The following is a 55,923-nucleotide window of genomic DNA, read 5'->3' as shown; positions in this document are numbered from 1 at the left end:
CTCGCGAAGAGCGCGCAGCCGGGTGTCGAGGAGTTCACGCTCAGCGTGGTCGTCCGCGCCGAGTTCGGCCAGACGGCGTGCGGTGACGCCGATCTCCTCCTGGAGGCGACCGTACGCCTCGTCGCGGGTCAGCAGATCGAGGTCGGTCCAGTCGGAGCGCTCGGACTCCGGGCGCCCGCTCATGCGGGGAGGTTGTAGAGACGGCGGGTGTTCAGCTCCACGATCTTGTGCACCTCGTCGTCCGGCACGTCGGCGAGGACCTCGGCGGCGTAGGCGCGGCTCTTGGGCCAGTACGAGTCCGAGTGCGGGTAGTCGCACTCCCAGGTGATCTTGTCGACGCCGATGTGGTGGCGCACCTCCACACCGAACCGGTCGTCGATGAAGCAGCCGTGGAAGTGCTTGTGGAACAGCTCCGAGGGCCGCACGGTCTGGTTGACGTTCTGGTAGAAGCGGTGCCGCTCCCAGGTGCCGTCGGCGCGCTCCAGCAGATACGGGATCCAGCCGATCCCGCCCTCGGACAGGCCGATCTTCAGCCCCGGGTGGTTGTGGAGGACCGGGGAGAACAGCAGGTCGGCGGCCGCGTACATCGAGTTGGTGGCGAACAGGGTGATCGTCACCGCGAAGGGTGCCTCCGGAGCGGTCTTCGGGGCCGCGCCCGAGGTGCCGAAGTGCAGGCACAGCGGCATGTCGGTCTCCACGGCCGCCCTGAACACCGGGTCCCAGTGGTCGGTGTGGAACGACGGCAGGCCCAGTGGGACCGGGTTCTCCGGGAACGAGATCGCCTTGGCGCCCTTGGCCGCCGTACGCCGGATCTCGGCCGCGCAGGCGTCCACGTCCCACAGCGGCAGGATGACCAGCGGGATGAGCCGGCCGGGGGCGGTGGCGCACCACTCGTCGAGCACGAAGTCGTTCCACGCCTGGACGCAGAGCAGGGCGAGTTGACGGTCCTCGCCGTCCAGGAAGATCGTGCCGGCGAAGCGCGGGAACGACGGGAAGCAGAGCGCGCCCCACACGCCGTCCAGGTCCATGTCCCGCAGCCGGGCCTTCGGGTCGTAGCAGCCCGGGATCATCTCGTCGTAGCGGGTCGGTTCGAGGCCGAACTCCTCGGGGGACTTGCCCGCGACGGCGTTCAGGCCGATGTAGGGGTAGATGCGCCCCTCGTAGTTCCACACCTCGGCCGGGGCCTGGCCCTCTCCCCGCGCCTGTTCCACGATCCGCGGTCCGACGTCGCGGTACTTCGCCGGCAGGCGGTCCGTCCACAGGCGCGGCGGCTCGATCAGGTGGTCGTCGGTCGACAGCAACTTCATCCACGGCTGCAATGGCATCGATGTGCTCCCTCGAATCTCATGGACTCTCTAGCACCGGCCGAATTGTGTGCACTGTTCAGGTCCCACTGAACGGAAACCGGCCAGCGGTCAGCGGACTTGATACCGATCATGGATCACGAACAGCGCCATCGGACAGTATTCAGGCTACTCTTTTATCTCCGGCGGAAGGAGCCCCAGGATGGGCCGAGTACAGGACAAGGTCGTGTTCATCACCGGGGCGGCGCGCGGACAGGGCCGCGCCCACGCGCTCCGGCTTGCCGCGGAGGGCGCCGACATCATCGCCGTCGACCTGTGCGAGGACATCGCGACCAACGCGTATGCGCTGGCCACTCAGGACGACCTGGACGAGACCGTGCGCCAGGTCGAGAAGCTCGGCCGACGCATCGTGGCCCGCAAGGCGGACGTACGGGATCCCGCCGCTCTCAAGGCGGCCGTGGCCGACGGGGTGGCCGAACTCGGGCGGCTCGACGCCGTGGTCGCGCAGGCCGGTATCGCGCCGCTCGGTCCGCAGCAGGGCGTCCAGGCCTTCATCGACGCCGTCACCGTCGACTTCAACGGTGTCGTGCACGCCGTCGAGGCCGCCCTGCCGCATCTGCCCGACGGCGCCTCGATCGTGGCGACCGGTTCCATCGCGGCCCTGACCCCGGCGACCGTCGACAGCCCGTCCAACGGACCCGGTGGCCTGGGCTACTCCTTCGCCAAGCGCCAAGTGGCCGCGTTCGTCCACGACTTGGCGACGGTGCTGCTGTCGCGGCGGATCCGGGTCAACGGCCTGCACCCCACCAACGTCAACACGGACATGCTCAACAGCGACATCATGTACCGCTCGTTCCGGCCGGACCTAGAGAACCCGACCCGCGAGGACGCGTTGCTCTCGTTCCCCGCGACCACCGGTATGGACATCCCCTACGTCGAGCCGGAGGACGTCGCCGACATGGTGCTCTTCCTGGTCTCGGACGAGTCCCGCTATGTCACCGGCATGCAGATGCGGGTGGACGCCGGCGGCTATGTCCGCAAGCGCCCCCAACTCCCCACGTTCTGACGGCATTTGGTTCGGATGGCTTTTGCTACGACGTGAGATCCAGGACCACCTTGCCGGTGGTCCTGCGCTCGGCGACATCGGTCAGGGCGCTCGCGACCTCGGCGAGGGCATGGACGCGGGAGACCAGCGGGCGCATCCCGTCCCTGACCATCCCGGCGAGGGCACGGTCGGCCGCGGCCACGGCGTCCGGGGAGTACTGCCGTACCGTACGGATCTCGAAGCCTCGGACCACCAGGTCCTTGAGCAGCACCAGGTTCAGCGGGATGCGCGGGATCTTCCCGTCGGCGTACCCGACCGTGACGAACCGGCCGCCCCGGCGCAGCGCCCGCAGCGCGGCCTCCGCGTGGTCGCCGCCCACCGGGTCGATCACGAGGTGGGCGCCCTCGCCGCCGGTCAACTCCCTTGTGCGGAGCTTGAGATCCTCGTGGACGTAGTCGACGCCGGCCTCGGCCCCGAGCTTGCGGGCGACCGTCAGCCGCTCCTGGCTCGACGCGGCGGCGACCACCCGCAGACCGAGCCGCGTCGCGATGTCGACGGCCGCCGAGCCGACCCCGCCGGCCGCACCGAGCACCACCACCCACTCCCCCGCACTGCCCTGTCCGACGGTGACGAGGGAGTGGTAGGCGGTGGCGTAGGTGACGTGGAACGCGGCCGCGTGCACCATGTCGAGCCCCTCGGGCACCTGCCGCAGACTCGCGACGGGCACCACGACCTGTTCGGCGAACGCGCCGGTGAGCACCGCCCCGGCGACCGGTGAGCCGACAGGTGGACCGGACACACCCGGGCCCAACTCGGCGACCACACCGGCGAATTCGCTGCCCGGCGTGAACGGCAGTGGCGCGGGCACCTGGTAGCGGTTCGCCACGATCAGTACGTCCGGGAAGTTCACCGCCGCCGCGTGCACGCGGACCAGTACCTCCCCGGGTCCGGGCCGGAGGTCGTCGAGTTCGACGGCCGAGAGGCCACCGGGTGGCCCGTACTCCGTACAGCGTGCGGCCTTCATCGGGTCCTCTCCAAGGTCGGCATCGCCGGGTCACGGGGCAGGCCGAGCACCTGCTCGGCGATCGTGTTGCGCTGGATCTCTGCGGTGCCCGCGCCGATCGACGAGGCACGGGTGCGCAGGAACCCCCATACCCAGCGCCCGCGTTGGACCGCGTGCGGGTCGCGTCGGTCGAGGATGCCGTACGGTCCGAGCAGGTCGAGCGCGAACTCGTGCAACTCCTGCTCGAAGGTCACGATGGACAGCCGTGCCGTCGAAGAGGCCGGACCTGGCTCGCCCTTGGCCATGATGTCGGCGATGGTGCGCATGCCGGTGAGCCGCATGACACGGACGCGGATCTCGAAGTCGGCGAGCCGGTCACGGACGATCGGGTCGGCCGTGGCACCGCGCTCGTGGGCGAGTTCGATCAACTCGTCCAACACCCGGCGGTACAGGGCCGCTTGGTTCATCGCCCCCGCTGCTCGCTCATGTCCCAGGCTCGTCCGCACCAGCGGCCAGCCGCCGTTCTCCTCGCCGATGCGGTTGACTGCCGGGACGCGGACGTCGTCGAAGAAGATCTCGCAGAAGTGGGCGTCACCGGTCAGGTCGCGCAGTGGCCGTACGGTCACTCCGGGGGCGTGTGCATCGATGAGGAGGTAACTGATGCCGTCCTGGCGGGAGTCGGGCGGTCCGGTGCGGACCAGGGTGAAGACGATGTCGGCGATGTCGGCCGAACTGTTCCACACCTTCTGCCCGTTGACGACGTACTCAGCGCCCTCGCGCCGTGCCGTCGTGCGCAGCGCGGGGAGGTCCGAACCGGCCTCCGGTTCGGAGTAGCCCTGGGCCCACACCATGTCGCCGCGCAGCATGGGGCGCAGATGGCGCTCCTTCTGCTCGGGCGTGCCGTACTTGATGAGGGTGGGCGCGGCGATGCCCAGTCCGGTGCCCAGGGGTCCGGGGACGCGGGCGCGGGCGTACTCCTCCTGGTAGCTGACCTGGCGGGCGAAGGACAGGTCCATGCCGCCGTACTCGCGCGGCCAACTCGGGCCCGCGTAACCGGCGTCGTAGAGCGTGGCGAGCCATTTCTTCTGCCAGGCGACCCGTTCGCCGGGGTCCTTGGGGCGGCGTCCGGGGTGATGCTCCGTCAGAAAGGCCCGCAGACGGGCGCGGAACTGCTCGTCGGTCTCACCGGTCCCGCCGTCCGCCGTCATCGCGGGGCCATGCGGATGGCGCCGTCGAGACGGACGGTCTGGCCGTTGAGGTACGGGTTCTCCAGCATCTCCACGGCGAGGCGCGCGAAGTCGTCCGGGTCACCGAGTCGCTTGGGGTGCGGGACCGAGGCGGCGAGGCCGTCGCGGATGTCGGCGCGGAGGCGGCCGAGCATCGGGGTGTCCATGATGCCGGGGGCGATGGTGTTCACGCGGATCTGCCAACTGGCCAGGTCCCGGGCGGCGACGAGGGTGATGCCGTGGACTCCGGCCTTGGCGGCGGTGTAGGAGGTCTGCCCGATCTGGCCGTCGAAGGCCGCTACCGACGCGGTGAGTACTACGGCACCCCGGTCGCCGTCGACGATCTCGTTGCCGGCGAGGCGGGCGGCGGCCAGGCGCAGCACGTTGTAGGTGCCGATCAGGTTGACGCGTATGACCTCGGCGAAGGTGTCGAGTTCGCCGGGGTTGCGGTCGCGGTCGATGATCCGGGTGCGGTCGCCGCCGCGTCCGGCGCAGTGCACGACGGCGCGCAGGGTGCCGAGTTGCTCGGCCGCGTCGAGGGCGGCGGTCACCTCGCTCGCGTCGGTGACGTCGGTGCGGACGAAGCGGGCGGCCTCGCCGAGGTCGGCGACCGCCTTGACGCCCTGTTCCTCGGAGATGTCGGCGAGGACGACACGTCCGCCGCGTTCGATGACGCGGCGTGCGGTGGCGAGGCCGAGCCCGGAGGCGCCGCCGGTGACGAGTGCCGCTGATCCGTCGATGTTCACACCCAACTCCTCATGGACTGCCGTGTTTTGAAGGCGAATTCTGTAGGGATCTACAGGCCCAGGGACTTGCTGATGATGAGCTTCATGACCTCGCTGGTGCCGCCGTAGATACGGGTCACGCGGGCGTCCGCGTACAGGCGGGCGATCGGGGATTCGAGGATGTAGCCGTAGCCGCCGTGCAGTTGGAGACAGCGGTCGACCACGCGGCCCTGTGTCTCGGTGCAGACCAGCTTGGTGCGGGCCGCGTCCACCGGGTCCAGTTCGCCCGCGACGAGCGCGGTGATCGCCGCGTCGAGCAGGGCTTGCGCGGCCGTCAACTCGGCGTCGAGGGCAGCGAGTTCGAACTTCGTGTTCTGGAACTGGGCCAGCGGTTTTCCGAACACGTTCCGGTCGCGGACGTAGGCGACGGTCAGGTCGATCGCGGTACGGGCCTGGGCGACCGCGCCGACCGCGATGGCCAGGCGCTCCTGGGCGAGGTTGCGGCCGAGGAGCGTGAAGGCCGCGCCTTCCTCGCCGAGGAGGTTGGCGGCAGGCACGCGGACGTCGTCGAAGGCGAGTTCCACGGTGTCCTGGACGGCCAGGCCGATCTTCTCCAGCTTGCGCCCGACGGTGAAGCCGGGCATGCCCTTCTCCACCACGAGGAGGGAGAGACCGGCGCGCCGGTTGTCCGGGTCGACGGTGGTGCGAGCGACGACGATCACCAGGTCGGCGTGGTGGCCGCCGGTGATGAAGGTCTTGGCGCCGTTGAGGACAAAGTGGTCGCCGTCGCGGACCGCCCGGGTGGTGATGCCGGCGAGGTCGGAGCCGGTCGCGGGCTCGCTCATCGCGATCGCGGTGTACAGCTCGCCGGACGCCAACCCCGGTAGCCAGCGGGCCCGTTGCTCGGCATTGGCCAGTCCCGTGAAGTACGGGACGACGATGTCGAGATGGGTACGCAGACCGCCGAGCGTGACGCAGGCGCGGGCGCACTCCTCCTGGATCACCGCGTTGTAGCGGTAGTCGTCCTGGCCGCCCCCGCCGTACTCCTCCGGAATCGACGTGCCGATGATGCCGAGCTTGCCCAGTGCGGTGAACAGGTCCCGAGGGACGAGTCCGGCGCGCCGCCAGTCCTCGTACGAAGGGACCACCTCGCGGGCGATGAAGTCACGGACCAGCAGACGGAAGTCCTCATGGGTCTCTTCGAACAGGGTCCGGCGCATCGGATCTCCTTCGGCTCGACCTATTCAGTATACCTAATTAGCCTCGCCCGACACAGCCCGATGCGGCGGACATGTACAGCGGAACGCCCCCGTGGGCCCGAAGGCCACACAGGGGCGTTGCCGGTCGATCGTCAGGAGATCAGTGCCACCAGGGGATCAGCGCGTCCAGGTGGCGGCGCATCCGGTGCCGGGCCACTCCGGCGTCGCCCTCGACGATGGCGTCGAGAATCCGCTGGTGGACGTGTTGGACCTCGTCCGCCGCCGTGTCGCCGGGCAGTGGTCGGTCATGGCCGGAGGCGTGGCGGCGGAACAGCTCGGTGATGATCGACAGGAACAGCGACAGCACCGGATTGTCGGAGAGCGCGGCCAGTTCGGTGTGGAAGAGGTCGGCCTTGCGCGGGTCGTCGGCGGGGCCCTCCGTGCTCCAGCGCACGGCCTTGCCGAGCCGTTCGGTCACCTCTTTGTCGCCCTCCGCGACTCTGGCGGTGACCCGGGCGACGATCCCCAGTTCGATCGCGTTGCGCACGATCCGCAGGTCGTCGGCGGTGACGCCCTGGTACTCCAGGAACAGCGCCATGGTGTCGATACTGGCCTGCGGCTCGGGCTCTGTGACGATCAGGCCGCCGCCGGGGCCGCGACGCATCCGGGCGACCGAGTGGTACTCCAACAGCCGTACGGCTTCCCGCAGTACGGCCCGGCTGATCGAGTAGCGGGCGAGCAGATCGGCCTCCGAGCCGAGCACCATGCCGGTCTGCCAGCCGCGCGCGGCGATGTCGTCGTGGATACGGGCCGCGACCACTTCGGCGAGCTTGGCCCGCGGGCCCTCCACCAGTTCCGGCTCTACGACATTGCCCGCGATCCGCTGTCCGCGCCGCACCCGGTGCTTCTCGATCCAGCCGGCCACCGACTCCAGATGCGCGGTCAACTCCGTCTGGGCGCGGGCCCCGTCGTCGGCGATCACCGCGTCGACGACGGCTTTGTGCGCGCGGTGCGAGGTGTCCTTCGCCGCGTGCATCTCGGCCTTGGAGATACGGCGGGAGGTGTGCGCGTAGCGTGCGGTGAGCCGGGTGAGCACGTCGACGAACAGGTGCAGGACCGGGTTGCCGGACAACTGACCGAGCACGGGGTGCAGCGGGTCCTGCGAGTGGACTCCGGGTTCGTCCCAGTGGTCGAGTTCGGCGTCGAGGGTGGTCCGGAGGGTGTCGATGCCCTCCTCGGTGATGCGGTCGGCGGCCAGTCCCGCGGCGATCGGCTCCAGCAGGAGGCGAGCCTGGAGCAGGTCGGTGACGCTGGTGCCGACGTATTCGAGGTAGATCACCATGGCGCGGGTGGCCGGTCCCGCGTCGGGTGCGCAGACGATCAGGCCACCGTTCGGGCCGCGCCGCATCCTGGCCACCTGGTGGTGCTCGACGAGCCGTACCGCCTCGCGGAGCACCGCGCGGCTCACCCCGAGCCGCTCCCGCAGGTCCACCTCGGAGCCCAACGACTCGCCCACCGGCCAGCCTTGGCGGATCACGGTCGCCTCGATACGGCGGGCGGTCTGCGCGGCCAGCTTGCCGACCGGGACACCGGTCTCGCCGTCGGCGGGCTCGCGGTCGACGGCAGTCGCCATGGCCAACTCCTCTGGGGCGGATATTGCGGATCCCCAGTCTATTCGTCACCTGGGCCGGAGGCGTGCGGTTCGGGTACCAGGATGCAAGTTGAGGTCACTTTTTAGGGTCGCAGGCACTGGCAACCGGGTGATCGGCCCGGTTACAGTGACCTCATTTCTGGGCCGCGGTACGAGAACAGGGAGCCGACAGCGATGCGACTGGAGTCCACGCCCGAGCTCGAGGCGTTCCGGAGGAAGGTGCGCGCCTTCGTCGCGGAGCACGCCCCGGGCATCAAGAACCGTGCGGGGGTGCGCGCACCGGAGCCGGAGTCGATGCCGGCGATCCGGGAGTGGACCGCCAAGCTGTACGAGGCGGGCTTCCTCGGGATCGACTGGCCGGCCGAGTACGGCGGCCGCCCCGACGCGCATCCGCTGGAACCGTCCGTCGTGGCCGAAGAGATCGCCCGCGCCCGGACCTGGCAGCCGATCGGCGCGGCCTCGCTGGCCTCGGCCGCGCTGCTGGAGTTCGGCACCGACGCACAGCGGGCGCGTTTCCTGCCCCGCATCCGCTCGTGCGAGGACGTGTGGTGCCAGCTGTTCAGCGAGCCCGAGGCGGGCAGCGACCTGGCGGCCCTGCGGACCCGGGCGGTTCCTGAGGGCGAGGGCGACGACGCGGTGTTCGTCGTGGACGGCCAGAAGGTGTGGACGACCAACGGCCAGCACGCCGACATGGGGTACCTGCTCGCACGCACCGACCGCGAGGCCCCGAAGCACAAGGGCATCACGGCCTTCGCCCTCGATCTGCGCAGCCCGGGTGTCGACATCCGCCCACTGCGGGAGATCACCGGGACCACCGACTTCAACGAGGTGTTCCTGGACGGCGTCCGCATTCCGGCCGCGAACGTGATCGGCCGGGTCAATGACGGCTGGCGGGTGGCGATGAGCAGCCTCGGCCACGAACGTTCCGGTGTGGCCGCGCGCGGGGTCGAACTGGTCGCCGTACTCGACGACTTGGTACGTCTCGCCGCGCACACGTCCGTCAACGGCGGGCCCGCGCTCGACGACTCCGCGACCCGGCAGGCGATCGGCGAGTTGGCCGCGCGGGTGCAGGTGAACGCCGCGCTGATCGGTCTCGCGCAGTCACGCATGCTGCACGACACGGAGCAGCCCGCCGATGCCCTCCTCGGCAAGATCTTCTTCAGCGAGCTGAATCACGACCTGGTCGACTTCGGCGTGGGCCTCCAGGGCACGGACGGGCTGCTGATCGAGGGCGACGAGGACGCCGTAGCGGACGGCTGGTGGCAGGACGCGCATCTGTACTCGCGGGCGTACACGATCGCGGGCGGGGCGAACGAGGTGCTGCGGACGCAGGTGGCCGAGCGGGGGCTCGGGATGCCGCGGGAGCCTCGCTGACTCAGCCGGTCGGCAAATAGACCACCCGGTCAATACATGTGTCACACATTTCTTCACCGGCCTCCTGGAGGTTTCCGGGAGATTGATTGTACCGATCGGTCGACGTATGGTTCCGTCAGGTGTGGGGCCGACGAGAGGACGACAGAACCATGACCGAGAGCGTGGCCGGAACCGACGTCTCCGAGGAACTGCCCGAGTACCCGTCGCCCCGATCGGGCCAGTGCCCGTTCGCGCCGCCGCCGGGGCTGCTGAAGCTGCACGACTCGGACAAGGCCCTGGTGCGGGCGAAGACCTGGGACGGTACGACCCCGTGGGTCGTCACGACGCACGCGGCCCAGCGGCAGTTGCTGACCGATCCCCGGCTCAGCGCGAATATCGGGGCGCCCGGATATCCGCACACGACCGAGGCGATGAAGGCGCACGCGGACCATATCCAGCCGTCGATCAACAACACCGACGGGGTCGAGCACACGCGGTGGCGGCGGATGCTCACGAGTTCGTTCACCCGGCACCGGATGGAGAAGATCCGCCCGGAGATCCAGCGGATCACCGACGACCTCATCGACAAGATGCTCGCGGGTCCCAACCCGACCAAGCTGAACGAGGCGCTGTCGCTCCCGCTGCCGTCGCTGATGATCTGCGCGCTCCTCGGGGTGCCGTACGAGGACCACGACTTCTTCCAGGAGCACGCGGGGGTGACCAACGCGCGCTTCAAGACGCCGGAGAAGGCGGCGGAGAGCACGGCGACCGTGCGCCGTTACATCGCCGGACTCATCGAGGGCAAGATGGACAACCCCGGCGAGGACGTCCTCTCCGACCTCGGCGCGCGCATCAAGGCGGGCGAGCTGTCCATGGAGGAGGCCGCGCCGCTGGGGCACATCCTGCTCGTCGCCGGGCACGACACCAGCGCCAACATGATCACGCTGGGGACCGCGCTGCTGCTGGAGAACCCGGACCAACTCGCGGGCCTGCGCGAGCACTCGGACGATGCGAAGTACGTGACGAGCACGGTCGAGGAGCTGCTGCGCTACCTCACCATCCCGCATCTCCTGGCACGCCGGGCCGTGTTGGAGGACATCGAGATCGACGGCGAGATCATCCGCGCGGGCGAGGGCGTCATCGCGTCGCTGCCGGCCGCCAACTGGGACCCGCAGGCGTTCCCCGACCCCGAGAAGCTCGACCTCACGCGCAGCGCGGCCCACCACCACGCGTTCGGCTGGGGCCCGCACCAGTGCGTGGGCCAGCAGCTCGCCCGCATCGAACTCCACGTCGTCTTCAGCACGTTGTTCCGCCGCATCCCGACCCTCCGACTCGCCGTCGACGTCTCGGAGTTGAAGTTCAAGGAGGACTCCCAGGCCTACGGCATCTACGAGTTGCCGGTCGCCTGGTGAGCCGTCACGGCAGCAGTTCGATGATCGTGGCGTTGGCCGTGCCGCCCCCTTCGCACATCGTCTGGAGGCCGTAGCGCAGGTTGCGTTGGCGCATCCGGGCGAGCAGGCGGGTCATCAGGATGGCGCCGGAGCCACCGAGCGGATGGCCGACCGCGATCGCTCCGCCGAGCGGGTTGAGCCGCTCGGGGTCGGCGCCGGTCTCGGCCAGCCACGCCAACGGCACCGGTGCGAACGCCTCGTTGACCTCGAAGGCGCCGATGTCCTCGATGGAGAGACCGGACCGGCGGAGCACCTTCTCGGTCGCCGGGATCGGGCCGGTCAGCATCATGATCGGGTCCGCGCCGCTGACCGCGCCCGAGTGGTAGCGGGCGATCGGCTTGAGGCCCAACTCCCTTGCCCGTTCGGGAGTTGTGATGAGGAGCGCGGCGGCGCCGTCGGAGATCTGAGAGGCGTTCCCGGCGTGGATCACGCCGTCCTCCTTGAACGACGGCTTCAGTTTGGCGAGGGTCTCGACCGAAGTCCCGCGCCGCAGGCCCTCGTCGACGGTGAACTTGGTGCCCTCGACCTCGATGGGCACGATGTGGTCGTCGAAGATGCCCGAGTCGATCGCCGCCGCGGCCTTGGCGTGCGACTCGGACGCGAACTCGTCGAGCCGGGTGCGACTGAGGCCCCACCGCTCGGATATCAGCTCGGCACCGACGCCCTGGCTGAACTGGAAACCGTCGTAGCGGGCCAGGACGGCGGGTCCGTACGGCTGACCGGTGGTCCGGTGCGAGCCGAGCGGGACCCTGGTCATGGTCTCCACGCCGCCGGCCACGACCAGGTCGTACTGCCCGGCCATGACGGCGTGCGCGGCGGAGTCGACGGCCTGTTGGCTGGAGCCGCAGGCCCGGTTGATCGTCACCCCGGGCACATGCTCGGGCCAGCCCGCCGCGAGGGCGGCGAAGCGCGCGATGTTGCTCGACTGGTCGCCGACCTGGGTCACGCAGCCCCACATCACGTCGTCGATGGTGCCGGGGTCCACGCCGGTGCGTTCCACCAGCGCGGTGAGCACATGTGCCGACAGATCGGCCGCGTGGACGGCGGCCAGGGAGCCGTTGCGCTTGCCGATGGGCGTGCGGACGGCGTCGACGATGACGGCCTCGGGCATGGAAGGGTCCTCTCGGTCGCTGGGGAATCAGGGGGAATCAGTGGGGGAACTGGACGGCGGCGCCGCTGTCGACGAGTGCGTCGGCGTCGGTGATCTCCCAGTCCCGGAGCACGGCGCGGGTGTCGGCACCCACGGGTGGTGCCGCCGGTCCCGGACTCGACGGCGTCGCCGAGAAACGGGGTGCCGCGGCGGGCTGTACGACACCGTCGCGCGTGAACAGGCTTCCGCGCGCGGCGAGTTGGGGATGTGCTGCGGCCTCGGTGAGGCCGAGGACGGGTGCGACGCAGGCGTCGGTTCCTTCGAGGACGGCCGCCCATTCGTCACGCGTGCGCTCCGCGAAGCGTTCCGCCAGGCGGCGACGCAGCTCCGGCCAGGTCGAGCGGTCGTGCTGCAGCTCCGGGTCGACGTCGAGCTTGAGCAGTTCGACCAGTCGGCGGTAGAACTTCGACTCCAGCGCGCCGACCGCCACATGCCGACGGTCCTTGGTCTCGTAGACGGCATAGAAGGGCCAGCCGCCGTCGAGTTGATTGACACCGCGCTCGTCGGTCCACACCCCGCGCCCGAGTTTCCCGAAGGTACTCGCGAGGAGGTGGGCCGTCCCGTCGACGATCGCGGCATCGACGACCTGGCCAACTCCCTTACGCCCGACGGCATGCAGGGCGGCCAGCACGCCGATCACGAGGTAGCAGCCGCCGCCTCCGAAGTCGCCGACGAGGTTCAGCGGTATCTGCGGCGGGCCTGCCGCGTCTCCGATCGCGCCGAGTGCGCCGGTGAGGGCGATGTAGGTGAGGTCGTGTCCGGCGGCCGCGGCGAGGGGGCCGGTCTGGCCCCAGCCGGTCATCCGGCCGTAGACGAGCCGGGGGTTGCGGGCGAGGCACTCGTGCGGTCCGATGCCCAGGCGTTCGGTGACGCCCGGGCGGAAGCCCTCGATCAACACGTCGGCGCGCGCGGCGAGTTGGAGGAGGGCGGCGGGTCCGGCCGGGTGTTTCAGGTCGAGTGCGACCGACCGCTTCCCTCGGTTGAGTACGTCCCCGGGGCCGCCCGCGTCGGGCTCGGCCGCCCGCTCGGGTCGGTCCACTCGGACGACCTCCGCGCCGAGGTCGGCGAGCAGCATGCCGGCGAACGGGCCCGGTCCGATGCCGCCCAACTCGACGACGCGGCAGCCGGACAGCGGTCCTGTGGTCACAACACCCTCCCTGTCGGTCTGACTTGAGGATCCTGGCGGTGCTACGACGCGGTCAGCGTCCCTTCCAGACCGGTGGCCGCTTCTCTGCGAAGGCGGCGGCGCCCTCCCGTGCGTCCTCGGACGAGAACACCGGCGACGCGATCTCGGCCTGCCGGATCCAGCCCTCCTCCAGCGTCCGCTCGGCGGCGGACTGCGCGATCTGCTTGGTCGCGGCGACGGCGAGGGGGCCGTTCGCCGCGATGGTCGTGGCGAGTTCCAGCGCGCCGGCGAGCGCGTCGCCCTCGTCGGTGAGCCGGTTGACCAGTCCGACCTCGGCCGCGCGTACGGCGGTGATGGGCTCGCCGGTCAGCAGCAGTTCCAGCGCGATGGCGTACGGGATCCGCTGCGGCAGGCGCAGTGCCGCACCCGCCCGGGCGACCAGGGAGCGTGTCACCTCCGGTACCCCGACCCGTGCCGTGCGGGAGGCCACGACGAGATCGCAGGCGAGCAGCAGCTCGAAGCCGCCGGCCAGCGCCCAGCCCTCGACGGCGGCGATCAGCGGTTTGCGCGGCGGGGTGATGGTGATCCCGCACAGCCCCCGGCCCTCGATCGCGGGACTCTCGCCGCGCAGCCAGGCCTTGAGGTCCATGCCCGCCGAGAACGTGCCGCCCGCCCCGGTGAGCACACCGACCCGCAGCTCGTCCGACTCGTCCAACTCGTCGACCGCGGCGGCCACTCCGGCGGCCACGCCCGCGTCGAGCGCGTTCTTCTTCGCGGGACGGTTGATCGTGATGACCTGGACCGCGCCACGGCGCTCCACCAGCACCTCGTCCGACATCCTGCCTCCTGATGCTCGTTCTCGATTACCGATCACTTGACCGCGAACCGCTCCAGTTCGTGGGCGACCATGCCGTCCAGGTCCGGGGCGGGCGGCGAGGGAAGTTCGACGGCCCGCTCCCTGGTCGGCAGGAGCACAACCGCCCTGCCGGGGGTGGTGACTTCGCCGCGCTGGTTCTCGCAGCGCACCTCGATGTGCACCTCGTTCCGGCCGTCCACCTGCTGCTTGTCGACGACCGTGCCGCGTACCCACGTGGTGTCGCCGAGGTAGTTGAACTTGCGGTGCTCGCAGCGGAGTTTCCACAGCCATCCGTCGTCGCCGATCCAGTCGGTGAGGAGATGGCAGAGCCAGGTCTCGCGCATACCGCCGTAGTCGTAGGAGCCCGGCAGACCGAGTTCCCGGGCCCGTTCGGGCTCCCAGTGCAGGCGTTGCACGGTGTCCGGGACGCCCAGCCGGTTAGGCGGATAGAGGCCGGGGGCCTTGCGTCGTACGGCCGCCGCGATGCCGAAGGCGCCGGGCGGGGTGAGCTGCATGCCCCAGCCGAGGTGCCAGACGACGACGTCCGTGGTGGTCAGCGGGCCCTTCACACGGGGTTGCAGTTCCTCGCCGATCTCGACGTCCTCCCAGTGGCGGGGTTCGGCGCCGCGTCTGGTCTCGGCGGCGTACGCGGCGTCGATCTCCGCCAACTGCTCGGGCGGGTACGGCTGTTGTTCGAGCGCTTCCTTGGCCCGCTTCTTCGACGTGTGCCGTTCGGCGTTGATCCAGGTGCCGCGCCGCAGGGCGTGCATCTCGCCGTGCCCGTTGGCGTAGAGGTAGTCGCGGACGACGTGTGCGGTACGTCCGCCGAAGCTGCTCCGCTTGAGCTGGACACCGACCTGGGTCTGCAACACCCGGCAGCGGTCGGCCAGTCGAAGGGGCCGCCACCACTCGAACTCCATCACCGCCTGGTAGGAGCCGAGCCCCGCGAAGGGGTCGCCCTTGAGCAGGGCCTTGGTCTCCGGGTCCGGTGTCGGGGCCGCGTCCTCGCCCATCGTGTAGAGGAAGGTCGGCGGTGCGACGAGCGCGCCCCAGCGGGTCTTCGCCGCGTACTCGGGGTCGCAGTAGAGCGGGTTGGCGTCGCCGTAGCCGTAGGCGAAGTGGCGTGAACCGTCCCAGGTGACCTCGTAGTTGTGCGGGGGGTTGCGCTGCGGCTGGGGCACGCCCAGGCGGCGCCGGGAGCGTTCGACCGCCTCGTCCGTCAGCACGCCGAACCGCTCGGCCGCCTTCTCCTCGGTATCAGTCACCGCTCAACCTCCTTGCTGGACACCGCGGTTGCTCCTTCGGGTGCTTACGCTTTGGTGTGCTCGGCGAGCCGGTCCCGTACGAGGTCGAGCAGTTCGACGCGGCTCACCTTGCTCGACGGGGTGCGGGGCAGTTCGTCGAGGACGACGATGTGGGCCGGCACCTCGTAGGGGGTGAGGTGGGTGCGACACAGGGCGACGAGTTCGGCCGCGTCCGGTGCGGCGGGCTGCCCCGGCTCCAACTCGACGGCCGCGACCGGTACTTCACCCAGCCGTGGGTCCGGCAGTCCGGCGACGGCGGCCTCGCGTACGGCCGGGTGGGTCTCCAGGACGCGTTTGACCGTCTCCGGCTGCACCTTGAAGCCGCCGCGGATGATGGCGTCGTCGGCACGGCCCTCGATCCACACGAACCGGTCGGCGTCGATCCGCGCCAGATCACTGGTCTTCACCCAGGTCCGGCCGCCGTGCGTGCTCTGTTCGGTCCGCACTTCGAGCCGACCGGTCCGGCCGACCGGCAGTTCGCCGCCGTCCTCACCGGTCACCCTCAACTCCACGCCCGCGAAGGCCCGTCCGGCGCTGCCCGCCTTCCGCTGCCACCAGTGGTCGTGCAGTGCGAGGGTCCAGCCGGCGACGGCTCCGGCGAACTCCGTCGCACCGTAGGTCATCAGGACGGGGATGCCGTACGTGCGGTAGAAGGCGTCCGCGAGTTCCGGCGGGCAGGGTGCCGTGCCGGAGGTGACCACCTGGAGGGTGGCGAGGCGTTCCTTCGGGACACGCGCGTCGAGTACGGCGCGGATCGCGGCCGGGACGAGGCTCGCCGCGCGGAGTCGGTGGCGTTCGACCGCGCTCACCCAGGGGTCGACGGCGAATCTCGGCATGAGGAGCATGCGGCGTCCGGTGGCCAGGCAGGCCAACGCCCGCCACAGGCCGCCGATATGGACGAGCGGGGTGGCCACGAGGGACGCCGATTCCGACAGGAGCCGGTCGTCCTTCCGGGTCTGGCCGCCGGAGACGAGGGCCTGGTCGAGTTGGCCGATGCGCAGGTGGACGCGTTTCGGGGGGCCGGTGGTGCCGGAGGTGAGCATCTCCACGGCGATGCCCGGGCGGGTCGGTGCCTCGGTGGGTGCCGTGCCGCCCGTGGGTCGTAGCGACCCGTCGGTGTCCAGTTCAAGGGCCGTGCCGTGTGCGGTCACGGCGTCCAACACGCCTTCGCGGGCGAGGACTTCGGCTCCGGACACGACGACGGGCGGGGTGCAGCGGGCAATGTCGGCGGCGAGCCGGGCGGCGGGCTGGAGCGGGCTGAGCATGACCAGACAGCGCCCGGAGGCGATCACGGCGGCGACCACGGCGACGTGTTCGGGCCGGTTCTCCAGGACGACGCCGACGCGGGCGCCGACGGGCAGGCCCAGCGCGTCGAGTGCCTCGCCCAGTTCCCGCGCGGTCCGCTGGACCTGCCCCCAGGTCCACCAGTTCCGGTCGTACTCGATCGCCTCGGCAGCAGCCGGCGCTTCGGCCAGCAGGCGGGACAGGCGGTCGCGAATTCCCACGTGATCAGCCTTTCGACAGGACGGCGGTCTCAGATTCCGACCAGGTCGGCCAACCGGGTCCGGTGCGTCGCCGGGCCCCCGAACAACTGCTCCGACGACTTCGCGCGCTTCAGATACAGATGCGCGTCGTGCTCCCACGTGTAGCCGATGCCGCCGTGGATCTGGATGTTCTCCTTGGCCGCGTGGGTGAAGGCGTCCGCGCAGCAGGCCGCGGCCAGCGCGGCGGACACCGGCAGTTCGGCGGACGCCACCTGCGCCGCGGGCATCAACTGTGCGGCGGACAACGGCAGTTCGCGCGAGGCGTCGGCGGCCACGGCCGTCGCGTGGTAGGCGGCCGACCGGGCGCCCTCGATCCGCACGAGCAGGTCGGCGCACTTGTGCTTGACCGCCTGGAACGAGCCGATGGGGCGCCCGAATTGCACGCGGACCTTCGCGTACGCCACGGCCGCGTCCAGGCAGGCCTGTGCTCCGCCGACCTGTTCGGCGGCGAGCGCCACGGCCACGAGGTCGAGCACGGTACGCAGATACGCCGAGGCGTCCCCGTCCGGGCCGACCCGCAGGGCGGGCGCGCCGTCGAGGTCGACGCGGGCCAGCCGCCGGGTCGGGTCGAGGGTCTCCAGCCGGGTGCGGGTCACTCCGGGAGCGTCACCGTCGACGGCGAAGAGCCCGAGTCCCGTGCCGGTACGGGCTGTTACGAGGATCAGGTCGGCGGTGTGTCCGTCGACGACGAACATCTTGGTGCCGGACACCGTGCCGTTCGCGGCCGACGCCTCGATGTCCGCCAACTCCCATGAGCCGCCCGTCTCGGCGAGCGCCAGCGTGGCCGTCAGCGAGCCGTCGGCGATCGCGGGCAGCCAGCGCGCTCTCGCCGCCTCGTCGCCGGAGGCCGCGAGGGCCTGGCCGGCGAGGGCGACGGTCGCGAAGTAGGGCGACGGCAGGAGTACCCGTCCCAGCTCCTCCAGTACGATCCCCAACTCGACCGGCCCGCCGCCGGATCCGCCGTACTCCTCGGGCAACGCGAGCCCGTGCAGGCCGAGTTGGTCGGCCATCTGCCGCCAGAGCAGGGGATCGTGGCCTTCGGCGGAGTCCATCGCGTGGCGTACGGCCGCGCTCGGCGCCTTGTCGGTGAGGAAGCGCCGTAGCGTCGTGCGGAGTTGTTCCTGCTCCTCGGTGAACGTCAGTGCCACGTCGGGGCCTTGGAGCGGAGGTAGTCGTCGAAGTCAGGCATGCGGGTGCGGTCGACGATCTCGATGCGCACGCCGTGCGGGTCGAAGTGGTAGGCGAAGATCGACGGGGAGCCGTCGACGATCGCGCAGGCCTCCAGCGGGAAGCCCGCCTCCTCCAGCCGTTTGGAGGTGGTGGGCAAGTCGTCGCAGAAGTAGCCGAGGTGATGGGTGGCCAGGTTCCCGGACGGGGTCCACGGCGTGCCCGGGATCTCCTGCACGAGTTCCAGGTGCGGGGCGTCCAGCGAGTACGCGAAGCGCAGTGGGAGCACGCGTTCGCCGTCGGCCAGGCGCACGGTGAGGTCGTAGGCCTGGGTCTCGGTCCAGCGGTGACCCGCGATCCGGGTGAGCCAGGCCTTCGCCGCCTCGATGTCCGGGACGACGATTCCCGTGTGGTACAGGTCTGTTGGGTGGAGAGGTGAGGTCATGGCGTCGCTCACCACTCCAGCCGGAGCTGTTTGATGCCGTACATGTTGCCGTGCTGTTCGAGGTCCTGGCCGGGGGTGATCCCGTAGTCGGGGATGCGCCGGTGCCATTCCTCGACGGCCACGTTGAGTTCGAGGCGGGCGAGGTGCGAGCCGAGGCAGCGGTGCGGGCCGGAGCCGAACGCGATGTGGTTGGTCGCCTTGCGCCGCAGGTCCACTTCGAGGGGGCGCTCGAAGCGCTCGGGGTCGCGGTTGCTGACCGCGAGCGGGAGCATCACCATCTCCCCCGCGCCGACCGGGCAGCCGCCGATCTTCACGTCCCGGGTCGCCTTGCGGGCGGGCACGACGAACGAGTAGACGCGGAGGATCTCCTCGACCGCCGTCGGGATGAGTGACGGGTCGTCGACGATCGCCCTGCGTTGTTCCGGGTGTGTGGCGAAGTGGTAGAGGGCCCAGCCGATGGAGATCGGGACCGTGTCGAAGCCGGCCTGGAACAGCAGGATGCAGAAGGCGTGCATGTCCCGGTCGCTGATCGGCTCGTCGTCGATCGTCCAGGTCATGGCGCGGGAGAGCAGGTCGTCACGGGGTGCCTCGCGGCGCAGCGCGATCTGCTGCTCGAAGTAGTCCGACACCGCGTTCATCGCGCTCAACTGCCGCTCGCCGTGCGGGTCTTCGCCGTGGGACAGGTGCAGCAGGTCGATGATCCAGTCGAGGAACTGCGGGAGATCCTCCTCGGGCAGCCCCATCAGACGCATGAAGATCAGGGTCGGGAAGCGGCGGGCGAACGTGTCGAGGACGTCGGCGGAGCCGCTGTCCTTCAGCCCGTCGATCAGTCCGGACGCGACCTCCCGGATCTCCGGTTCGCGGGCGGCGACGGTCTTGGGCGAGAAGGCGCTGCCCAACAGGCGCCGCCACGCGGTGTGTTGGGGCGGATCGAGCATTTCCGGGATCCACAGGAACCTGGGGTCCGGATCGAGGGCGGTCACGGACTGGTTGGAGAAGGTCCTCCAGTCCTGCAACGCCTCCTGCACGGCCGCGCCTTGGGTGACGACCCAGTACCCGCGCGCGATGGTGCTCCGGAATCCGGAGTGCGTGCGGGCGATCTCGTCCCAGCGTTCCTGATGGCTGAGGACCGGGCCGCCGAGCCGGTTGTCGAAGCGGTAGGCGGGGACACCCTGGTGGGTCCCGTCGGGTTCGAGTGTCGCGCTCATCACGGCTCCTCGCGTGCGGTGTTCGGGGTGCGCCCTGCGGTCAGATCGCGTGCGCCCGTCAGATCTCGTGCGCTCACGAGATCGCCTACGGCGGTCGGTTCTCCTACGCCGCTCATGTCGCCGCGCCGTCGATCTTCAGCGCGATCAGCTCCTCGTCGGAGAGGCCGAGCGAGCGCAGGACCTCGTCGGTGTGTTCCGCGAACTGCGGTGCCCGTCTGATGTCGGCCGGGGTCTCGTCGAACTGGACGGGGCTGGCGACGAGTTCACGGTTCACGCCGTCGGCGTCCACGACCTGGGCGATCATTCCGTTGGCTCGCAGGGAGGGGTCCTGGCCGACCTCCCAGGCGTTCTGGACCGCCGACCACTGGCCCTCCCCTCGGGAGAGGATCTCGACCCACTCCTCGAAGGGGCGGGACGCGAGGATCTCGGCGACGAGGTCGGCCGCCTGGGCCGCGTTGGCCATCAACTTCTCGGTGCTGTCGAAGCGTTCGTCGGTGGCGAGTTCTCCGCGCCCGGCGAGTTTGCAGAACTCGGCCCAGTACCGGCCGGGTTGGAGCATCGACAGTTCGATCCAGCGTCCGTCCGAGGTCAAGTAGGCCCCGATGAGCGGGTTGGTGCGCGATCCGTGCCGAGGCTGGACATTCACCGGCAGCGGGCCGCCGTTCATCAGCGCCATGTTGACCGTGAACTGGGTCGCCCACGCGCCGACGCCGATCAACGACACGTCCACCACGGACGGTTCGCCGGTCGTCGCGCGGGAGAAGAGGGCGGCGGCGATTCCGCCGGCGATCGTCATCCCGCCCATCGAGTCGCCGTAGGCACCGGCGGGCATCCGGATCATCCGGTCCGCGCCCGCCGGTGTGACGCCGGCGGCGCTGCCACCGCGTGCCCAGAAGGCCGTGCTGTCGTAGCCGCCCTTCGTGGCCTCGTCGCCGCGCGGGCCGAAGCCGCTGCCGCGTACGTAGATGATGTCCGGGTTGATCGCCCGGATGTCCTCGACGTCGATGCGCAGCTTGGCGCGGGCCTCGGGCAGGAAGTTGGTGAGGAACACGTCGCTGCCGCGGACCAGTTCCTCGAACGCCTTGCGGGCCGACGGCTTCTCCAGGGCGAGACCGACACTGCGTTTGCCCCGGTTGGGTCCCTCGACGATCGGGAAGAACGACGACCCCTCGCTGGTGGCGTCGTAGCCGAGGACCCGGACCAACCCCCTCTGTCCGTCGCCGCGTTCGGCGTGCTCGATCTTGATCACATCCGCGCCCCAGTCGGCGAGCACGGCACCCGCCGCCGGGACGAAGGTGAACTGGGCTACTTCGAGAACGCGTACGCCCTCCATCGGCCTGCGCATCGACCAACTCCTCATACTCATCTGCCGTCACGCACTCCGAGTATGGACCGAACCTCGCTAAAAAGTATACTGTTTTGCTGTCACCGACCGACCCGCACCTTTCGGAGGGCCGATGCTGGACTTCTCGATCGAACCCGAGTTCCAGGCCAAACTGGACTGGGCGGCGGCCTTCGTACGGGAGGAGGTCGAGCCGCTCGACCTCCTGTTCCCGCACGGCGGCGACCCGTACGACACGCGCAACGAGAAGGCCCGCGCGATTCTCAAGCCGCTCCAGGACCAGGTCCGGGCCCAGGGTCTGTGGGCCTGCCATCTCGGCGCCGAACTCGGCGGCGCGGGCTACGGCCAGGTGAAGCTCGCGTACCTCAACGAGATCCTCGGCCGCTCCTACTGGGCCCCGACCGTCTTCGGCACCGCGGCCCCGGACACCGGAAACGCCGAGATCCTCGCCATGTTCGGCACCGGGGAACAGAAGGCGCGCTATCTGCAGCCCCTCCTCGACGGCGACATCGTCTCCACCTTCTCGATGACGGAACCGCAGGCGGGAGCCGATCCCAAGGAGTTCGTGTGCCGGGCCCGGCGTGACGGGGACGAGTGGGTGATCGACGGGGAGAAGTGGTTCTCCTCCAACGCCCGGTACGCGGCCTTCCTCATCGTCATGGCCGTCACCGATCCCGAGGCCGCGCCGCACGCCCGGATGTCGATGTTCATCGTCCCGGCCGAGACTCCCGGCATCGAGATCAAGCGCAACGTCGGCACGATGGACGAGCGCGACTCCCTCGACGAGGGCATCCACGCCTACATCCGCTACGACCAGGTGCGGGTCCCGCTCGACGCCATGCTCGGCGGTCCCGGCGAGGGCTTCAAGGTCGCCCAGGCGCGGCTCGGCGGGGGCCGGGTCCATCACGCGATGCGGACCGTCGGCAAGTGCACGCGCGCCTTCGACATGATGTGCGAGCGCGCGGTGTCCCGGCGTACTCAGGGCACTCTTCTCGCCGAGAAACAGGCCGTGCAGCAGTTCATCGCGGACTCCTGGGTGGAGCTCCAGCAGTTCCGGCTGCTGGTACTGCACACCGCGTGGATCATCGACACCCAGCCGCACGGCGCGGCCCGGACCCAGATCGCGATGTGCAAGGTGCAGACGGCGAAGGTGCTGCACGACGTCATCCAGCGCGCCCTGCATGTGCACGGCTCGCTCGGCACCACCAATGAACTCCCGCTCGCCAAATGGTGGATGGCGGCCCCGAACCTCGCGCTCGCCGACGGCCCCACCGAGGTGCACCGCACCACGATCGCCAAGCAGCTCCTGAAGAACCGCCGGCCGGCCGAGGGCCTGTTCCCCAGCGAGCACATACCGCCGAAGCTGGAGGCGGCCCGCAAGCGGTACGCCCATGTCATCGAGGACGAAAGCCTCACCGGCCGGGTCGACGGATGAGCGCCGAACGCGACACCAAGTCCCTTGCCCCGGCTGACCTGTTCGACCTCACCGGCAAGGTCGCGCTCGTCACCGGCGGCAGCCGGGGCCTGGGCCTCGCGATGGTGCGCGCCTTCGCGACGGCGGGCGCCGACGTCGTGATCGCCAGCCGCAAACTCGACGCGTGTCGGGCCGTAGCGGACGAGGTTCGTGACCTGGGTCGCCGCGCTCTGCCGGTCGCCGCGCACGTGGGCCACTGGGACGACCTGGCCCGGCTCGCCGACGCGGCCTACGAGGAGTTCGGGAAGGTCGACGTCCTCGTCAACAACGCCGGCATGTCGCCCTTGGCCCCCTCCTCGGCCGAGACCAGCGAGGAGTTGTTCGACAAGGTGATCGGCGTCAACTTCAAAGGCCCGTTCCGGCTCGCCTCGTTGGTCGGGCAGCGGATGGCCGACTCGGGCAACGGGGGCTCGATCATCAACGTCTCGTCGTCCGGTGCGCTGATGCCCCAGCCCCGCTTCGGCCCGTACGCCGGCGCCAAGGCCGCGCTCAACACCCTGACCACGGTCTTCGCCCTGGAGTACGGGCCGACGGTGCGGGTCAACACGATCTCTGCCGGGCCGTTCCTCACCGACGTCTCCAAGTCGTGGGCCGAAGAGAAGCGTCAGACGACCCGCAGCGCGATCGGACGTCCGGGGCAGCCGGAGGAGATCGTCAGCACCGCGCTGTATCTGGCGAGCGACGCGTCGAGCTATACGACGGGGGCGCTGATCCGGGTGGACGGTGGGCTGTACTAGCCCCTGCCCCACCGGCAACCGGCCATGTCCTGTAGGCCACTTGACCGGTCCCACCCGCCCCGGCTCTACACCGCCGTGAATCCGCCGTCGACGGTGAGGGTGGCCCCGTGGATCTGGGCCGCCTCGTCACTCGCGAGGAACACGACGGCGGAGGCCACCTCGGCCGGAGTACCGGCGCGGCCGGAGGGCATGCGCGCGATGATCGGGGCCAGTCGCTCCTCCATCGACGCCACCTTCTCGGTCAAAGTCGGGCCGGGGGCAACGGTGTTGACGCGGACGCCGTGCGGCCCGTACTCGGCGGCCCACGACGTGGTGAGCGAGTGCACGGCCGCCTTGGTCATGTTGTAGAGCGCCGAATGCGCGCTGCCCCGCAGCCCTGCGATGGAGCCCAGGTTGACCACGGCGCCCTGACCGCGTTCGGCCATGGGCGCCGCCAGCAGGCCGGTGATCAGGAACATCGACCGCACGCTCACGGCCAGCGCCGCGTCGATGGTCTCCTGCGTGACCTCGGCGGTGGGAGTGGGCGAGAGCAGGAGTGCCGCGTTGTTGACGAGCACGTCGATGTGCCCGCCGGCCGCGGTGATCACCTCGGTGGCGAAGCGGTCGATCACCTCGGCGCCCGCGGACAGATCCGCCTTGACGAACGCCGCCGCGCCGCCGTCCTTCTCGATACGGGCCACCACCTCGGCACCACGGCGCTCGTCGCGTCCACTGACGACGACGAACGCTCCCTCGGCGGCCAGGGCCACCGCGATGGCGACGCCGATCCCGTTGGTGGAGCCGGTGACCAGGGCTTTCCGCCCGGCAAGACGCTCGGTCATGATGCTGTGCCTTCCGAATCCGACCCGCCGGAAGGTGATCCGACCGGCTGGGAACGGCAAAGCTGCCACTCAGAAAATGGACCCGCAAGTCCAGAAAGTGGCACAGTGAGGCCATGGCACCACGACTGACACCGAAGGGCGCGGCCACCCGGCAGCGCATCGTCGAAGGAGCCGCGGCGGAGCTCCGCGCCCGCGGGGTGCCGGAGACGACCCTGGACGACATCCGCGCCCGTACGGCAAGCAGCAAGAGCCAGCTCTTCCACTACTTCCCCGGCGGCAAGGAGGAGCTCCTGCTCGCCGTGGCCGAGCACGAGGCGGACCGCGTCCTGTCCGACCAGCAGCCGCACCTCAGCGCACTCACCTCGTGGCGGGCCTGGCACGACTGGCGGGACGCGGTCGTCGACCGCTATCGCCGGCAGGGCCAGCAGTGCCCGCTCAACGCGCTCATGTCCCAGCTGACCCCCGCCACGCCCGGCGCGCAGGCCGTCACCAGGCAGCTCGTCGCCTCGTGGCAGGGCAAGATCGCCGTCGGCATCCGGGCCATGCAGGACCAGCGCGAGATCCCCGCCGACCTCGACGCCGACCAAGCCGCTGCCGCCCTGTTGGCCGGTATCCAGGGTGGCGTTCTCATCATGATGTCCACCGGCTCGGTCACCCACCTCGAGGCGGCCCTCGATCTGGGCATCCGCCAGCTTCAGGCCGTGCCCAGCAGCTCCATCGCCTCGTCCAGCAACACCGGCAGCGCGGGCAGCATCCGCTGATGCATGGCGTTCAACTGCCCTGACCTACGGCCCCGTTTGATCAACAGCGCGGTCGCGGCGGACTCCTTGTACTTGGTGAGCGCCTCGAACCACGGCAGGTCCCGCAGCGGCTCGCCGCGCAACTCCTCGTAGGCGTCGACCAGTTCGGCCTTGGCGGGCATACCGGTCGGCTCGTCCGACACGGAGGCCGGGTGGCGCGCCTCGTCGGTGAAGAAGGTCAGCCAGGTCATGTCGACGCGGGGGTCGCCGAGGGACCAGATCTCCCAGTCGATGATGGCCGTGACCGCGCCGTCCGCGCACAAGGTGTTGCCGAGTCGGTAGTCGCCGTGGGTGAACACCGGTGTCATCGCGGCCGGTACGGTCGCGTGCAGCCGCTCGGCGACCACCTCGTAGCCGGTGCGCAGATCGTCGGAGACGGTGCCGAACGCCCGGGTCCACCGGTCGATCTCCCCGGTGAGCGTCACCACGGGCTCGGCCGCGAGCGCCGTACGCGCCGGCGTCACCCGGTGCAGGGCGGCCAGCATGCGCGCCGCGTCCAGGGCACGACTCCGCACCTCCCCCGGGGCGAGCGTGCCGCGCGGCAGCAGCACCGGTTCGACGCACTCCCCCGGCACCAACTCCATGGCCACGAACGGCTGGACGGCCGGGGGCGCGCCCGCGTCGCCGAACAGCACCTTCGGTACCCGTACACCCGGCTGTCCGGCGAGCGCCGCCATGAGCCGCGCCTGGCGCAGCACGTCCCGGTTGCGGACCGGGGGCAGGCCGGGCGGTGCCACCTTGAGGACGACACGTTCATACCCGGTCGGGACACCCGACAGGGCGGCGACGTACGTCAGGCTCGACGTGCCGCCGGTGAGGGGTTCGACGACGTCGACGGTGGCGCCGGGCGTCCAGTCGCGTACGGCGACTGCCGTGCGGTCGGTCAACTCCCGCAGCAGCGCGGGGCTGTTGGTGGCGACGCTCATGACTGCCCCTTCGTCCCGTGCTCGGGTGCGGTCAGCGCCGCCACGATGTCGCGGCGCACGAGTTTGCCAGTCACCGTGCGCGGGAGTTCGGTCCAGTACGTGATGCGGTCCGGGGTCTTCGAGCCGCGCAGGGTGCCACGTACGGCCGCGCGCAGTGCGACGGCGTCGACCTCGGCGCCGTCGCGGGGTACGACGACGGCCTCGATGCGCTGGCCCCACTCCTCGTCGGGGACACCGACGACGACGGCGTCGAGCACGTCCGGGTGCCGTAGCAGAACGTCCTCTATCTCGGCGGGGGCGATGTTCTCCGCGCCGCGGATGATCGTGTCGTCGGCCCTGCCCTCGATGTGGAGGTAGCCGTCGGCGTCGAGGCGGCCGCGGTCGCGGGTGTGGAAGAAGCCCTGCTCGTCGACGGCGGAGCCCTGACCCGCGTACTCCCCCGAGACCTGCTCGCCGCGCACCCAGATCTGCCCGGTCTCGCCCGCGCCCAGCGACTCCCCGGTCACGTCGCGGACCGCGATCTCGATGCCCGGCACCGGCAGTCCGGCCGAGCCGAGCCGGGCCCGTACGGCCGGGTCGTCGCTCGCGATCGCCGCCCGGTGCTCGGCCGGGCCCAGTACCGAGACGGTGGACGAAGTCTCGGTCAGGCCATAGGCGTTGACGAAGTCCACCTCCGGCCAGGCGCGCAGTGCCGTCTCGATCACGCGCACCGGCATCCTGGCGCCGCCGTAGGCGAGCGAGCGCATCGAGGGCACGGAACGGTCCAGCCCTGCCGTGTCCATGATCCGGGCGAGCATGGTCGGCACGACCATCGCGTGCGTGATCCGCTGCTCCCGGACGAGGCCGAGCCAGCTCTCCGGGGTGAACTGGTCGAGGGTGAGGGTGCGGCGGCCGGCGTAGAGGTTCGTCAGCACATTGGAGACGGCGGCTATGTGGTACGGCGGGACGCTCATCAGCGCTGATTCGGTGGGGTCCGCCGCGGCGAACTCCACGGTGCCGAGCACATACGACACCAGGTTGTGGTGGCGCAGGAGCACACCTTTCGGGGCCGAGGTGGTTCCGCTGGTGTAGATCAGGACGGCGGGGGTGTCGGGCGCCGGTGCCGGTTCGACGGTGGCGCCGGTGTGCGCGGCGGCTTCCGTGAGCCACTCGGCGGGGCTGCGGACCTGGAGTCCGGCCCGGCGCGGTGCCGCGTCCTGGTCGGGGGTGGCGATGGCCAGGGCGTGCGGGTGGTTCGCGAGGAGCGCGGCCAACTGCTCCTCGCCCAGGCGGTAGTTGACCGGGACCAGCGGGACCCCGGCGTGGGCCGCGGCGAACTGGGCGACGGCGAAGGCGGGTCCGTTCGTGGCCAGGTACACGATCGCGTCGGCGCCGGCCTCGTGGACCGATTCGGCTCCACCGAGGGCGAGTTCGCGCAGTCGTACGGGGGTGAGCCCGTCCTGTGCGCGGCCGATCACGACCCGGTCGCCGAAGCCCTCGGCGGCCATGTCCAGGATCATCGACACGTTCATCGGCGCACCTCCCGCTCTCTCAGTCCGAGGCCGGGAGCGGCTTGGCGCTCTTCACCGGCAGGGGGACGCCGTTCACCGCGAGGGTGCCCGGTCCCTGTTTCGTGCAGAGGAGTTCGAGGCCGAGGTCCTCGTCGGCGTACCGCTTGCCGAGCAGTGAACCGCCCATCCGGTCCGGGTCGGGGGTGCCGGTGACGGCACCCGGCGCGGTGCCCTCGATCATGGGGGCGCCGCCGCAGGTGATGTCCACCTCGCTGTCGGGGCAGCGGACGACGATCACCGCCGTGGTGTCCACCGTGCTGGCGAGCATCTGTCCCACTCGTGGCCTCATCGCAGGTTCCTCCGCGGATCTTGTTTCCGTTCCGGGCGCTCAAAGACCAGAAAAAAGTATACTACTTACCTCGATCACGTCGAGATGACGAACCGGGTGAACAGACCGAGCTGACGAACTGAGTCGACGAACGGAGTCGCCGGATGGATCTCAAGACCGTCCTGTTCGAGGTGACCGACCATGTCGCCACGATCACGCTGAACCGGCCGCAGGCCATGAACAGCTTCAACCAGCGGATGCTGGACGACTTCTCCGCGATCTGGGACCGGGTCAGGACCGACGACGACGTGCACGTCATGGTGCTGCGCGGCTCGGGCGAGCGCGCCTTCAGCACCGGCATGGACGTGAAGGAGGGGATCGACCGGCAGCCCAATGTCTGGTCGCAGACCGACCCCGGGGAGTTCCTGTCGCCGAAGCTGAACCAGGTGTGGAAACCCCTGGTCTGCGCGGTGCACGGGATGGCGGCCGGGGGCGCGTTCTACTGGCTCAACGAGGCCGACATCCTGATCTGTTCGCAGGACGCGACCTTCTTCGACCCGCACGTCAGCTACGGACTCACCGCGGCGCTCGAACCGATCGGGCTGGCCCGCCGCATCCCGCTCGGCGAGACCCTGCGGATCGCGCTGCTCGGCCTGGACGAACGCCTGTCGGCCGCGCGCGCCCTCCAGATCGGCCTGGTCAGCGAGGTGCTGCCGGGCGAGCAACTGTGGGACCGGGCGGACGAGATCGCGCGCATCATCGCCGCCAAACCGCCGGCCGCGATCCAGGGCACGGTCCGCGCGATCTGGGAGTCCCTGGACGCGACCCGCACCCAGGCCCTGCGCACCGGGCTGTCGTACACCCAGATCGGGAACCCGATCGGAAAGGCGGAGGTGGACCGCTCGGCGGTGCCCCGGGGACGGTGGACACTGCGCTGACACTCCCCTACCCTCCCTAAAACAGTATCCTTTTTTATGAGCTTCTACGGAGGGCTGGCTGTGATGCAGTTCGGCATGCCCTGGCCGGGCCGTGAGGTGGCGCGTGAGGCCGAGGAGGCCGGTGCGGGTGCCTTCTGCGCCGGCGAGTTCGTCGACCATGACGCCTACCTCACCCTCGCCGAGATCGTCGCGAACTCCGAGCGCGCCCTGGCGGGGCCCGCCATCGCCTACGCCTTCGCCCGCACCCCGTACGCCCACGCCACCGCGCTGCGCCAACTCCACGCCCAGGCGCCGGGGCGGCTCTTTCTGGGGCTGGGCAGCGCCGCGTTCCGCATCAACCGCGACTGGCTGGACGTGCCCGCCGACCGCCCGGTGGAACGAATCGCGGAGACCGTCGGCGCGGTCCGCGCCTGGCTGCACGCGGAGAACGGCGAGAAGGTCCACTACGACGGCGAGTTCCACTCGATCGACGCCGACGTCCGCGCTCCCGTGCTCGGCCGGCTCGACATCCCCGTCCTGCTCGCCGCGTTCAACACGCGGATGGCCGCCACGGCGGGCCGGGTCGCCGACGGTGTCATCGGGCACGGACTGTTCACCCGCTCCTGGTGGAACGACGTCGTACGCCCGTCCGTCGAGCGCGGCACCGCGGCGGCCGGCCGCACCGAGCCGCCCCTGGAGCACGGCTGGGTCATCACGGCGGTCGACGACTCCGCTCCCGAGCGGGCCGTGGCCGACGCCCGGCGCATGATCGCCTTCTATCTGACGGTGAAGACGTACGACCCGTTCGTCGCCCACCACGGCTGGGAGGGCCCGGTGGCGCAGCTCCGCAAGGCGTTCCGCACCGGGGACACCGACGCGATGGCCGCCGCCGTCACCGACGAGATGCTGGCCGAGATCGCCGTGTGCGGGACGACGGCCGACGCCAAGGACACGCTCGCCCGTCGCGCCGGTTCGCTGCCTCGTGACGTCGGCTATTTCGCACCGCCGAGCTTCCTGGTGAGCCTGCGGCGCCGGGCCGCGTACGCCCGGGCCTCCCTCGACCTGATCGGCGAGTTGCCCACGCTGTGAGCGAAGCGGCGGGCGGCACCCTCGGGCCGCCCGCCGCTGCTGTCGCGTTTCAGTGCCCTGAAACGCCGTTCCGATGGTCAGGCGCTCTCGGTGACCGGGGCGAGTTTCCTGCTCTTGTCGAAGTGCACGACGTCGGCAAGGGTGCCGCCCAGGATGGCCGCGCGGTCCTCGTCGTTCACGCCCTCGAAGTTCTCCGCGATGCACTCCGCGCTGCTGCGGAAGGTGCCCTCCGCGTGCGGGTAGTCGTTGCCCCACATGACCGTGGAAAGACCGGTGATGTGGCGCGCCTTGACCGCCGTGGGGTCGTCCGCGAACTGCACATGGATCTGCCGCTGGACGTACTCGGTGGGCTTGAGCGGGTAGGGCCACTTGTCGTTGATCGCGAACAGCCTCCCCATGGACGGCTGCTCGTTCGGCGCACGGTTGTCGTCCCAGAAGCCGAGCCACCAGTCGGGGTCCTGGCCGGTGCCCGTCTTCCAGGCCTTGTCCATGTAGCCCATGAAGGAGACCAGCCAGCCGGCGGTGTACTCGATCAGGTTGAAGTGCAGGTCGGGGAAGCGCTCGCACACCCCGCCGCCGACCAGGCTGGCGATGATGCCCTGCGGACCCGCCACACCGGCGCCGGCCGCGAAGCCCATGGTCCGGCCCGCCACCATGTCGTCGGTCAGGTTCCCCTTGCCCATGTTCATGGCCGTCATCAGACCCCGGACGGTCTGCGCCGTCCCGGAGATCTCCTCCTTGACCTTCACCCCGCCCGTGGCCACGTGGATGAAGACCGGCAGGCCGTGCGCCTGCGCCGCGGCCCAGATCGGGTCGTACTCCCGCGCGTAGTACGGCAGCGGCGGGATCTCCGGCAGCAGGATCGCGCCGAGTCCCAGCCTCGCGATCCGCTCGATCTCCGCCACGGCAGCGGGGACGTCCGTGATCGGGATCGCGGCCGTGGGGCGCAGCCGGTCCTTGTAGGGGAGGTACCGCTCGACGAGGTAGTCGTTCCACACGCGCGCGTGGGCCATCGACAGTTCGTGGTCGTCGGTGAACAGGACGAACAGCGAGAGGTTGGGGAACATGACCGAGGCGTCCACGCCGTCGAAGTTCATGTCCCGGATGATGTGCTCGGGATCGCCGTCCGGGGTCTCCCCGCCGGTCTGGCGGTACTTGGAGATGGTCCAGCCGTCGAACCCGATGGTGTGGAGCTTCTTGAACTCCGTGTGCCCGCCCGGCACGATCGGCTCGTCGAGGGTGAACTCCTCTTCCCACAGAGCACGCTCACGGAGCTCCTTGGGCAGGCGGGTCTTGAACAGATCGACCGGCTCGATGATGTGCGAATCGCCGGACACGACAAATTCCTTGAACACAGGCGGTACCTCTCTTCGAACTCCGTCGTCCGTAGCCAGAAGGCCGACCCCCAGATATCTGCGAAGTTAGCTGTACCGACCGGTCTAGTCAATAAACCCGGCACACTCCTGACCCGTCCTCGTTAATTCAGTACACTCAACATGGGACACACCTGATGAGGAGACGGCTCATGACGACGACGTACTCGTTCTCTTCGCGGCTCTACATCGACGGACGGCACACCGACGGCACGTCGGACGCGCGGATCGTCGTACGCAATCCGGCTACGGAGGAGACGGTCGCCGAGGTACCGGACTCGTCGCTCGCGGATGTGCGGCGGGCGGTCGAGGCGGCGCGGCGGGCCTTCGACGAGGGGCCGTGGCCGCGGATGCGGCCCGCCGAGCGGGGCGCGGTGCTGCTGCGCCTGGCGGAGGAACTGGAGCGGCGACTGCCCGAGCTGGTCGCCGTCAACATGGCCGAGGCGGGTTCGGTGCGCGCGCTGGCGGAGACCCTGCAGACCCGGGTACCGGTGGCGCATCTGCGGGACATGGCGGAGCGGGTGATCCCCGGCTTCGCGTGGGAGCGTCCGATGGATCCGACGGTCACGCCGGGCATCGGCATCTTCCAAGGGGTGCTGCGCCGCGAGGCGTTCGGGGTGTGCGCGCTGATCTCGGCGTACAACTTCCCCTTCTTCCTCAGCATGATGAAGGTGATCCCCGCGCTCGCCGCGGGCTGCACCGTCGTACTGAAGCCGGCGCCCCAGACCCCCCTCGACTCGCTGCTGCTGGGCGACTTCGCGGACGCGGTCGGGCTGCCGCCGGGGGTGCTGAACATCGTGACCGGCGATGTCGAGGCCGGCCGGGAGCTGACCACGCACCCGATGGTGGACCTCGTCAGCTTCACGGGGTCGGACACGGTGGGCCGCACGGTGTACGCCCAGGCCGCCGCCTCCATGAAGAAGGTCGTCCTGGAACTCGGCGGCAAGTCGGCCAACATCGTGCGTGCCGACGGACATCTCGACGGCGCCGTCCGCTCCGCGCTGGCGGGGATGACCACCCATGCGGGACAGGGCTGTTCACTGCTGACCCGCACGCTCGTGCACGAGTCCGTCCATGACGAGTTCGTCGACCGGCTGAGCGCGGCCCTCGCCGAGGTCCGGGTGGGTGACCCGGCCGACGCGGCGACCACCATGGGGCCACTCATCAGCGAGGCGCAGCGGGCGAAGGTCGAGAAGCTGATCCGGGTCGGTGAGGAGGAGGGCGCGCGCATCGTCTGCGGCGGCAAGCGTCCGGCCGGTCTCGACAAGGGCTATTTCATGGAGCCGACACTCTTCGCCGCCGTGGACAACGCGATGACCGTCGCCCGTACGGAGTTCTTCGGGCCGGTCGGTGTCGTCATCCCGTTCAGCGGCGACGAGGAGGCGGTACGCATCGCCAACGACAGTCAGTACGGTCTCGGTGGTGCCGTCTGGAGCGCCGACACCGTGGCCGCGTACGAGATGGCGACCCGGCTGCGGACCGGTGGTGTCACGATCAACGGCGGCAGCGCCGGGGTGAGCCCGCGGGCCGCGTTCGGCGGCTACAAGCAGAGTGGACTCGGCCGGGAGTGGGGCGAGTTCGGGCTCGACGAGTACCTGCAGACGAAGTCGGTGAGCTGGGCGGCCCGCTGACGGGCGGACCGCCGGGGTGTCACGCGGTGAGCACCATCGCCGATCCCATGCCGCCGCCCGCGCACATGGCCGCGACCGCCGTGCCCCCGCCACGGCGGCGCAGCTCGTGCGCGAGGGTGACGACCATGCGCGCGCCGGTGGTCGCGATCGGGTGCCCGAGGCTGCACCCGCTGCCGAAGGGGTTCACCCGCTCGGGGTCCAGGCCCAGTTCACGGGTGGTGGCGACGGCGACCGCGGCGAAGGCCTCGTTGACCTCGAACAGGTCGACGTCCTCGATCCGCAGTCCGGCCCGGTCAAGTGCCTTGCGGATGGCGGCGATCGGGGCCAGTCCGGTCTCGACGGGATCGACGCCGACGCTCGCCCACGACCGTACGGTGGCGAGCGGGGTGAGCCCGTGCCGGGCGGCGATCTCGGAGGAGGCGACGACGACCGCGGCCGAACCGTCGTTCACGCCACTGGAGTTGCCCGCGGTGATGGAGTAGCCCTCGATCTCGGGACGCAGCACCTTCAGCGCCGCGAGCTTCTCGATGGTGGTGTCGCGGCGCGGGTGTTCGTCGGTGTCGAACACGGACTTCGTCCCGTCGCGGTCGACGACGTCCACCGGGACGATCTCGTCGGCGAACCGTCCCTCGTCGATCGCCCGCACGGCCCGCTGGTGCGAGCGCAGCGCCCAACTGTCCATCTCCGCACGCGAGATGCCGGTCAGTCGGGCCGTGTTCCAGCCGACGAGGGTCGCCATGTCGTCGTTGGGTGCCTCGCGGGTCGGGACGTGCGAGGGCGACCGCCAGCCGTCCTGCCAGTCGTCGGTGCCCGGTATGCGCCAGCGGGCCACGGGAGCGGTCGACGTGGACTGCGTGCCGCCGGCGACGACCGCGCGGTCCATGCCGGCGAGCACCCCCGCGGCGGCCGTCGCCACGCTGGCCAGCCCCGAGGCGCAGTGCCGGTTGTGCGCCAGCCCCGGCACATGGGTCAGCCCCGCTTCCATCGCCGCGTAGCGCGCGATGTCCCCGCCTCCGGCCAGGGTCTCGCCGAGCACGACGTCGTCGATCAGGTCGAGCGGCAGCCCGGAGCGCCGCACCGCCTCGCGTACGACGACGGTGGCGAGGTCGAAGGCGCTGGTGTCACGCAGCGAGCCCCGGCGAGCGGTACCGATCGCGGTGCGGCAGGCGGCGAGCAGAACGGCATCAGTCATGCAATTGATGATACTCAACTCTGGGATACGGACGGAAGAACACCTTGAATCATCCCTGGATCTCGACCATCCCCCGAAAAGAGGATACCTTCTTCATCGTATTGATCCGCTGCGGACCGGGTGGTGGCTGGTGAACTTCGAGCTCAGCGAGGAGCAGGCCATGCTGCGCGAGGCCTCGCGCGCCCTGCTGTCCGACCGGGCCCCGATCGCCCTCGTACGGGCGTCGATGGACCGCTCCGAGGACGTCGATCCCGAGCTGTGGCGCCTGATGTCCGACCTCGGCTGGCCCGGACTGGCCCTGCCCGAGGAGTACGGCGGATCCGGCCAGGGACTGGTCGAACTCTCCCTGGTCGCCGAGGAGATCGGGCGCGCACTCGGCCGGGGCCCCTTCCTCCCGACAGCACTCGTCGGCCGCGCGATCGCCTACGGCGGTGCCGAGCGGCTGCGCTCCGAGGTGCTGCCCGCGCTCGCCGCCGGAGACGGCTGGGCGACCTGGGCCTTCGCCGAACCGCACGCCCCGTGGACACTGGGCGGCATCCACACCAGCGCGCGCACCGACGGGGACGAGGTCGTCCTGGACGGGGTCAAGACCCTGGTGCAGGATGCCGGTGGCGCCCGCTGGCTGCTGGTCACCGCGCGCCACGACGGCGTACCGGCGTCCTTCCTGGTCGACCGCACCGCGCCCGGAGTCACCGTCCGACGGCAGCGCGTCCTGGATCCGACCCGCGCGTTCCACGAGGTCCGCCTGGCCGCCGTACGCGTCCCGCTCGACGCCCGGCTCGACGGTGGGCCGACCGACATCCAGGCCCTGCTCGACGAGGCGTCCGTCCTGCGGTGCGCCGACGCGCTCGGCGTGATGGAGCGCATGCTGGAGCTGACCGTCGAACACACCAAGAGCCGGGTGCAGTTCGGGCGGCCGATCGGCGGCTTCCAGGCCGTCAAGCACGCCTGCGCGGACATGGCACTGATCGTGCACGGCACCCGCGCCTCGACGTACTACGCGGCGATGGCCGCCGACGCGGGAACCGACGACACCGCCCGGGCCGCCTGTGCCGCCGCCTCCTACGCCGCGGCCGGTACCGGTGAAGTCGGCGCGCGGGCGCTGCAGTTGCACGGCGGCATCGGCTTCACCTGGGAGCACGACCTGCATCTCCACCTGCGCCGGGCCAGGGCCGACCGGGTGCTGTACGGGGACACGGCGGTCCATCGCGACCGGCTCTGCACCCTCCTTCAGCGGTCGGCCAAGTCCGCCTGAGCGAAAGGGAATCGACCTATGGAGATCAAGGGCAAGAAGGCCGTGGTGTTCGGCGGCGCCTCCGGAATGGGCCGGGCCGGTGCCGAGTTGCTCGCGGCGCGCGGTGCCGACGTCGTCGTACTCGATCGTCCTTCGTCGGCCGGTGCGGAGGTCGCCGCGGCGCTGGGCGGGCGGTTCGAGCCGGTGGACGTGACGGACTTCGAGGCGACGGAGAGTGCGCTGGCCGCGGCCGTCGAGTCGCTCGGCGGGCTGCATGTCTCGATCACAACTGCCGGTGGCGGTACGGCGAAACGGACGCTCGGCCGCAGCGGACCGCACGACCTCGACACCTTCCGGCGCGTCCTCGACCTCAACGCCGTCGCGACCTTCAACATCAGCCGGCTCGCCGCCGCGCACATGAGCCGCAACGAGCCCGAGGACCCCGACGGGGAACGCGGTGTCATCATCAACACGTCGTCGATCGCCGCCTTCGAGGGGCAGATCGGCCAGGTCGCCTACGGCGCCGCCAAGGCCGCCATCGCCGGGATGTGCCTCACCATGGCGCGCGATCTGGGCTCGCTCGGCATCCGCGTCATGGCCATCGCGCCCAGCCTGTTCGACACGGGAGCCGTCGAGAAGATCCCGGACGAGGCACGGGCGGTGCTGGTCAAGGACGCGGCGTTCCCCAGACGACTCGGCCGCCCCGAGGAGTACGCGAAGCTCGCGCTCGCCATCGTCGACAACCCGATGCTGAACGGCCAGTGCCTGCGGCTCGACGCGGGACAGCGGTTCGGTCCCAAGTGACCGGAACCGTAAGCCTGTTGGAGCCAGAACGACGACGGGAGCATCCGTGATACCGGAGCACGACGAGCACCAGGGCAAGGTCGCTTTCATCACCGGGGGCGGACGCGGGTTCGGCAAGGCCTTCGGCGCCGCGCTGTCGGCGCGGGGCGCGCATGTCGTGCTCGCGGACATCGACGGGGACGCGGCGCGGGCCGCAGCAGCCGAACTCACCGCCGCGGGCGGCAGCGTGACAGGGGTGACCTGTGACGTCGCCGACGAGACCGCGGTCGAGACCGTCATCGACGAGGTCGCCGAACGCCACGGTGGCCTCGACATCCTGGTCAACAACGCGGGCCTGCACGCCTCTTACAACCGACCGTTCACCGAACTCGGTCTCGCCAACGTGCGGCGCGTGCTCGACGTGAACGTCATGGGCGTCGTCATCTGCTCCCTCGCGGCCCAGCCGGCCATGCGGGGGCGCGCCGGTGCCACCATCGTCAACATCTCCTCGTCGGCGGCCTACGCGAACCGCAGCATCTACGGCGTCTCCAAACTCGCCGTGCGTGGGCTGACCGTGTCCTTCGCGCGCGAGTTCGCCGTTGACGGTATCCGTGTCAACGCGATCGCCCCGGGGCTGATCTTCACGGACACCGTCCGCGCGGAGCTGTCCGAGGCCGAGGCGAAGCGGGTGTTGGGCGAGCAGATCCTTCAACGGGAGGGCGAGGAAGGGGACATCGTCGAGGCGCTGCTGTATCTGGTGTCGTCGAAGGCGTCGTTCGTCACGGGTGAGACCTTGCGGGTGACGGGCGGGTTCGCGCTCTCCGTGTAGCGGCTTGGACGACGACACCGGCCGGCATCAGGGTTGGGTCGGACGCTCCGCCGCGGGGAACATGCCCGGTCCAAAACCGCGGAACTCGGAGCTCGGGGGCAGGAGTTCGGCCCCGTCCGGCTGGGTGCGCATGCCGTCCAGCAGCAGTCGTAGGTAGCGCCGCCACAGGTCGGGCACTCCGGCCTGGTCGGTGATGGCCGCGTCGACTTCCTGGGGCAGCACCTCAAGTAGGCGCGTTCTGCGGCGAATTGGGCCCGGCTTCCGGACTCTGTCACGGTTCGTCACTCAACGTGCGGACAGGTGGCAACATCTGACACAGTGTCCCTTCATCCACACATCAGGGGCGTACCGTGTCCAACTCCGTATTTACGCCACCGAAGAGGAAGCGCGACTGGAGGCTCCTCGGCGCGGTCGCCGCGGGCGTCCTCGTCATCGGCGGCAGTGCGTCCGCCTGCCGCGCCGACACCACCACCGGCGGCGGTGGAAGTACGACGACCACGACCGGCGGCAAGGCCAGAACCGTCCCCGCATTCGTGGGCATGGGCCTCCAGTCCGCCCAGGACGCGGCCCAGAAGCAGGGTTTCCACAGCCTCACCTCCCACGACTCACTCGGCCGCGAACGCCATCAGATCCTCGACCGGGACTGGAAGGTCTGCTCCCAGAGCGTGAAGGCCGGCACCACCACGTCCACGAACACCCGACTCGACTTCGGCGCGGTGAAACTCGACGAGACCTGCCCGGCGAAGGACCATTCCGCACCCGCACAAGTGGCGGCAAAAATGCCGGACTTCAAGGGAAAGTCGGTGAACACGGCGCGCGACGCACTCGCCTCCAGTACGTCGATCACGGTCAAGGACGCATCCGGGAAAGGCCGTTACGTACTGGTCGAGTCGAACTGGCAGGTGTGCTCGCAGAAGCCACCGGCCGGGACGAAGCTGAGCGGACAGCCGGTGGAGTTCTCCGTGGTGAAGTTCGGGGAGTCCTGCCCGTAGCGGCACCCGCCAACTCTCGTCCGCTCACCCGCCGTTCAGGCCTCCTCGTCGCGCCCGGCGGACCGTACGCCATAGTCGGCGAGGCCGTGGGCGAGGAGGGCAAAGGCCTGCTCGCCGTACACACGGACGTCTGCGGCGAGCCGGTCGGGCGACTCGTCGGACAGGACGCGTCGCCGTACGAGGTCGACGAGTGCGCGATGGACGCCCATCAGGGCGTTCGCGGCCACGTACGCGGTGACGCCGGCGGGTTCGGGCGGACCGTCCGTCTCGGCGGCGAGTCGTTCGGCGAGGGCGGTGGTGGTGTCGGCGATGGCCTGTTGTTCGCGGGCTCGTAGCGCGGCACTGTCGGCGATCATGCGGTGGACGGTCCGCAGTCGTACGAGTGCGTCGTCGTCCCCGGTCTCGACCTGGGCCAGGAGGCCTGATGTCCGGGTCAGGAACGTCCGCACGGTGTCCAGGACCGGCGTACCGGTCGGCCGGGAGTCGACGGCCGCGACCAGCCGCTCCCCGAAGGCTTCGAGGCGGCTGTAGAGCAGGTCCTCTTTCCGGGGGAAGTAGTTGAAGACCGTGGCCTCGGAGACGCGTGCCTCGCGGGCGATCTCGGCGACCCGCACGGCGTCGAACCCCCGGTCGGTGAACAGCCGCCAGGCGGTGTCCGCGATCAGTGTCCGCGTCTGCTCCTTCTTCAGCTCGCGCAGGCCCATCGGCACATCCGTCCGGTTTTCGGGGAGACAAGGAGACTAGGGTGACCCTATATTTAGGGTCACCCTAGACAATACTCCACCCACATCTCCGAGGAGGCCCCGATGAGCGCCCCCTACCTGCCCCCGCCGTGGGGCGCACGGGTCATCGGCAACCGGATGGCCAAGCTCTTCGCACGGTCGGTGCTGAGCACGCTGAGCGTCCGTGGTCGTACGAGTGGGCGCTGGCGGAGTGTGCCGGTGGCCGTCCTGGATCACGAAGGCGAGCGCTATCTCATCGCGCCGCGCGGCAACACCGAGTGGTCCCGCAATCTGCGCGCCGCGAAGAGCGGACGACTCCAACGCGGACGCCGGACCGAGGAGTTCGAGGCGGTCGAGGTGCCGGCCGACGAGCGTCCACCGCTGATCCGGGTCTACCTCGAACAGTTCGGCCGCTTCCCCACGGTCGCGGAGACCTTCCGCCAACTTCCCGATCCCGGGGACCATCCCACGTTCCGCGTCGTCGGCTCTCGGGAATCGGGGTGATGGTGGGCGGCCAGTTCTCCAGCGTTGGCAGGCGAGTTCACCGGCGGTGCGGTTGCGTCGGACCGGCTGCGGTTTCCTGAACCCCGCCTCCGAAGATCACGATCCACAGCCGGAATGCTAGGTGCTCGCCAGTTCCGCAGGTTCCACGGCCGTCGCCGCGGCCTCCTCCTCCTCTGATTTCACGGCGCGCAACAGCACGATCGGCGTGGCGATCTTCCAGATGAAATACACCACCGTGGGAAGGACGTTCGCGAGGAGTCCGTTCCAGGCGAACGGTCCGGTCTTGGTGAGGAAGACAAAGGCGCCCGGGATGAGCAGAACTCCGAGGACCAGGTTGAGATATCCGAACCAGCGCGGGAACACCGGCTTGGCGCGGTCGTCGACGAGTGCCGCGTAGCCGATCGACCAGACCTGGAGGACGAATATGCAGGCGTTGCCGACCAGCATGAGCCAGTAGATGTCCGACATCGCGTAGAGCACGTCGGGCGAATGGCTCTCCGGTCGATAGGCCGCGGCGGCGAGTATCGCGATCGGGAAGAAGAAGCCGATCGGTGCGACGACACCGGTGAGGAGCTGGATCATGGACAGCAGGCCCCACCCGCCCTCGATACGGCGCATCTGCATGCTGGTGACGACCACGAAGGGGTACTCGAACGGTACGACGAGGACCATGATCGCGGCGCACGCGAGGATGCCCGTCTGATGGTCGGTGAGGAATTCGACGACGCCCTGGGCGTTCTCCGTCGGATCCATCGGCGTGATGAGATGGCCGACGGAGAAAGCGACGGCGAATCCCAGCAGCAGTACGAATCCGCACCAGGCAGAGATGCGTTCCAGTCTGAAGTGCAGGTCTTGTCGCATCAGCGGATCTCCTTTGATCTCGCGATCCAGCGGCTCATGGTGTTCTTTGCTCGCTTACCAGGTGCTCTTTGCTCTCTCGCCGGGTGTTCTCTGCTCTCACCAGCCGACGAGGCTGTCCAGCAGCAGGTTCGTGCTCGACAGATAGTCGCCGTAACCGCCGCGGAAGAAGAGCAAGGGGGTCTTCATCGACTCGACGCGGAGCGTGCGGACCCGTCCGACGACCAGTTGGTGGTCGCCGAGTTCGACGATTTTCTCCACGGCGCAGTCGACCCACGCGACGACTCCGTCCAGGACGGGATTGCCCAGCGGGGATTCCTTCCAGTCGGCGCCCTCGAAGCGGTTCGGGCCGCCGGCCATCTGCCGGGAGAGGCGTTCCTGGTTGCCCGCGAGCGCGTTGGCGCAGAAACGACCGGCCGTCCGGATCGTCCGCAGGGTGTTGGAGGAACCGTCCACGAGGAAGGACACCAGGGGCGGTTCCAGGGAGACGGACATGAACGTTCCGACGATCATTCCCCGGGGTTGCCGGTCGGTGTCCGTCGTGGTGATGGCGACCACGCTCGTGGGGAAGTGCCCCAGCACCTCACGGAAGTGGCGCCCCTCGATGGCGTCCGTCACGGCCCCTCCTTGTTCTCGCACGTTCTCGACGGTCCGTCAGATCAGGACGCGCATCGCCTCGGGCAGCTCAAGTCCCATCTGGGCAAGGGCGTTGGCGTGATACGCGGACCCGGGGACATGGATCATGTGCTGAAGTCCCACGTGCGCGTCCCGCCAGAACCGCTGCATCGGGTTGTCACGCCGGATCGCGTTGCCGCCGGACCGTACGAAGATCTCGTCCAGCGCGGAGACGGCACGCCAGGCGCAACGGACCTGGTTGCGGCGGACGTCGGACCGGTCCTCGATGCTGACCGGCTTCCCGGCCTCGACCTGGTCGTACAACCGGCTGATGCCGTCGATCAGTTGGACGCGGGAGGCGGCGATCTCCGCCGCGGCCTCCCCGGCCGCGTACAACACATAGGGGTCGTCGCGTACTTGGACCCCGGTCACGGCGACCCGGTCGCGCTGCTGGGAGAGGTGCAGGGCGAGCGCGCCCTCGCAGATGCCGATGACGGCGGCGGTGATGCCGAGGGGGAACATGGAGCTGAAGGGCAACTTGTAGAGGGTGTCGGTGAGTCCGACCGCCTCGGCGGCGCTGCCCTCCTGGACCGTCTCCTGCTTGATGGTGCGATAGGCGGGGATGAACGCCTTGTCGACGACGACGTCCTTGCTCCCGGTGCCCGCCAGGCCGACGACGTCCCACGTGCCGTCGATGATCTCGTAGTCGGAGCGCGGCAGCACGACGTGGAGTACGGAGATCGGGCCGGCCGGCCTGCCCTTGCCGTCGCCGACGAGCGCGCCGAGGAAGTCCCAGTCGCAGTGGTCGCTGCCGGAGGAGAAGGGCCAGCGTCCGCTGAGGACGTATCCGCCCTCCACCGGGTCGGCGATGCCGTTGGGCATGTACGGCGAGGCGATCCAGCTGTCCGGGTTCTCGTCCCACACCTCGTGCGCGAGCCGGGGGTCCAACTGGGCCAGTTCCCAAGGGTGTACGCCGACGACACCGCTCACCCACCCGGCGGCCCCGTCGTGCCGTGCGACGGCCATCACCGCTTCCGCGAAGTCCCGGGGGTGGGCGCTGTAGCCGCCGAACTCCTTGGGCTGGAGGAGCCGGATCACGCCTGCCGAACGGAGCAGTTCGACGGTGCGGTCGCTCAACTTGCCGAGTTTCTCGTTCTCCTCGGCGAGCGCGGCAAGTTCGGGCCCGAGATCCTCGACACGGTTGACCACTTCGTGCGTCACGCCGCACACCTCCTGCTGCCTGATATCGCGCAAGTGCCGCACACACGCGGCGGGATGATCCCAGTGTCATTTCCTGGCCCGGGCGTCTGCCGACCGATTTCCGCTGACCGGGACTCAGGGATCAGCGGGAGACACGAGGTCGCAGCGCCGCGCTGGAGCGGCCCTTGAGGGCGGACAGCCAGACACCGGCCCCGTAGGCGAGGTCGTCGAGGCGGCGCGCGACGCCGTAGCGCACCGGGTCGAGTTGGGCCCGGTCGCGCCGGTACTCAAGGGCGATGTCGGCCAGCGCGGCCAGTGCTGCGGCCCTGCGTACCCGGCGGGACGCCACACAGCCGACGACCGTGAGGGGCCACCAGTGCCGGTTGAACAGGGCCGAGGTCTGGGCCACGGCCGCGACCGCCCCGTTGGCCGTGAGCCGTGCGGCGAGCCGGTGCGGCTGCCCGGTGCCGTCGAGTTTGCGGCCGATCCTGAGGGTGACGCCCACGAGGACGGCCCCGGCGACGGGCACCGACCAACGCCGTTGGGCGAGCAGGGCGGTGACGAACGCGGCGCTCCAGGGGGCGAACACGACCGGGGCGATGAAGCGAGGGTGGCGTTCGGCGAGGGGCTGCGCGCCGGTGCCGTAGACCGCCTTGCGGAGCAGCCAGTCGCCGGTCCGCGCGCGGTGTTCGTGGGCTGCCTCGGCGGCCGGTTCGTAGCGCACGCGTCGGCCCTGTTCGATCAGGCGCCAGCACAGGTCGACGTCCTCGCCGACCCGCATCCGCTCGTCGAAGCCGTCCTTCAGCGCGTCCACCCGTGCCACGACGCAGGCCGTGGAGGCCCAGGAGACGGGACTGCCGGGGCGGACTCCGGCCGGGTGCGCGCCCAGGTCGAGCGAGGAGCGGGCGTTCTCGTAGCGTTCGATCCAGGTCGGGGCGGCGGAGGGCAGCCCGACGATGCGGGGTACGGCCATGGCGACGGCGGGGTCGGCGAAGTGCCGGAGGAGGGTGGGCACGGTGTCGGGGGGCAGCACGATGTCGGAGTCGGCGAACACGACGAAAGGCGTGGTGACGAGCCGAAGTCCGACGTTGCGGGCGGCGGCCGGGCCCACGTTCGTCGTCAACGGGACCAGCGTGGCGCCGTGTTCGGCCGCTACGGCGGCTACGGCGGCTACGGCCCTCGGGTGTCGCGACGCGTCGTCGACCACGATCACGGGGTACGTCTCTCCAACACTGCCGAGCAGCCTGGCCAGTTGACGCGGGCGGTCGCGGACCGGCACGACGACCGTGCAGCGGGGGTCGGCGGGCAGCGGCAGCGAGGCTACGACGGGATTGGCCATGCCGAGGTCGAGGAGCCGGTCCGCGAGCAGCGCGCTCGCCGCGTCCCGCACCCGCAACGTCCGCCCGCTGAGCAGCCGTTGGGCCCGCGGAGTCAACCGGATCAGCCGGGTCGGGAAGCCACCGACGAGGGCCCGGCCACCGTCCACGACCCGGGTGTGCCGGTCGAGTTGGACGAGGAAGCCGACGGGGAGCGTCATGGCCGTACGACCTGGTGGGGCGACTCCCCCGGGACCGGTTCGGCGAGGCGGCCCCGCGCGTCCACGGTCCAGGCGGTGATCCGGCGGACGGCTGCCGAGACCATCGTGTCCATCGCCCGATGGCCCTCCGCCGCCGAGGCGCCGGTCGGGTCGCCGAGGACGCCTGAGGGTGAGACCGCGCGGACCCCGTGAGCCACAAGGTCCGGGAGGAGGACGGCCAGCGGTCGGGTGTCGCCGATGACCGCCGCCTCCAAGTGCACGTGATCCGGGGCGAGATGGAGCATCACCGAGGTCTCGGTACGACCGGCGTGCGCGTCGCCTCCGGGAACGGCGCAGCCGGTCCAGGCCACGTCGTGGCCTTCGGTGCGCAACAGTCGCAGGGCGGTGTCGAGGGTGGCGGTGTTGCCGCCGTGGCCGTTGACGAGGACGATCCGCCCGGCCCACAGCGACAGCGAGCGTACGGCCTCCACCAGTACCGCGCGCAGCGCTTCGTGGCCGATCGAGACGGTACCGGGGAAACCCGCGTGCTCGCCGCTGGCGCCGTAGCGGAGCGTCGGCGCAACCAACGCGCCGGGCACGGCAGTTGCCGCTCGCCTTGCGACGGACTCGGCGATGACGCTGTCCGTGTCGAACGGCAGATGCGGGCCGTGCTGTTCGGTGGACCCGATCGGCAGCAGTACCAGCGCGTCGGACGGCACCAACGGCCAGGCGGTGTGGGCGAGTTCGGTCGCCGGGTCGTCTCGCACCATGCTCAGGATGCCGGGGCGTCGCGGCCCAGGACGAGGGGGAAGCCCGGCGGGATGACCAGGTCGTCCGGCGTCAACTCGTGGACGGAGGAGTGCCCGAGGCCCAGGACCGCCGAGTCGAGGCCGCCGCGCAGGATGTCCAGGACGTTCTCCACGCCGGCCTGTCCGTTGGCCGCCAGGCCCCACAGGTAGGCACGGCCGATCAGCACGGCGCGGGCGCCCAGGGCGAGGGCCTTGGCCACGTCGCCGCCCCGCCGCACACCGCCGTCGAGGAGGACTTCGATCTGTGCACCGACCGCCTCCGCTATCGCGGGGAGTACGCGGATGGTCGCGGGGGTGGTGTCGAGGTTGTTGCCGCCGTGGTTGGAGACGGACAGGGCGGACACTCCGGCGTCGACGGCCCGCTTGGCGTCGTCGACGCGGGTGACTCCCTTGAGCAGGAAGGGCCCTCCCCACTCCTTGCGCAGCCACGTCACGTCCTCCCACGTCGGAGGTGTGGTCTGCATCCACTCGCCGTAGGCGCCGAAGAAGGTGGGGGATTCGCCGCCCGGGGGCCGCAGGTTGGGGACCGAAAGGTCGGGCAGGCGACGGGACTTGGCGAACCGGAGCAGCCAGCCGGGGTGGGGCAGCACGTCGGGCGCGAACTTCAGCATGGTCTTCAGGTCGAGCTTGTCGGGGATGGACGGACTCCCCCAGTCCCGGCCGTGGGAGAAGGACCAGTCGAGGGTGACGATGAGCGCCTTGGCGCCGGCCGCCCTGGCCCGGTCCATGCGCTGCACCATCGTGGCGCGGGTGCCGCTCCAGTAGAGCTGGTAGAAGAGGTTCGGCTGGGCGGCGGCGACTTCCTCAACGGGCTTGCTGGCGAAGGAACTCAGCCCCATCACGACATCCCTGTTCGCCGCCGCCCGCGCCACGGCGACCTCGCCCTCGGGGTCCACGGCCTGCACACCGGTCGGCGAGATGAGCACCGGTAGGGATGTGGGTACTCCGAGCACGGTCGTGGACAGGTCGCGCTCCGCGTGGTGGCCAACGACCCTGGGCGCGAAGCCCAGTTGGGCGAACGCCGCCGTGTTGTCGTCGATCGTGCGGCCGCGCTCCGAGCCCGCGACGAGCGCGCCGTAGACCGTGCTCGGCAGCCGTCTCTTCGCTCGGCGCTGTGCTTCGGCGACCGTCTCGAACCAGGGGTTCCTGCCCATGACGTGTTCTCTTCCCTTGTGGTCTAGGTGAGGCGCAGGCCGGCCAGTGGATCCTCGGCGCAGTCGGTGACCGGGGGCCGTTCCAGGTCCCGGCGCCGGGTGAGGACGAGGTCCACGGGCCGTCGCCGGGAGTGGTCGGCGGACGGCTTGGGGAGGTCTCCAACACCCTTGTCACGTTGGGCCAGTTGCTGTTCGCCGTAGCCCTGCACGCACTCGGGGTCGGGGCCGTCCAACGGCAGTCCGGTGAAGAACTTGGCGGCCATGCAGCCGCCCTTGCAGGTGTCGTAGAAGGCGCAGGACGCGCAGGCTCCGCCGTGCTGCGGGGTGCGCAGCCGCGCGAACAGCTCCGAGCCGCGCCATACGTCGGTGAAGCCGCCGGGCGTGCGGACGTTGCCGGCGAGGAACTCCTCGTGGATGGCGAACGGGCAGGCGTAGACGTCGCCGACCGGGTCGATCAGGCAGACGACGCGTCCGGCGCCGCACAGGTTGAGGCCGGGGAGCGCCTCGCCGTAGGCGGAGAGGTGGAAGAAGGAGTCGCCGGTCAGCACGTGATCTCCGTGGGCCAACAGCCAGTCGTACAGCTCGCGTTGCTGGGCGGCGGTCGGGTGGAGGTCGTCCCAGACATCGGCGCCGCGCCCCGAGGGACGCAGTCGGGTCAGGCGGAGTTGGGCGCCGTAGCGGTCGGCGAGGGCCTTGAACTCGTCCAGTTGGGGGATGTTGTGACGGGTGCAGACCACGGAGATCTTGAAGTTGCGCATGCCGGCGGCCGCGAGGTTCTCCAGTGCCCGGAGCGCGGTCGCGTACGAACCGGCGCCGCGTACCGCGTCGTTGACGTCCGAGGTCGCACCGTCGAGGGAGATCTGGACGTCGACGTAGTCGTTGGCGGCGAGGCGGCGGGCGGCCTCGGGGGTGATGCGGACGCCGTTGGTGGAGAACTTCACGCCGACGTGGTGGGCGGTGGCGTAGTCGAGGAGTTCCCAGAAGTCGGCGCGGACGGTGGGCTCTCCGCCGCCGATGTTGACGTAGAAGACCTGCATGGCCTCCAACTCGTCGATGACCGCCTTGGCTTCGGCGGTGGACAGCTCGCGCGGGTCGCGGCGGCCGGAGCTGGAGAGGCAGTGGGTGCAGGCCAGGTTGCAGGCGTAGGTCAGCTCCCAGGTGAGGCAGATCGGGGCGTCGAGTCCGGATTCGAAGGTGTCGACCAGCCGGGTCGGTTCGGCGGTGGCGGTCATGGGGTCCTTCCGACGAGCATCGACGACTCGGCGAGTGCAGCCAACGCCCGCCTGTAGCGCGGGAGTTCGGCCTCCTGGACACCGGCCGCCAGACAGGCGGCGCGGGCCGTGGGGGCGTCCGCGAGGGACTCGACGACGGCGAGGAGTCGGCGGTCCTTGAGGAACGTCAGCCTGCGGGTGCCGAAGTGGTAGAGCAGCGCGCCGAACGGTTCGGGGCGTACCGAGACTTGGGGATGCAGGCCGAGGGCGCGGTCGAGGGTCGGCGCGGTCATGCGGGCGGGCCTAGTAGACACCGCACATGCCGTCGATGGAGATTTCCTCGATGAGGTCGTCGGCCTCGATCAACTGCTGTTCCGTGACGGGCTCTTCGGCCTGGTTCTCGTTGGCCGGGACGGTCGGTACGGACTGGAGTTCGTTCATGCGACTCTCCCTGAGCTTCCGGCTGGGCATCCGGGCGGCTGCGCGGTCGACAGTAATGGCACCCGGTGCCGAAAGTGAAGAGGGAGACGCCATGATTCTTTCGACCGATCGGTCTACGGCAGTGTCGAGGCCCGGTTGAGCCGCCCGGACGTCATCGTCGTGGGCGCGGGCGGCAGCGGCGCGCCACTGGCCGCGCGACTGAGCGAGGACCCCGACCGCAGTGTGCTGGTGCTGGAGGCGGGCCCGGTGCCGCGCCAACGCACGCATTTCACCAGGGAGTTGCTGGATGCGCGACTCGTCCCGGGTGCCCGGCCCGGGCATCCCGCCGTCCAGCCGTACGCGGTCCACCTCACACCGCAGCGGCCCTATACCGTCGTACGGGGGCGTGTTCTCGGCGGGTCGACGACCGTCAACGGCGGGTACTTCGTGCGGGCCCGGCGCGCGGACTTCGAGCGGTGGTCGGCCGTGGGAGGCGCTGCCTGGTCGTACGACCGGGTGCTTCCGCTGCTGCGCTCCCTGGAGACCGATCTCGACTACGGCGAGGACGAGTTGCACGGTTCCGGTGGGCCGATGCGCATCCGGCGCACGGGACTACGGCACCCCGCCGCCGTGGCTTTCCGGTCGGCGGCTGAGGAGTTGGGCTTCCCCGAGGAGCCCGACAAGAACGCGCAGGGCGCGCCCGGGTTCGGGCCCGTGCCGTCCAACTCGGTGGACGGGATACGCGTCAACACTGGTGTCGGCTATCTGCTGGAGGCGCTCGATCGCCCCAACCTCACGGTGGAGGGCGGGAGTTCGGTGCGGCGAGTCGTCGTCGAGCACGGGCGGGCGACCGGTGTCGTCGTGGAGCGGGACGGACGTCGTACGACGCTGGAGTGCGGCGAAGTCGTGCTGTGTGCCGGGGCGTTCGGTTCCGCCCATCTGCTGCATCTGTCGGGCATCGGACCGAGCGACGAACTGAAGCGCCTGGGCATTGCGGTGGTCGCCAACTCCCCCGCCGTTGGAGCCCGGTTCGGTGACCATCCGCAGGTGGTGCTGGAGTGGCGGCCACGGCGACCGCTGCCCGAGCCCGTCGACTCCTGGCTCGGCGGGTGTCTCCACCTGTCCTCGTCGGACGGCACTCACCAGGGCGGTGATCTGGAGATCCTCCACTCGCTCGTCCCCACGGCGGGCCTGGTCGGCGGAACGGTGAGCGTGCCCGGTGCTCCGCTCGCGTTCCTGGCGTCGGTGCAGTCACCTCGGCTCAGCGGCCGACTGCGTACGCGTTCCGCCGATCCCGCCACTCCCCCGAGTGTCGACTACGGCTATCTGGAGACCGGCGAGGATCGGCGACGGCTGCGCGAAGTCGTCCGCGCCACCGCCACGTTGGTTGCCACCGATGCTTTCGGGGAAGTGTCCCTCGGACTGGTGGAGCCGGGGCCGGACGTGCTGGCGGACGACCGGCAGCTCGATCGCTGGACAGCGGCACGGCTCGGTACCTCGCACCACACGTGCGGCACTGTTCCGATGGGACCAGTCGACGATCCGGGGGCGGCGGTCGACCAGTACGGGCGCGTGCACGGTGTCGTCGGGCTGCGGGTCGCGGACACCTCGATTCTGCCGACCGCGCCGTTGCGTGGTCCGGCGGCCACCGCCGTGCTCGTCGGCGAGCTTGTCGCCGACGCGATGCGCCGCGACCTGCCGTAACTCGCCTCAGGGAAGAGCTGGACCGTCGAAGCCGGCCGCGAGTTGGCGTAGGCCCAGGTCCAACAGGCCTCCGAGGCTTGCCTGTTCGTCCGTCAGCCAGTGTTCGTAGGCGGCGATGCACGCGGCCAGGACGGTGTGGCCGATCAGCCGGGGCACCAGCTCCGAGGCCGCCCGGCCGGTGCGCTGTGCGGCGAACTCCGTGACGAGGGTACGCCACGAGGCGTAGCGCACGGTCGAGTCGGCCTGCAAGGTCGGGACCCGCAGGATGAGCGCCATGCGCTGCCGGTGCCAGGGCACGGCCGCCGGGTCGAAGCGGTTGAACTCGACGACCGCTCCGCGCAGCGCGTCCATCATCGGGGCGGCGGGATCGGCCGCCGTCAACAGGCCGTCCAGCTTGACCAGTTCGGCTTCGAAGTCACCCCACACCAGGTCGTTCTTGGAGGCGAAGTAGCGGAAGAAGGTACGGCGGCCGATGCCTGCCGCGATGGCGATGTCGTCGACGGTCGTCCGGTCGAAGCCCTGCCGTGCGAACAGCTCGAAGCCCACGCGTTCGAGTGCGGCCCGCGAGGTCGCGGGCGGCCGGCCCGTCCTGGTCTGTCGCTGTCCTTGCTCACCGTTCGCATCGTTCTCACCGTCCACAGCGCACATCATGCACAGGTGCGGGGTTCGACGTGGCCGCGCACCAAGTGCTGCACCGCGCCCGCCACCGTGTGCGTCCGGCGCGTGCGGAGGTCCAGGACCGGTGTCGTGACCGAAATGCCGTGCGATGCGAGGAGGTTCATCAGGGCCCAGATGAGGTCGGGCTGTTCCGTCACCGGGAGTTCCTGGCCGTCCGGAGTGATGACCGTGGCCGCGGTGACGCCCGCGAGGAGGTTGCTTCGGGCCCAGTCGACGTCGTAGGAGCTGCCGTTGGGGCTGCCGACGAGGACGATCTCCTTGGTGCGGTGGAGGGCTGTCAGGTAGTTCATCGGGACCGTCAGGCGGCGGGCGGCGTCGAACGGGGGTGTGCCGTCGGCCGGTTGGATGCGCAGGACCGTGTCGAGGACGGGGCCGTGGTCCTGGAAGGTGGTTCTGGCGCGCATCTCCAGGAAGCGGCCGCGCACCAGGACTCCGCCTCGGCGCGACCATCGTCGGCCCACCGAGCCGAACGCCCCCTGTTCGCCGGGGAGTTGGTCCGCGAGTCGGCGAGCCTCCTCGCCCGGCTCGCTCACCGGTGCCTGGTCCTCGGGACGGTCGGCCAGGGCGGCGTAGCGTGCCGCCGTGTGCGGGTCCAGGTGCCGGAGGTCGATCGTGTCGCCGGTCAGGGCGATGCCTCCGACCTCGCGCGAGATCCGCAGCTGCTGGAGCTGGCGGTCAACTCGCCGGGTGACATCGGTCGTTCGGCCTTCGAGGTCGGTCACCCGCCAGGTTCTCGTGCCGGCCAGCAGGGCGCTGCTCGGCCACTGCGGGGTGATCCTTCGCTGTGCGCCGGGACGTTCCGGGCCCACGAGTACCGCCAGGCGACCCGCCGTGATCGCCGAGAGGCACAGGGACGGCACCCGGCACTCGCCCGTCACCTCGAACCCCTCGATCCCCTCGCCGTCGTGCACTCGCATCCTCAGCTTGATCAGCGGTGTGAACTCGTCGGGGGTGTAGTTGCCCCCGTGGGTGGTGAAGGTCGACTCGCCGTCGGGGCTGTAGTGGACGAGCGACGCCTCCAGTACGTCCGCGCGGACCAACTGCGCCTGCGGGTGGCCCTGTTGGGACGTCGGCGCCCACATCACGAAGGTGTCGTCCCGGTACGGATGGCTCGCCTTCTTCACGCGGTCCCTGCGCGTGATCCGGGGATAGGCCTGCCGCGTGGCGGTGATCGCCGTGACGGGGATCATGGCCGTACCGACGAGTCCGAAGGCGAACACGAGGGCCGGCCAGCCCCAGCCGGGATGGTCGGGCCAGGCGTAGTACCCGACGAGGACGAAGACCGGAGCCCCCGAGAGGCAGACCGCCGCGAACAGCAGATGGCCGATGAACACACCGGTGCGGCTGCGCATCGCTCTCTTCTCCCTTCATACGCTCATAACCGGACTTCGTGCGCTCACAGCCGGACACGGAACCGACCGCCGTCCGAGTCCACCTCGGCCGGGAGTGTGCGGCCCACCCGCAGGCCGGGATGGTGTCCGCGTCTCCAGGTCGCCTCGAACGTCCGCAGCCCCGGCCCGCTGACGCGCAGACCGACCTCGACACCGGATTCCTCCCCGTTCCAGTCGAAGTCGGTCAGGTCGGTGATCTCGGCGGTCGCCGGAACCCCGACGGCGTCGAGCCTCAGGTTCTGCCGTCTTTCGCTGACCGTGCCGGCCCCGAATCCCAGGCCCACGGGAACGAAGACCACCGTGAACACGATGCCGACGACCATCAGGTCCACGCCCCCGAAGAGGGCGAGTCCCAGCATGACCGGGCCGCACAGGCACACTGTCGCGGCGATGACGTACAGGACCGCGGCATCCCACGGGCCGACGTGATCGACCAGGGTCATCCGCACCGGATCGGGTCGGACCCCTTCGTCGGTCATGTCAGGGATTCGAGCACGTCGAGGTGTGGTGTCCCGGTCACGGGGTCACGCCGTCGCCCGCGTAGAGGTAGCCGCCGGGGTTCGCGGGGTCGGCCACCAGCAGGACCTGGTCGCCGGTGCGGGGGATCCGCAGCTTGGAGACGATGGTCCGCAGGGGGAACCGTTCGGTGCTCCCGGTGGGCTGGACGACCAGGTCGACGACCGGGTCGTGGTTGACCAGTTGGCCGGTGTCGGCGATCGACACGACGACGGCGGTCGTGGTCGGCGCTCCCGCGGCGAGCAACTGCTGTACTCCGAGGCCCGAGTTGTAGGCGCCCATCGACTGCTGGACCCTGGCGTAGTCCTCGTTGCCGAGGAAGGCGCGGGTCGCCCGGCCGTAGAAACCCTTCCCGCTGGCCACCTGGCCCGCTATCTCGGCGGCTTTCTCCTCGCGGCTCTTGCGACGCCCGAAGATTCCCATGTCGGCTTCTCCTTCTGGTCGGGTCGGATGCCCGTGTTTCCCGCTGTCCCTGTGGACGCTAGGTGGCTCCGGTCGCCTACCGATCCCAGGTTCGCCCGCCCGATCTCGGACGACGTACCCTCCTGACATGCCGCTTCCCACCCAGCCGACCGGCGAGCGCCGACCGCGCGCCCTGGTGATCGACGGTGCGTGGCGTGCGCTGGGGCCGGGGCTGGAATCGCTGAGCGGCCCCGGTGGCGCCCCGCTGACCCGGACGGTCAAGCTGATCGTGCTGCCGTTGATCGTCCGGCCGGGCCTAAGTCCCGACCTCGCGGTGGACTTCCTCGCCCCGGAGCCGGCCGCGCGGCTCGACGCGCTGATACGGGAGTCCGGTACGCGGTTGCTCGCGACGGCACAGTGGTTCACGCTGCTCAAGCGGACCCGTCGGGCGCTGGGTGTCGTGGCGGGAAATCCCCAGGATCTGTACTTCCAGCGGTGCTTCGAGCTGGCCGCCGAGCACGGCGAACCCGCCGCCGGTGCGGGCGCGTTGGCCAGGGCCGTCGTCGAGGACGTCGCGGACGCGGACGGCGGCCGTACGGTCGACGCGCTGAAGCGATATCTGGCAGATGCCACCCAACAGGCCCGGCTGGAGCGGGAGTTGATTGTCGGGTGGGAAGGGCGTCGGTCCGTTCCGGCCGTCGATACGGCCGCTGCGGTCGCGTTGGCGGGTGAGGTGCTGGAGGCCTGCGGCGGGGCCGAGGGGCCGAGGAGCTCACCGTCGTACACGGCCATGGTCGAGGGCGGACACGGCGGCCTGCTCGGCCGGGCCCTGTGGGCGCACGCGAGCGGGGTCTGGGGGCGGGACGGACTACCGGCCCATCTCGGCCTGACCGAGCGGCAGTTGCCGCCACGGCCGCACGTCGGCCGGGGTGCCTCGACGGCCACCCTGCCCGCGCCGCTGGACCGCACACTCTTCGAGCGGGTCTTCGTCGTGCTCCAGTCGTCGGCCCGCCGCGAGGAACTGCCCACGGTCCCGGAGCTCGTCGGGTGGGAGGTCGGCCGTAGTTGCGCCCCGCTCGGCCTGTACGACGAGAGTCTGCGCGTCGCTGTCGTCCTCGGCGGCCGACTCGCGGTCGGCCTCGACCCCTTGGGCATCGAGGAGCCCGCGCCGGGCCGCACCTCGGCGCACCGAGCCGTCAACAGCCGTTGGCGCAGGGAGGCTTCGGTCCTGCGCGCCCGCCGGATGACCGTCTCGCCGCGCCCCGATCCGGACGGCGGGGTGCTGGACGCCCTCGCGCAGGATCTCCGTACGCCCTGGACCGCCTACATGCGGCGGCTGTGGGTGCGGTTGCACGGGCGGGACGTCCGCGACGCGCCGCTCACGGATGCCGCGTCGGCCTGGGCGGTGCTCGACGGGGTCGCCCGCTCGGTGATGATGGACCACCGGGCCCGGGTGCGGTCGGCGCTGCGGACGCTGTCGACATCGGCAACCCCAACTGCCGTAGCCGAAGCAGGCGTTGCCGAGTCGAGGAGTGCGTGATGGCGCGGGCCTCCGTCGAAGTCCATGTCGTCCGTGACGACGACGGCACGATCCGGATCGCCGCCGGTCCTGGTGCCTCTTCTGACGTCACCCGAGCGGTTCTCGATGTCGCCGGAGCGGTGCTGGCCTGGCCGGTTCTCGCGGCGACCGGGCTGCCCACGGCGGAGATCCATGACGTGGGGCGGGCGCAGCAGTGGCTGTGGGCGGTCTACGGTGAACGCACCGCTGCTGCCGTGCAGGCCTGCGTGGCAGGCGAGTCGGCCGATGTGCGGGTTCCCTCGGATCCGACCGGCCTCGCGGGCGCCGCTGCCCTGCTCGGCTTCGGGCACTGGGCGGCGCGGTGGTGGCCGGCGTCCCATCTCGACGGGATACCGGCGCTCGAACCGGACGTCCTGGGGCTGGAGTTGGCCGCGCTCACGCACGAGTGCCAGCAGCTCTTCGACGACGAGGGTGATCAACCCGACGACTGCGTGGCCGAGTTGATCGAGGACCACCGGGCCGCTCTCGACCCGCTGATCCGCTGGTGGCAGGCCACACCGCCGTCGACGGAACCAGCACGTCGGCTGGAGCGTGTGCTGCGGTCGGTCGACGACGCGGCGGACGGCGCCGGGTTGGACGGTCGAGAGCTGCGCAGCCTTCGGTCGGCCCTGACCCGGCCCCGTGCGGACGGCACTCCGGTCGATCCCGCCGCGTTGTTCGCACGGCACGGCGACTACGCCCTGGCCGCAGGTGATCCGCTCGTCACCGGTGGCCGGGTGATCGCGCGGGGCGCGGGAACCAACGACTGGCGCCGCTACCCGCCCGGCTTCGTCGACGCCTCCGAGACCGCCGTGTCCTGGACCGCCCGCGCGCTCGGCGCGCGACGACGGATCGAGGTCGAGGTCGTCGCGCACAGCGCGGCGCCCGTCGCCGGTGCGCTGCTCGTCGCGGAGGTCGGGGTCGACGCCGGTCGCCCGAGTCGGGTGCCGCTCGCCCGGCGGGACGACGTGTGGAGCGGGCGGGCGGACCTGGAGCTGTCCACCGCCGGGGAGGGCCGGTCGCGGATCGAGATCGGGGTGCTGCTGCCCGGCTTCGATCCGGGGCCGGGTCCTGACGGGGGTGCCGACCGCGACGCGATCCGCGCGCTGGTCCGGCGACGGCTCGCGGCAGCGGCGCAGCCCGACGTCCCCAACTCTGCGCCGCACGAGGGGACTTCGGGGCCGTTTCTCGCCGAGATCGCCGCCGCCACCACCGATGAGGACTACTGACCGATGCCGAACGAGAACGGTGGGGTGGCGCAGCTCTACGGGGAGCCCTTCGACAGCGGACTGGCCCAGGCCGAGGAGTATCAGCTCGGTGCCGATCTCGACGCGTCGGTCGCCGTCTACGAGGAGTTGCTGGCTCTGGCCGAGTCCTTCGAGGACTCGCCGGATGTCCGGTTCCTGCGCGCGCATCTGCTGGCGAACATCGCGAGTGTGCGGCTCGTCGCCACCGATCCGGCGGGGGCGGAGGACGCCAACTCCCGGTCCCGCGCGCTGCTCGACGGCATCGCGGCGGAGCCGATGGGACCGCAGGGCCGGCAACTGTGGCTGGAGATGCTGCTGCGGACGCTGATCGCCGACGCCGACCTGCTGCGCAGGACCGGGCGGCTGGACGAGGCGCTGGCCCGGCTCGACGAGGCGGCCCTCCGGCTGCCGGAGTTCGACGACCCCGACGGGCTGCGCACCTCCGAACTCGGCCTGACCCGCGTGCACTTGCTGATGGAACGGGGCGAGTGGGGAGCCGCCGAGGAACAGGCGTCGGCGCTGCTGGCCACCACTCCGGAGACGGCGGTGGAGACCGTCCCCCGGCTGTTGGTCGCCCTGGGTCTGATCTGCTCCTCGACCGGGCGGTTCGAGGCGGCCGAGGACTTCTTCGCCCGTGCGGAGGACCACTTCCGGGCGTCGGGAGACACCGGTGAGCAGCGGGTGCTGCTCGCGCATCGGGCGTACGCCGCGCTGCACCGGGGTGAACTCGACCTGGCGGAGCGGTTGTTCGCCGAGGCGTCCGCGTTCTTCGAGGGGCAGCGGCGGTTCGGGGACCTCGCGGTCTGTGAGCAGGCGCGGGCCTTTCTCGCCGGCCGGCGCGGCGACACCATCGGCGCGGAGGAGCTGCTGGCGGCGAGCCTGGCCCGGTTCGAGCGGCTCGGCGCGTCGATCGCCGCCGCCGACACCATGCTGCTGGGCGCCCAACACGCCTATGAGCGGGGCGACATCGACGAGATGAAGCGGCTGGCCCAGGCCGCCCGGGACGTGTATCAGGAGCGCGAGGTGTACGAGCGGTGCGCGCAGGTCGACCTCATGCTCGCCCGCACCCTTGAGGACAACCTGAACCGGACGGACCACGGCGACCGCGAGTCGGAGTCGATCGGCAACGCGCTCTCCCTCGCCCTGCCCGCCGCGCTGGCCCTGGAGGCGGCACGCTACGACTTCGCGACCGCCCACGCGCGCAGCCAGTGGCTCGAACTGGCCGACGAGGCGATGCAGTTGGCGTTCCGTCTCGCGATCCGCCGACAGGACCAGGGCCTGCTCTTCGAGCTGGCGGAACACCGGTGCGCGGGTGCCTTGTTGGCGCTGGAACGTACGTCGCCCTCCGAGCCGGTCGAGGACCCCACGTCGGTGTTCCCGAGTGCGGCCATGAAGGTCATGGACGCGTACGACCGCGCCGAGGGCGCCATTGCGCTCGGCGGGGTCGCGGCGGAGGCCGCCGCCTCGGTCGGGCTGCGGGTCGCGCCGCCGCCGAAGGTGCGGATGTCGGCACAGTCGGGGCCGGGCCGCGTCGCGCTGCAGGAGTACATCGCGGCGGCCGAGTTCCGCTATCACCGGCGGATCGCGCACGAGGACGCGGTGCCGTTCTGGATCACCGTCGATCTGACGAACCGCCCCGTCGTCCAGGTCATGAACAGGTCGCCGGCATCGGCCAGTCGGACCTGGACGACGGGGCGGTTCGT

The 55,923-nt window shown here is 70.4% G+C and carries 54 protein-coding genes and 1 pseudogene (1 of these 55 only partly in view); 18 read left to right on the top strand and 37 right to left on the bottom strand.

The features are described from left to right. Both JHN63_RS03565 and JHN63_RS03560 read right to left on the bottom strand, forming a co-directional pair. A protein-coding gene (locus JHN63_RS03565; RefSeq protein ID WP_200677179.1) for a hypothetical protein crosses the window boundary here: on the bottom strand, positions 1-183 show its 5' portion. Its footprint begins 27 nt before the window's first position; 183 of the gene's 210 nt are visible here — the first part of the coding sequence; the start codon lies at positions 181-183; its stop codon lies beyond the left edge, outside the window. Beyond that, positions 180-1,325 carry an amidohydrolase family protein gene (locus tag JHN63_RS03560; protein WP_234476077.1) on the bottom strand — a complete coding sequence of 382 codons (1,146 nt, stop codon included), beginning with the start codon at positions 1,323-1,325 and terminating at the stop codon, positions 180-182. Before JHN63_RS03560 ends, JHN63_RS03565 begins: the two co-directional genes overlap by 4 nt. Positions 1,326-1,506: 181 nt before the next feature. Here JHN63_RS03560 and JHN63_RS03555 point away from each other — a divergent pair, with 181 nt between their 5' ends. After that, positions 1,507-2,370 carry a mycofactocin-coupled SDR family oxidoreductase gene (locus tag JHN63_RS03555; protein ID WP_200677178.1) on the top strand — a complete coding sequence of 288 codons (864 nt, stop codon included), beginning with the start codon at positions 1,507-1,509 and terminating at the stop codon, positions 2,368-2,370. Positions 2,371-2,395: 25 nt separating this feature from the next. On the opposite strand, the gene JHN63_RS03550 is transcribed toward JHN63_RS03555, so the two are convergent. From JHN63_RS03550 to JHN63_RS03530, 5 genes are all read right to left on the bottom strand, one after another. Further along, positions 2,396-3,373 (bottom strand): NADPH:quinone oxidoreductase family protein, encoded by a 978-nt coding sequence (locus tag JHN63_RS03550; protein ID WP_200677177.1) that lies wholly within the window; start codon positions 3,371-3,373, stop codon positions 2,396-2,398. Continuing rightward, a complete protein-coding gene (locus JHN63_RS03545; protein ID WP_200677176.1) occupies positions 3,370-4,560 on the bottom strand; it encodes an acyl-CoA dehydrogenase family protein in 1,191 nt (396 codons plus the stop codon). The genes JHN63_RS03550 and JHN63_RS03545 overlap by 4 nt, the downstream gene beginning before the upstream one ends. Then, the gene (locus tag JHN63_RS03540; protein ID WP_200677175.1) at positions 4,557-5,324 is read right to left on the bottom strand and encodes an SDR family NAD(P)-dependent oxidoreductase; all 768 of its coding nucleotides are present in this window, start codon (positions 5,322-5,324) and stop codon (positions 4,557-4,559) included. Before JHN63_RS03540 ends, JHN63_RS03545 begins: the two co-directional genes overlap by 4 nt. 50 nt (positions 5,325-5,374) lie before the next feature. Beyond that, a complete protein-coding gene (locus tag JHN63_RS03535; protein WP_200677174.1) occupies positions 5,375-6,523 on the bottom strand; it encodes an acyl-CoA dehydrogenase family protein in 1,149 nt (382 codons plus the stop codon). 139 nt (positions 6,524-6,662) lie between these two features. Beyond that, positions 6,663-8,135, bottom strand: a complete 1,473-nt coding sequence (locus tag JHN63_RS03530; protein WP_200677173.1) for a FadR/GntR family transcriptional regulator — start codon at positions 8,133-8,135, stop codon at positions 6,663-6,665. 192 nt (positions 8,136-8,327) lie between these two features. Between JHN63_RS03530 and JHN63_RS03525 the strand changes: the two genes are divergently transcribed. Further along, complete coding sequence (locus JHN63_RS03525; RefSeq protein WP_200677172.1) at positions 8,328-9,527, top strand: acyl-CoA dehydrogenase family protein; 1,200 nt, start codon at positions 8,328-8,330, stop codon at positions 9,525-9,527. Between the two features lie 149 nt (positions 9,528-9,676). Next, positions 9,677-10,918 carry a cytochrome P450 gene (locus JHN63_RS03520; RefSeq protein ID WP_200677171.1) on the top strand — a complete coding sequence of 414 codons (1,242 nt, stop codon included), beginning with the start codon at positions 9,677-9,679 and terminating at the stop codon, positions 10,916-10,918. A 4-nt stretch (positions 10,919-10,922) separates the two neighbouring features. On the opposite strand, the gene JHN63_RS03515 is transcribed toward JHN63_RS03520, so the two are convergent. The 9 genes from JHN63_RS03515 to JHN63_RS03475 form a co-directional block, all read right to left on the bottom strand. Continuing rightward, on the bottom strand, positions 10,923-12,068 hold the full coding sequence (locus JHN63_RS03515; RefSeq protein ID WP_200677170.1) for a thiolase family protein: 1,146 nt from the start codon (positions 12,066-12,068) through the stop codon (positions 10,923-10,925). Positions 12,069-12,105: 37 nt separating this feature from the next. Then, complete coding sequence (locus tag JHN63_RS03510) at positions 12,106-13,254, bottom strand: CaiB/BaiF CoA-transferase family protein (RefSeq protein ID WP_200677169.1); 1,149 nt, start codon at positions 13,252-13,254, stop codon at positions 12,106-12,108. A 52-nt stretch (positions 13,255-13,306) separates the two neighbouring features. Further along, positions 13,307-14,071, bottom strand: a complete 765-nt coding sequence (locus tag JHN63_RS03505) for a crotonase/enoyl-CoA hydratase family protein (RefSeq protein WP_200677168.1) — start codon at positions 14,069-14,071, stop codon at positions 13,307-13,309. 32 nt (positions 14,072-14,103) lie between these two features. Beyond that, on the bottom strand, positions 14,104-15,354 hold the full coding sequence (locus JHN63_RS03500) for a MaoC family dehydratase N-terminal domain-containing protein (protein WP_200677167.1): 1,251 nt from the start codon (positions 15,352-15,354) through the stop codon (positions 14,104-14,106). Positions 15,355-15,398: 44 nt separating this feature from the next. After that, positions 15,399-16,898, bottom strand: coding sequence for a class I adenylate-forming enzyme family protein (locus tag JHN63_RS03495; RefSeq protein WP_200677166.1), 1,500 nt, complete (start codon positions 16,896-16,898; stop codon positions 15,399-15,401). 29 nt (positions 16,899-16,927) lie between these two features. Beyond that, positions 16,928-18,085: an acyl-CoA dehydrogenase family protein gene (locus JHN63_RS03490; RefSeq protein WP_200677165.1), complete on the bottom strand. Its 1,158-nt coding sequence runs from the start codon at positions 18,083-18,085 to the stop codon at positions 16,928-16,930. Continuing rightward, the gene (locus JHN63_RS03485) at positions 18,076-18,549 is read right to left on the bottom strand and encodes a VOC family protein (protein WP_234476075.1); all 474 of its coding nucleotides are present in this window, start codon (positions 18,547-18,549) and stop codon (positions 18,076-18,078) included. The genes JHN63_RS03490 and JHN63_RS03485 overlap by 10 nt, the downstream gene beginning before the upstream one ends. 8 nt (positions 18,550-18,557) lie before the next feature. Then, entirely contained in the window at positions 18,558-19,757 is a 1,200-nt protein-coding gene (locus JHN63_RS03480; protein ID WP_200677163.1) for a cytochrome P450, read from the bottom strand. A gap of 112 nt (positions 19,758-19,869) precedes the next feature. Further along, entirely contained in the window at positions 19,870-21,102 is a 1,233-nt protein-coding gene (locus JHN63_RS03475) for a CaiB/BaiF CoA-transferase family protein (protein ID WP_200677162.1), read from the bottom strand. 112 nt (positions 21,103-21,214) lie between these two features. Between JHN63_RS03475 and JHN63_RS03470 the strand changes: the two genes are divergently transcribed. Together JHN63_RS03470 and JHN63_RS03465 are read left to right on the top strand one after the other, a co-directional pair. Continuing rightward, complete coding sequence (locus JHN63_RS03470; protein ID WP_200677161.1) at positions 21,215-22,534, top strand: acyl-CoA dehydrogenase family protein; 1,320 nt, start codon at positions 21,215-21,217, stop codon at positions 22,532-22,534. Continuing rightward, positions 22,531-23,310 carry an SDR family NAD(P)-dependent oxidoreductase gene (locus JHN63_RS03465; RefSeq protein WP_200677160.1) on the top strand — a complete coding sequence of 260 codons (780 nt, stop codon included), beginning with the start codon at positions 22,531-22,533 and terminating at the stop codon, positions 23,308-23,310. Before JHN63_RS03470 ends, JHN63_RS03465 begins: the two co-directional genes overlap by 4 nt. A gap of 65 nt (positions 23,311-23,375) precedes the next feature. On the opposite strand, the gene JHN63_RS03460 is transcribed toward JHN63_RS03465, so the two are convergent. Further along, positions 23,376-24,131, bottom strand: a complete 756-nt coding sequence (locus tag JHN63_RS03460) for an SDR family NAD(P)-dependent oxidoreductase (RefSeq protein WP_200677159.1) — start codon at positions 24,129-24,131, stop codon at positions 23,376-23,378. Positions 24,132-24,244: 113 nt separating this feature from the next. On the opposite strand from JHN63_RS03460, the gene JHN63_RS03455 reads away from it, so the two are divergent. Continuing rightward, a complete protein-coding gene (locus tag JHN63_RS03455; RefSeq protein ID WP_200677158.1) occupies positions 24,245-24,892 on the top strand; it encodes a TetR/AcrR family transcriptional regulator in 648 nt (215 codons plus the stop codon). Here JHN63_RS03455 and JHN63_RS03450 read toward each other — a convergent pair. Genes JHN63_RS03450 through JHN63_RS03440 form a run of 3 tightly spaced genes read right to left on the bottom strand, consistent with a single transcriptional unit; the run spans position 24,826 to position 27,696 of the window. Next, a complete protein-coding gene (locus tag JHN63_RS03450) occupies positions 24,826-25,857 on the bottom strand; it encodes a phosphotransferase family protein (protein WP_200677157.1) in 1,032 nt (343 codons plus the stop codon). The genes JHN63_RS03455 and JHN63_RS03450 overlap by 67 nt on opposite strands. Next, positions 25,854-27,368, bottom strand: a complete 1,515-nt coding sequence (locus tag JHN63_RS03445) for a class I adenylate-forming enzyme family protein (RefSeq protein ID WP_200677156.1) — start codon at positions 27,366-27,368, stop codon at positions 25,854-25,856. Before JHN63_RS03445 ends, JHN63_RS03450 begins: the two co-directional genes overlap by 4 nt. Positions 27,369-27,387: 19 nt before the next feature. Then, positions 27,388-27,696 (bottom strand): hypothetical protein, encoded by a 309-nt coding sequence (locus JHN63_RS03440; protein ID WP_234476074.1) that lies wholly within the window; start codon positions 27,694-27,696, stop codon positions 27,388-27,390. Between the two features lie 143 nt (positions 27,697-27,839). On the opposite strand from JHN63_RS03440, the gene JHN63_RS03435 reads away from it, so the two are divergent. Both JHN63_RS03435 and JHN63_RS03430 read left to right on the top strand, forming a co-directional pair. Next, positions 27,840-28,613: an enoyl-CoA hydratase/isomerase family protein gene (locus JHN63_RS03435; RefSeq protein ID WP_200677155.1), complete on the top strand. Its 774-nt coding sequence runs from the start codon at positions 27,840-27,842 to the stop codon at positions 28,611-28,613. 36 nt (positions 28,614-28,649) lie between these two features. Beyond that, positions 28,650-29,681 (top strand): LLM class flavin-dependent oxidoreductase, encoded by a 1,032-nt coding sequence (locus tag JHN63_RS03430; RefSeq protein WP_234476073.1) that lies wholly within the window; start codon positions 28,650-28,652, stop codon positions 29,679-29,681. 77 nt (positions 29,682-29,758) lie between these two features. Here the strand turns inward: JHN63_RS03430 and JHN63_RS03425 are convergent, their stop codons facing one another. Continuing rightward, on the bottom strand, positions 29,759-31,018 hold the full coding sequence (locus JHN63_RS03425; protein WP_200677154.1) for an amidohydrolase family protein: 1,260 nt from the start codon (positions 31,016-31,018) through the stop codon (positions 29,759-29,761). Between the two features lie 188 nt (positions 31,019-31,206). Here JHN63_RS03425 and JHN63_RS03420 point away from each other — a divergent pair, with 188 nt between their 5' ends. Further along, positions 31,207-32,685 carry an aldehyde dehydrogenase family protein gene (locus JHN63_RS03420; RefSeq protein ID WP_200677153.1) on the top strand — a complete coding sequence of 493 codons (1,479 nt, stop codon included), beginning with the start codon at positions 31,207-31,209 and terminating at the stop codon, positions 32,683-32,685. 19 nt (positions 32,686-32,704) lie between these two features. Here the strand turns inward: JHN63_RS03420 and JHN63_RS03415 are convergent, their stop codons facing one another. Further along, complete coding sequence (locus JHN63_RS03415; protein ID WP_200677152.1) at positions 32,705-33,877, bottom strand: thiolase family protein; 1,173 nt, start codon at positions 33,875-33,877, stop codon at positions 32,705-32,707. A gap of 130 nt (positions 33,878-34,007) precedes the next feature. On the opposite strand from JHN63_RS03415, the gene JHN63_RS03410 reads away from it, so the two are divergent. From JHN63_RS03410 to JHN63_RS03400, 3 genes are read left to right on the top strand one after another with little or no spacing between them, the layout of a single operon-like run. After that, a complete protein-coding gene (locus JHN63_RS03410) occupies positions 34,008-35,132 on the top strand; it encodes an acyl-CoA dehydrogenase family protein (RefSeq protein WP_200677151.1) in 1,125 nt (374 codons plus the stop codon). 18 nt (positions 35,133-35,150) lie between these two features. Next, a complete protein-coding gene (locus JHN63_RS03405) occupies positions 35,151-35,915 on the top strand; it encodes an SDR family NAD(P)-dependent oxidoreductase (protein WP_200677150.1) in 765 nt (254 codons plus the stop codon). Between the two features lie 46 nt (positions 35,916-35,961). After that, positions 35,962-36,723: an SDR family oxidoreductase gene (locus JHN63_RS03400; protein ID WP_307781802.1), complete on the top strand. Its 762-nt coding sequence runs from the start codon at positions 35,962-35,964 to the stop codon at positions 36,721-36,723. A gap of 27 nt (positions 36,724-36,750) precedes the next feature. Here JHN63_RS03400 and JHN63_RS03395 read toward each other — a convergent pair whose 3' ends face one another. Then, a complete protein-coding gene (locus tag JHN63_RS03395) occupies positions 36,751-36,945 on the bottom strand; it encodes a hypothetical protein (RefSeq protein ID WP_200677149.1) in 195 nt (64 codons plus the stop codon). Positions 36,946-37,073: 128 nt separating this feature from the next. Here JHN63_RS03395 and JHN63_RS03390 point away from each other — a divergent pair, with 128 nt between their 5' ends. Then, positions 37,074-37,715, top strand: a complete 642-nt coding sequence (locus JHN63_RS03390) for a PASTA domain-containing protein (protein ID WP_307781801.1) — start codon at positions 37,074-37,076, stop codon at positions 37,713-37,715. Positions 37,716-37,750: 35 nt separating this feature from the next. Here the strand turns inward: JHN63_RS03390 and JHN63_RS03385 are convergent, their stop codons facing one another. Continuing rightward, positions 37,751-38,419 carry a TetR/AcrR family transcriptional regulator gene (locus JHN63_RS03385; protein WP_200677148.1) on the bottom strand — a complete coding sequence of 223 codons (669 nt, stop codon included), beginning with the start codon at positions 38,417-38,419 and terminating at the stop codon, positions 37,751-37,753. Positions 38,420-38,521: 102 nt separating this feature from the next. Here JHN63_RS03385 and JHN63_RS03380 point away from each other — a divergent pair, with 102 nt between their 5' ends. Next, the gene (locus JHN63_RS03380; protein ID WP_200677147.1) at positions 38,522-38,941 is read left to right on the top strand and encodes a nitroreductase/quinone reductase family protein; all 420 of its coding nucleotides are present in this window, start codon (positions 38,522-38,524) and stop codon (positions 38,939-38,941) included. A 117-nt stretch (positions 38,942-39,058) separates the two neighbouring features. On the opposite strand, the gene JHN63_RS03375 is transcribed toward JHN63_RS03380, so the two are convergent. From JHN63_RS03375 to mftA, 9 genes are all read right to left on the bottom strand, one after another. Then, entirely contained in the window at positions 39,059-39,802 is a 744-nt protein-coding gene (locus tag JHN63_RS03375; RefSeq protein WP_200677146.1) for a hypothetical protein, read from the bottom strand. Between the two features lie 96 nt (positions 39,803-39,898). Then, on the bottom strand, positions 39,899-40,417 hold the full coding sequence (locus JHN63_RS03370; protein WP_200677145.1) for a flavin reductase family protein: 519 nt from the start codon (positions 40,415-40,417) through the stop codon (positions 39,899-39,901). Positions 40,418-40,453: 36 nt separating this feature from the next. Beyond that, on the bottom strand, positions 40,454-41,635 hold the full coding sequence (locus JHN63_RS03365) for a hydroxylase (protein WP_200677144.1): 1,182 nt from the start codon (positions 41,633-41,635) through the stop codon (positions 40,454-40,456). Positions 41,636-41,756: 121 nt separating this feature from the next. After that, entirely contained in the window at positions 41,757-43,151 is a 1,395-nt protein-coding gene (gene mftF / locus JHN63_RS03360) for a mycofactocin biosynthesis glycosyltransferase MftF (RefSeq protein ID WP_200677143.1), read from the bottom strand. Continuing rightward, on the bottom strand, positions 43,148-43,900 hold the full coding sequence (gene mftE, locus JHN63_RS03355) for a mycofactocin biosynthesis peptidyl-dipeptidase MftE (RefSeq protein WP_200677142.1): 753 nt from the start codon (positions 43,898-43,900) through the stop codon (positions 43,148-43,150). The genes mftF and mftE overlap by 4 nt, the downstream gene beginning before the upstream one ends. Positions 43,901-43,902: 2 nt before the next feature. Then, positions 43,903-45,093, bottom strand: coding sequence for a pre-mycofactocin synthase MftD (gene mftD, locus JHN63_RS03350; protein WP_200677141.1), 1,191 nt, complete (start codon positions 45,091-45,093; stop codon positions 43,903-43,905). Between the two features lie 23 nt (positions 45,094-45,116). Then, positions 45,117-46,325 carry a mycofactocin radical SAM maturase gene (gene mftC / locus JHN63_RS03345; RefSeq protein WP_200677140.1) on the bottom strand — a complete coding sequence of 403 codons (1,209 nt, stop codon included), beginning with the start codon at positions 46,323-46,325 and terminating at the stop codon, positions 45,117-45,119. Next, positions 46,322-46,597: a mycofactocin biosynthesis chaperone MftB gene (gene mftB, locus JHN63_RS03340; protein WP_200677139.1), complete on the bottom strand. Its 276-nt coding sequence runs from the start codon at positions 46,595-46,597 to the stop codon at positions 46,322-46,324. The genes mftC and mftB overlap by 4 nt, the downstream gene beginning before the upstream one ends. 10 nt (positions 46,598-46,607) lie before the next feature. Further along, positions 46,608-46,745, bottom strand: coding sequence for a mycofactocin precursor MftA (gene mftA, locus JHN63_RS03335; RefSeq protein ID WP_200677138.1), 138 nt, complete (start codon positions 46,743-46,745; stop codon positions 46,608-46,610). A 135-nt stretch (positions 46,746-46,880) separates the two neighbouring features. On the opposite strand from mftA, the gene mftG reads away from it, so the two are divergent. Beyond that, positions 46,881-48,428, top strand: coding sequence for a mycofactocin system GMC family oxidoreductase MftG (gene mftG, locus JHN63_RS03330; protein ID WP_200677137.1), 1,548 nt, complete (start codon positions 46,881-46,883; stop codon positions 48,426-48,428). 6 nt (positions 48,429-48,434) lie between these two features. Here the strand turns inward: mftG and mftR are convergent, their stop codons facing one another. From mftR to JHN63_RS03310, 4 genes are read right to left on the bottom strand one after another with little or no spacing between them, the layout of a single operon-like run. Beyond that, the gene (gene mftR / locus JHN63_RS03325; protein ID WP_307781800.1) at positions 48,435-49,067 is read right to left on the bottom strand and encodes a mycofactocin system transcriptional regulator; all 633 of its coding nucleotides are present in this window, start codon (positions 49,065-49,067) and stop codon (positions 48,435-48,437) included. A gap of 8 nt (positions 49,068-49,075) precedes the next feature. Further along, positions 49,076-50,458, bottom strand: a complete 1,383-nt coding sequence (locus JHN63_RS03320) for a hypothetical protein (RefSeq protein WP_200677136.1) — start codon at positions 50,456-50,458, stop codon at positions 49,076-49,078. Positions 50,459-50,502: 44 nt separating this feature from the next. After that, a complete protein-coding gene (locus JHN63_RS03315; RefSeq protein WP_234476071.1) occupies positions 50,503-50,976 on the bottom strand; it encodes a hypothetical protein in 474 nt (157 codons plus the stop codon). 37 nt (positions 50,977-51,013) lie between these two features. Beyond that, the gene (locus JHN63_RS03310) at positions 51,014-51,436 is read right to left on the bottom strand and encodes a hypothetical protein (RefSeq protein ID WP_200677135.1); all 423 of its coding nucleotides are present in this window, start codon (positions 51,434-51,436) and stop codon (positions 51,014-51,016) included. Positions 51,437-51,563: 127 nt separating this feature from the next. On the opposite strand from JHN63_RS03310, the gene JHN63_RS03305 reads away from it, so the two are divergent. From JHN63_RS03305 to JHN63_RS03295, 3 genes and pseudogenes are all read left to right on the top strand, one after another. Beyond that, entirely contained in the window at positions 51,564-52,955 is a 1,392-nt protein-coding gene (locus tag JHN63_RS03305; protein WP_200677134.1) for a hypothetical protein, read from the top strand. Beyond that, positions 52,955-54,202 (top strand): hypothetical protein, encoded by a 1,248-nt coding sequence (locus JHN63_RS03300; RefSeq protein ID WP_200677133.1) that lies wholly within the window; start codon positions 52,955-52,957, stop codon positions 54,200-54,202. Before JHN63_RS03305 ends, JHN63_RS03300 begins: the two co-directional genes overlap by 1 nt. 3 nt (positions 54,203-54,205) lie before the next feature. Continuing rightward, a pseudogene (locus JHN63_RS03295) lies at positions 54,206-55,923 on the top strand (hypothetical protein); the annotation flags it as partial.

The sequence above is a fragment of the Streptomyces sp. MBT65 genome (genome assembly GCF_016612545.1).
Lineage (GTDB): Bacteria > Actinomycetota > Actinomycetes > Streptomycetales > Streptomycetaceae > Streptomyces.
Note: the sequence above shows the minus strand (reverse complement) of the source record. Positions and strands in the feature narration are given on the sequence as shown.

Bases quoted from the DNA above. Each gene is read 5' to 3' on its own strand.
- JHN63_RS03380 (WP_200677147.1), top strand. From the start codon at position 38,522: ATGAGCGCCCCCTACCTGCCCCCGCCGTGGGGCGCACGGGTCATCGGC.
- mftC (WP_200677140.1), bottom strand. From the start codon at position 46,325: ATGACCGCCACCGCCGAACCGACCCGGCTGGTCGACACCTTCGAATCC.
- JHN63_RS03505 (WP_200677168.1), bottom strand. From the start codon at position 14,071: ATGTCGGACGAGGTGCTGGTGGAGCGCCGTGGCGCGGTCCAGGTCATC.
- JHN63_RS03315 (WP_234476071.1), bottom strand. From the start codon at position 50,976: ATGACCGACGAAGGGGTCCGACCCGATCCGGTGCGGATGACCCTGGTC.
- JHN63_RS03430 (WP_234476073.1), top strand. From the start codon at position 28,650: ATGAGCTTCTACGGAGGGCTGGCTGTGATGCAGTTCGGCATGCCCTGG.
- JHN63_RS03545 (WP_200677176.1), bottom strand. From the start codon at position 4,560: ATGACGGCGGACGGCGGGACCGGTGAGACCGACGAGCAGTTCCGCGCC.
- JHN63_RS03530 (WP_200677173.1), bottom strand. From the start codon at position 8,135: ATGGCGACTGCCGTCGACCGCGAGCCCGCCGACGGCGAGACCGGTGTC.
- JHN63_RS03455 (WP_200677158.1), top strand. From the start codon at position 24,245: ATGGCACCACGACTGACACCGAAGGGCGCGGCCACCCGGCAGCGCATC.
- JHN63_RS03320 (WP_200677136.1), bottom strand. From the start codon at position 50,458: ATGCGCAGCCGCACCGGTGTGTTCATCGGCCATCTGCTGTTCGCGGCG.
- JHN63_RS03450 (WP_200677157.1), bottom strand. From the start codon at position 25,857: ATGAGCGTCGCCACCAACAGCCCCGCGCTGCTGCGGGAGTTGACCGAC.
- mftE (WP_200677142.1), bottom strand. From the start codon at position 43,900: ATGGTGCGAGACGACCCGGCGACCGAACTCGCCCACACCGCCTGGCCG.
- JHN63_RS03385 (WP_200677148.1), bottom strand. From the start codon at position 38,419: ATGGGCCTGCGCGAGCTGAAGAAGGAGCAGACGCGGACACTGATCGCG.
- JHN63_RS03535 (WP_200677174.1), bottom strand. From the start codon at position 6,523: ATGCGCCGGACCCTGTTCGAAGAGACCCATGAGGACTTCCGTCTGCTG.
- JHN63_RS03465 (WP_200677160.1), top strand. From the start codon at position 22,531: ATGAGCGCCGAACGCGACACCAAGTCCCTTGCCCCGGCTGACCTGTTC.
- mftD (WP_200677141.1), bottom strand. From the start codon at position 45,093: ATGGGCAGGAACCCCTGGTTCGAGACGGTCGCCGAAGCACAGCGCCGA.
- JHN63_RS03515 (WP_200677170.1), bottom strand. From the start codon at position 12,068: ATGCCCGAGGCCGTCATCGTCGACGCCGTCCGCACGCCCATCGGCAAG.
- mftF (WP_200677143.1), bottom strand. From the start codon at position 43,151: ATGACGCTCCCCGTCGGCTTCCTCGTCCAACTCGACCGGCACACCCGG.
- JHN63_RS03470 (WP_200677161.1), top strand. From the start codon at position 21,215: ATGCTGGACTTCTCGATCGAACCCGAGTTCCAGGCCAAACTGGACTGG.
- JHN63_RS03440 (WP_234476074.1), bottom strand. From the start codon at position 27,696: ATGAGGCCACGAGTGGGACAGATGCTCGCCAGCACGGTGGACACCACG.
- JHN63_RS03520 (WP_200677171.1), top strand. From the start codon at position 9,677: ATGACCGAGAGCGTGGCCGGAACCGACGTCTCCGAGGAACTGCCCGAG.
- JHN63_RS03310 (WP_200677135.1), bottom strand. From the start codon at position 51,436: ATGGGAATCTTCGGGCGTCGCAAGAGCCGCGAGGAGAAAGCCGCCGAG.
- mftB (WP_200677139.1), bottom strand. From the start codon at position 46,597: ATGACCGCGCCGACCCTCGACCGCGCCCTCGGCCTGCATCCCCAAGTC.
- JHN63_RS03415 (WP_200677152.1), bottom strand. From the start codon at position 33,877: ATGACTGATGCCGTTCTGCTCGCCGCCTGCCGCACCGCGATCGGTACC.
- JHN63_RS03435 (WP_200677155.1), top strand. From the start codon at position 27,840: ATGGATCTCAAGACCGTCCTGTTCGAGGTGACCGACCATGTCGCCACG.
- JHN63_RS03375 (WP_200677146.1), bottom strand. From the start codon at position 39,802: ATGCGACAAGACCTGCACTTCAGACTGGAACGCATCTCTGCCTGGTGC.
- JHN63_RS03300 (WP_200677133.1), top strand. From the start codon at position 52,955: ATGGCGCGGGCCTCCGTCGAAGTCCATGTCGTCCGTGACGACGACGGC.
- JHN63_RS03480 (WP_200677163.1), bottom strand. From the start codon at position 19,757: ATGAGCGCGACACTCGAACCCGACGGGACCCACCAGGGTGTCCCCGCC.
- JHN63_RS03550 (WP_200677177.1), bottom strand. From the start codon at position 3,373: ATGAAGGCCGCACGCTGTACGGAGTACGGGCCACCCGGTGGCCTCTCG.
- JHN63_RS03305 (WP_200677134.1), top strand. From the start codon at position 51,564: ATGCCGCTTCCCACCCAGCCGACCGGCGAGCGCCGACCGCGCGCCCTG.
- JHN63_RS03445 (WP_200677156.1), bottom strand. From the start codon at position 27,368: ATGAACGTGTCGATGATCCTGGACATGGCCGCCGAGGGCTTCGGCGAC.
- JHN63_RS03475 (WP_200677162.1), bottom strand. From the start codon at position 21,102: ATGCGCAGGCCGATGGAGGGCGTACGCGTTCTCGAAGTAGCCCAGTTC.
- JHN63_RS03555 (WP_200677178.1), top strand. From the start codon at position 1,507: ATGGGCCGAGTACAGGACAAGGTCGTGTTCATCACCGGGGCGGCGCGC.
- JHN63_RS03460 (WP_200677159.1), bottom strand. From the start codon at position 24,131: ATGACCGAGCGTCTTGCCGGGCGGAAAGCCCTGGTCACCGGCTCCACC.
- mftA (WP_200677138.1), bottom strand. From the start codon at position 46,745: ATGAACGAACTCCAGTCCGTACCGACCGTCCCGGCCAACGAGAACCAG.
- JHN63_RS03485 (WP_234476075.1), bottom strand. From the start codon at position 18,549: ATGACCTCACCTCTCCACCCAACAGACCTGTACCACACGGGAATCGTC.
- JHN63_RS03525 (WP_200677172.1), top strand. From the start codon at position 8,328: ATGCGACTGGAGTCCACGCCCGAGCTCGAGGCGTTCCGGAGGAAGGTG.
- JHN63_RS03560 (WP_234476077.1), bottom strand. From the start codon at position 1,325: ATGCCATTGCAGCCGTGGATGAAGTTGCTGTCGACCGACGACCACCTG.
- JHN63_RS03420 (WP_200677153.1), top strand. From the start codon at position 31,207: ATGACGACGACGTACTCGTTCTCTTCGCGGCTCTACATCGACGGACGG.
- JHN63_RS03405 (WP_200677150.1), top strand. From the start codon at position 35,151: ATGGAGATCAAGGGCAAGAAGGCCGTGGTGTTCGGCGGCGCCTCCGGA.